Raw genomic sequence first — 51,488 nt, 5'->3', positions numbered from 1 at the left:
TAGCTTACTTTAATGAACTAGATACATTTGCATCAGTTCGCGGTCTTGATGCAAAACAGATTATTGATGGAGTGTGTAAAGACCCACGCATAGGGGACCACTACAACAACCCCTCATTTGGATATGGTGGATATTGTCTTCCGAAAGACACAAAGCAACTTCTTGCAAATTATGAAAGTGTCCCTCAAAACATAATGGGAGCAATAGTAGATGCTAACCGTACCCGTAAAGACTACATTGCCGAAGATATACTTCAAAAGGTGGGCTATACAGAAAACAGTTCATCTTCTATTAGAGTTGGCATATATCGTCTCACTATGAAATCGGGCTCTGATAACTTCCGTGCAAGTTCCATTCAAGGTGTTATGAAGCGTATAAAAGCTAAAGGAATAGAGGTTGTTGTATACGAACCAACCCTAAACGATAGTGAGTTTTTTGGGAGCAAAGTAATAGATGACCTAGATACATTCAAACAAGTAAGCAACATCATAGTAGCCAATCGCATCCACCCAGACATAGCCGATGTATCGCATAAGGTATACACCCGTGATTTGTTTGGAAAGGATTAGGGATGAAAATACGTTAAACGGTGCACTGATTTCAGTACCGGCACGAAATGAACACCTGATTAAAGAAATAAGAAAATCGACAAGGTTTGGGTTAGGGTGCCGGATGCGCCTAGCATGCTATCCTTTGAACGAGATGGTGACGTTGGTGTATCATGACAAAGTCCTTCTGCTTTGATTGAGAAGCTACGACGGCTAGCTGGAGTATCCTAATTACTTGAGGAAATCGCGTTGTGAAGGGAGGCACGCTGTGAACAAGGATAGAAGAATCCTTTTTCATCTCGAAAAGGACGTTTTGCCTGTTGAGGAATTGCAGACCTGCATTTCCGAGTTTTTCGCGATGATTCAGTCCGCCTCCGAAGACTGTCTTAGCGACGTAAAATGGTTTGCTGAAATTCAACAGGGTTCCGTGGCGTTGGCGACCTACCCCTCCTCCGATACCGAGACAGACGAGGAAATCGATCAATGTCTGGGAATTATTCGCAGTGACTTCAAATTGATCCAGGGTGGAAAGAATCCTTCCACGTTTACAAAGAAGACTATGCAGCATTACGAGGCAATGACACGCTTGTTCAAAGGTGAAAACGGTCTTTCTGGCAATCCGACCATCGATATTTCCTATCCGGGTAGCCATGAACGCGAGCCAATTGCCATGGTTGATTATTCCGTGCCGGTAAAACCCAAGACGATCGACCGCTCTTTCGGTACTACATACGGAGAGGTCAAGACCCTATATGCAAGCGCAAAGCCGTTTTTTGCGCTCTATGATGAAGCTTCCAGCAAGCGTGTCAAGGTCTACTATGACGATGCCCTGTTAGATACTGTGCGTTCTTGTTATCGCAGTAACTACGTGCGCGTCACTGGTGACATATCTTTCAACGAGGATGGCACCAAGCATGACATCGTGGCTCAGGATATTCAGGTTGTCGAGCGTCCAGAGACGATTTCTTTGGCTGACCTGTTTGGGATTTGGGGCGATGCCGAATGAAGCGTGTCTACTGGGATTCATGTTGCTTTATCGACTTTCTCCAAGGAACTGAACGTGGAAAAGTGCTCAAGGGCGTTGTCGACAAGAAAGATAATGGTGAGCTGGAGATAATTACTTCTGTCGTAACTTTGACCGAGGTAATCAAAGGGACCGCTGAGGAGCGAGACGCAATCATACAGGTTTTCAACCAGGACAAAGGGCTGCTCGTTGTTGACTTAACCAGACATCTTGCAGAGCAAGCGCGAGAAGTGATATGGAACTATAGCTTTGAGAAGCACAAGCAAGACGCCATTCATCTTGCTACTGCTGTCTATATCAACCAATTCCATAGTATTGATGAGTTTCATACCTTTGACCATGATCTGCTGAAGTGTAACGGTCGGTCAGAGATTCCGATCCCTATCATCGAGCCAGCTTTCGAATTGTATCCGCTTAACCCCCGCCTTCCTCTTTGATGTGTTAGGAAGGGATACACCTCCCTCTATGCGCATCGTTGCTCCCTTCCGACACCGCCCTCGTTCCTAAAATGGATTGGAAGACTGGCGTTATGAAGCCCGAGTTCGACCCAGAGGTCGAGCGAACTGCTAGGGCGATTTTGTGCCAGTAGAACGATTGGCTCTATTTTGGCGATAACAATGGAATTCGAAAACAAAATGGTCAAACGTCTGGGTATCCGGGAACGTCATGCTGCTCAGTATATTGCGGAACAGTGCTCAGGAATTGGTGCAGGAATCAGACAGGCCGTCCGAAAAGGGGCGGAGCGTAAAAGCTACGGCAACTCAGAAGTCAAAAACCACTTCCAGGCGGGCACAACTTCGATCGTGCCTTCATCGATTTCGAAGCGATCCTCTTCCCTTAAGGTGATAATAGTGCCCCGTGCGAGCCGAGTGGCGCTCATCGCGGCTGCCAAGGAGCCAACTTCACGCGCCCGCGTTCTCTCGTTCTCAAGAGTGAGCGAAACCTGCATGAGCGCGTAGGGCTCGGATGCAAGGGCGTCCCCCAAGAGGAAATCGACCTTGTGGCGCGAAGCGTCGGGAACGGTATAAGAGGTAAGTGTGTCGATGCGTCGACCAGCAAGACGCCGGCGCAGCTCAAGAAAAACGGCGGTCTCGAAGCGCTTGCCGATGTCCTGTTGATTCGCGCGGGATACCGCATAGGTGATACCCGGATCGATAGCGTACACCTTCGGCAGTGCGGTCGATTGGGGTTTAAGCGAAACGGCGTACTCGGGAACCTCGAAGAAGAGAAAAGCCTGTTCAAGAAGGGTGACGAGGCGGCTGGCCTTCTCCCAGTACATTTTGTAGCCAAGCTCCTTCATGGCCTCTACTAGGCCGTTTATCGAAAATTCGCAGGCGGTGTTGCGCAATCCGTATAGTGCGAACTGATTTGCCAAGCGAATGTCCTCGCGCCCGAATCGGTCGGCCACGTCACGTGCCACCACATCGCGCACATATCCCTGCAAGAGCTCGATCCTATCTTCTGCCCGTTTGTTCTGAACGCCTGGGAAGCCTCCTTCTGTCAAATAGCGGTCGAACATCCCTTCAAGCTGCGTTTGCATTTGAGGGGTTGCCCCTCGATCGATGTCGATACGTTCCACGCCGGCAAAGCGGCAATATTCGCGAAAGGAGAGAGGCAACATTTCGTGTGAATGCGAACGCCCGCGGAATTGCGTTGCGATCTCGTCAGAGGAGAGCTTCGAAGACGAGCCTGTGACGACAAGCGTGACTTGTTCCATTTCGGCCACGCGTTGGCAGAACCCTTGCCACTGATCGGCCTCTTGCACTTCATCGAGGAACAGATAGGCTCCCCTCTCTCTGGCCTTAGGCGCTTGCCGCCAATACTCGTTCAGCACGTTGTCCATGATGTGGGGATCCATGGGGCTGAGACGGTCATCGGCGAAGTTGAAGTGGAGCATGCGCTCGCGTGGCACGCCTGCCTCTAAGAGCTGCTTCATTTTTTGGAAGAGGTAGAATGTCTTGCCGCTGCGCCTCATGCCGGTGACGATCTCTACTAGATTAAATCGTTGCGGGGATGGAAGGCTGCGAATGACTTCATCTCGAGCGACAAGCGCAGGCAGAGGGGCTTCTCGGTATTCTCGTACGATAGAAGAAAGATCAGTCATGCGGGTCTCCTTTACGGAAAGTTGCAACTTCTCAATTCTATTGAGAAGTTAATGGTACTACTTCTCAAGATTTTTGAGAAGTAGTACCATTAACTTCTTGATATTCTTGAGAAGTTAAACGGGCATTTTTTGGTGGCGTGCAAAAGAACAATGAAGTTGATTTCGTTTTGCAAAAGGGCGATTTGATTACGACCGTCGAAATGGAGAGGGGAAGGATCAAGGGGCTTAATGGGATGCAAGCTTTCTTAACGAAATACCCGCATGCTCGTTCCCTGGTATCATTGAAGGCCACATGCAGAATCGGCGCGACGAGGCGGCAAGGGCCACCGGGCGTTCCGCCTACCGCTGCCTGGCGCAGACCCTCGTGCACCTGCGCTCCCTCCCCAAAGGCGAACAGGCGGCTCGCCGTCTTGTTCGGGAGATTCGCGAGGCCTACCCCCGCCGCACCGCGCTCCACGACGAGCTGCGCAAGGCGGGGTTTGCGTGCGAGTAGGGAAAGATCGGAAACTTGAGGCTAATCTAAAAGATGGGCTCAAAATCGAAAGGAATGATATGTTGTGTTGCCAGACCCAAAATGGAGGCAAAAAGTGGCAAAACAACACCAGATTCAGAAAGGCCAATGATTATCTTCCCGGTTTGGTTTTGCATGACGCACTCCATTTTCCTGTCGGCAAGAATATCGGTTTCTTGCGCAATCGCACTTCCGATAATGTTGCGATAGCGGCATTCGCCACTCGACCATGTTCTGAAAAGTGCCCACGAGCAATAGTCTGCGGCCTGCAGTCCAAAATCGCTCTTGGAATCCATCTGCGCAAACGAGAAGCCGACTTCTTCGTCAAGGTTACCCTTCAGATATCTCTTCACCGAGCCGATAATAGCAGAACTCTAATATGAGTAGAACATTCAAGAGACAATAACGATCTAGATCAAGAATTCTTTCCTGATCTAGATCGTTCTATCTGCTACCCAGCGGCTGGCGTCTGCCATAAGCCACGGCGCTAGGTCATCGAAAGTTGTCCCCCACGTGGCTCGTTTTGCGGCTTATCGTCGGCTTCACGCGGGGGATACCTCTGCCGCAACGAGAGCCGTACTCACACGCTCAGGCTCGTGCGGGCGGCAAAGACGGAATCTTCTAGCGCCTTTTCCAAATCAACCGCCACCTCGGCGCTCTCGACCCTAAGGCTGCAATCGTCGGCCTTTGCCAAGGCAAGAAGAGGCAGTGTCCCGTACCAAGCGACCTTGCCGTCAAAAACGGCTATCCCAGTCAGCGGCGCATCGAAAACCTCAATCTTGCAGCCGGCAGTCGCAAGCATCTGGGCGATTTCGGATTGCAGGGCGAGAGACTTCTCGCTCTTGGGCTTCCTCATGATGATCCTGACCTCGATCCCCCGGGCGACAGCGCTTGTGATGTCGGGCAACAACGCCTCCACGAGTCTAGGGCTTGCGTACGGTGCAGATACGACAACGCCCTTGCCAGCGTGCAGCAGGTCGACGGCGAACTCTGCGCGCCAAGTGCCTGCGGTTACGATGCGCGCGCCCGGTCCCTGCGTCTCACCGGTCTCAGCGATTTCGTAGCCAAGCTTCGCGTACGTCTTCAGCCGCTTCTTGTACATACGCTCAAGCATGGGCAGACTTGCGTCCACATAGTCGTAGACGATAACGTCATCCTTGCCCTCACTCTTGCGGTGCAGGCGCCCCGAGTACTGGGTGATCACGCCCTCGAAGGAGTAGGGTGATGCGAGAAGGAGGGTATCGAGCTGGGGGAGGTCGAAGCCCTCTCCGATGTAAGCGCCGGTGGCCACGATCGCGTAATGGGCGTCAGGCGCACTGCGAACCTGCTCTATCCTTTCTCGCTTCTCCCGGGCAGTGCCCTCACCCGTCAGCACGTATGCTTCGATTCCCAATTCGCCCAAGAGCCTAGCAATCTCGTCGGTATGCTCCTTGCGGCTCGTAACGACGAGGGGCGTACGTCCCGCCTTGATGGCGTTGGCAGCGTCCTTTGCAATCAGCTCGTTTCGGGCACCATGTCCACAGAGCGCTTCGACCACCTGGTTGAACGATGAGCCCGGTTCCAACGAGCCCAATCTTATCCTGGTGAAGCGCGGTTGTAGAATGCGCTTGAAACCCTGTTCGGCTGCCTGCTCCTTCGGGTCGACCCTGTGACGGATGGGGCCGCAGTGCATATAGATTATCCGTTCAAGGCCATCCGACCTCTTGGGGGTGGCTGAAAGACCATACACGCGCCTAGCGTTGACGCTCTTCATGACAAGCTCTAGGTTGGGGGCGGCCCCGTAGTGGCATTCGTCGCAGATAACGAGATCGTAATCTTCGACCGTCGGCTTCACGCGGGGGATGCCCATGTCGTCCTTCCCGGAGAGCGATTGGAACGTCGCGACGTCCACGATGCCGCTCGGAGCGTTCCTGCCTCCGCCGATCTGTCCGATAACCGGTCGCTTCCTCTTGCTCGGCTTGCCTGATTTCGTGAGCAGGGGCGGCCTAGCATCCTTGATGTCAAGGAACTGTCTGAGGCGCTCCTTCCACTGGTCGATCAGACTTGTCTTCGGGACGATGACGAGCGTGCGCATCTTGAGCTCACCGATTAGGTACGCGCCGATGACGGTCTTGCCGAAGCCCGTCGGCGCCATCAGTATGCCGTTCTCATGGCGCAGAAGTGCATCGGCGGCCTTTCGTTGCCGTTCGCGCAGAACGCCCGAGAACGCGACTTGAACAGGCGCGCCGCTGTTGCGCCTGTCGTCAAACGTGTAAGCGAAGTCCTGTTCTTTGGCAAGATCGACGAGCTTCTGCTCGCAGCCGCGTGGGAGCATGATGGACTGCTCGTCCTCCTCACCGCACCAAACTATCCGATGCTTCCCATAGACCGATTGATGCATCGCCTGGGCGCGGTAGAATTCGGGGTTCCCGAACGCGGCGAGCCGCCTGATGCGGTTCTGCGCCTTGTTCGACAAGCCCTCCTTGCTCACGTAGAGCATGTTCGCCTTGGTCACGCTCACGGTCTTCGGGAAGTTGGCCGATGCAGAATCGGGAACTCGCATGGAAACGGTCGTATGGACAATCCCCGCCGGCTCACTTGCTTTCCGACTGGGATGACTGTCGAAGGCGAGCTGACCCAACGGCCCGCCAAGATCCGAATCGACGATTCCTCGCACCTGTTGAAGTGATGCTTTCGAAACGGATGACAGGAATCTCCACTGATCTGGATAGGCTTCGAAATCGTCGTCCACGAACACAGAGTTCGACCGCCTTTGCGCCCGTCCCTGGAACGGCAATGCGACGAGGTTGCCGAAACCGCCCTGCACGATGGTCGATTGCGTCGGGAAAAATCGGTCGTACGACTCGAAGCTCATTCCCGCCGCCTGGGACATCGCATGCGTGACGAGCGTGCAACCAAGGTTCCGAGCGAGTTCGGCATCAATAGGCTCATCGAAGAACAACCAGACGTGAGAGCCGTTCCCAGAGCGGGACCGCTCGACGGCCGGGAAGAGGTCGAAGGCTCGACAGGCATCTCGATACAGCACCGTTTCCCCTTGCCAGCCTTCCTCGTCGAAATCGGCGATGAGCACCCAAGTCTTACAATCTGGCGTGAGTACGTAGAGCCCCATCACATCCCGCAGATCGTCGCGTTTTCCCTTGAAGTGCTCGACAATCGCTTGGTTGTTCACGGGAATGAGGTTGCGGTTCGGACAACCGGCGCATTTCATCCCAGGCCTCGCCTTCGTCCAGCGGGGACAGCACCTCGTCCTCTCGTTGGCGCATGCGGGTGAGTAGCCGATGCCTCCGTCTTTCTTGGCGAAACCATGCGCGTAAACGTCTTCGCGTCCTCTGAACAGCGACTTGAAGAGAGCTACCTTAGCTTTGCCAGAGCTTTCGGAAGTGACCAGCTGCCGTTGTGCCGCGTAGTTCGAGAACTCGTCGGCGCCCATGCGCCACTCCGCCTCCGAAACGTATCGGCGGTCACCATCGGCTCCTACGAAAACGCACGCCTTCTCGTTTGAGAACGCGTGGGGAACGGTTTCGATAAGTGCGGATTCCCTGCCATTGATGAGCGCGTACTTCGGCACCTTGCCAGCCATGTCGCAAATCTCCCTTGTCCGCCAGCTGAGGTCATTGCATATATTGTATCAAGCAGGGACGTTATCGACTTGGTGCCTTCAAGGAAGGTGTTCGACCAATCATCTCCATGCCGAGCAAGCATCGTCATGGCGAACTGCATTTCGGCGTGTTGAAGGACGGCGAGCTGTTCGCTGCGCGTATCGTCTTCGTCGCAGAGCCGTCGGACGAGGAGGTCCTGCGGTTCGTCGTTCGGAATGGGAGCCCCTTCGCTTCTGCGGGGATGCCGCGGTCGAAGCCCCCAAGGCGGCGAGGAACCCCAAGCGCCGCACCCGCTCCGTGTTCCTGCAAGCCAATATTCTTACCGTCCATACATTCATCTCCAGTTATCGTCTCTACCGGAAGCATCGAAATCCTCCGTATTCAAAAGCGAGACCAGGGTACAAGCCTGTCATAAAGCTCTCTTGACCCGCGTCGTATAATCAATCGCATGACTAAGCGCCAAGGAACAATCACTGCCCCTATCCATCTCAACATCCAACCGCATGAGATGGCTACCGCACGCTCAATTGCCGCTTATGGCATGGATGTAGAGTTCAGAGAGCGCATCAGGGGCAAAGGTGTCAAGACCCCGATTTCCTAGCCGACGGCGTGCTTTGGGAAGTGAAGGCTCCAACGTCTGACAATCTTCGCGTTGTTCAGAAGCGCTTGCGCCAAGCCATTCATCAATCGCGTGACATTATTTTCGATTCTCGGCGCATGAAACGGCTCACCAACAAGCAAATTCAAGATGAGGTTGTTAAGTGGGCTTGCGACCTGCACCACATAAGAAGACTGCTGTATATAAATCGTGTGGGGGAGGTTATCAAAATCAAGTAGACGTGCTACGATACGTTTCATTAAAGCGTTCGAGCGGTGAGTATTTCACTCAAGTCGGGCGCTTTCGTATTTTATCCGCTGGGTGGCAGAGCCTTCCGGTCAGGGTAGTGAAGCGTTATCGGTGCGCGTGTCCTATAAGCCCTCGGCTGCCATTGTGTGGGGCGCATACAGGGCGGGAGCGTAAAGCTTCAGGTCTTGAGCGTGGCGAGGGCTCTACCCAAGCTCCGACAAGCCCTAACAGTTGCTCTTAAGACGCGCCTTCGCGGTCGCCTCGTCCTCGCTGTACCACTTGTACCGGTACTCCCACGGCCCCATGAGGTCGCTCGCCACTTCGGTCATGTCTGGTCACCCGTATTATCGAAGTCGAAGTAGCTGATACCAAAGCCGCAGAGGTCCTCCAGCCTATGTAGGGAGGCAGAGTAGAATAAGCGTATGAACGATAAGACAGGCGAAATAATCATCAAGTCCGGCATAGATGTCTGGGAGCACGAGCGAAGGACAGCCCAGGCGTTGGCTAACGCCGGGTTTGTCGTCTCCTTCATCAAAAGGAGCGATGACGAATATGTCCGCACCCCGGATGTGGTCATCGACGGCGTCCTCTGGGAGATGAAGTCCCCCATAAGCAGCAGGCTGCCAAAGATACAGAAGACGCTGCGCCAGGCGATACACCAATCCCCGAATGTAATCTACGACAGCCAGAGGATAAAGAACCTGAACGACAACCAGATACAGAGGGAACTTGAGAAATGGGCCGTTCAGTTCAAGGCTATGAAGCGGCTCATCTTCGTTAACAAGAAGCGCGAGGTAATCGTTATCAAGTAGGGGTTATGCTATAGCATAACTTCGTGGTATCATAGAGCCATCAAAGCACTGGCACGGGGCGTATTGCTCCTACCGTCGGTGCTTTTGCTTTTCCCTGCTTTACGCCAAAGTCAGGGTTAATACTTAAAAAGTGTGTCTGAGGCGATTATTCACTGTCTGTATTCGATTGCGGTGTGAAGCTCGTTCCAACTGATCCCTGATCCGTATTCCTCGGGAGAGCCAAAGTCAGCAGCAAAATGTCAAAGAACAAATTCACTAAAGCCGGAAGGCAGAGGTGGAGATGTAGCTTATGCGGAGGCTATAGTGCTAGGAAAAACGATACCTCCGCAAGATGGCTTAAAGTGTATGTCGGATGGCTTTTGGGTAAACTCTCAACACCTTGACGCTAGATTACGATTCAACTTATCCGCATACTAGTTCAAAAAAGTTAGAAAAATGGTCAAAACTTCCGACTTTCCATGGTCATAGCGCCACATGGCTAACTTGAATTGTGGAGAACACTGGGCAAACAGGGTTCTTCAATTCCATTTTGATTCGTAATTGGCGTAATTTGGCATTATAGACTGTGGAAAGTTGGAAGTTTTGACCATTTTTCGCCTAAAAAGTGACGAAGGCAACACCACACGGTCTGGTTTGATCAGAGTTCCGCAATAGTACTCCTTGCCCCTTTGCGATGGATTGAGCCTTACACACTTTTCTGCCCATATACCGCGGAGTATGTGTTCGCGAGTGTTTGGACGGTTATTTAGATTGCAGAGTATAACGCGATAGGTTTGTGCGGGTAAAGCAGATAAAAACTCGAACCCGCCAACAATGACGGGTTCGAGAATCTTTCTATGGTGGAGCATATGGGGATCGAACCCACGACCTCGTGATTGCGAACCACGCGCTCTCCCAGCTGAGCTAATGCCCCGTATGTTGCGAATCATTTTCGCGACGCACTATTATAGCCTAACGACGCGCATTGTGCGTTAGTTTTTCCACTTGCTGAAATGCTTTTCGGCAATATCGAATGCTTCGTAAAGCAAAACACCCATAAGTGCCATAGCAATTATTCCGGCAAACATGCGCGTGTATTCCAAAAGCGACCACGAGTGCATAATAAAATACCCAAGCCCCGTATTGCCCGCCATCGATTCCGCTATGAACAAAATTGCTACCGCGGTGCCTGTGGTTATGCGAAGTGCGGTGAATAGGGCGGGCATAGTGGCGGGTACTACAAGATGCACAAACACTCGGCAGCGGTTTGCGCCAAGCGTTCGCATCGATTCAACAGCGCTAGTTGGTATGGCGTGCGCGGCATCGCGCATAGTTACCATCATTTGGAAGAATACCGCAATGGCTATAAGAATTACCTTTGCCTCGCCGCCTATTCCGAATAGAACAAACAATATAGGTAGTAACACTATTTTCGGAAGAGGGTACAGGATATACAACACCGGTCCTAAAACAGCATCGGCGCGTTTTGAGCGCCCAAGTGCAAGCCCTATGGGTGCACCTAGTAAAGTGCCTATAATCATAGCTAGCAGTATGCGCCAAAGGCTTAGCCAAAACTGCGGCATTATTGCGCCAAATTGCTCAACCAAAACAGGTACTGTGGCAATAGGGGTGGGCAGCGCGGGCGATTGCACAACTAAAGCTAAAAGCCACCAGATGGCTATAACTAATACAGTGCCCCAGATATATCCAAGTGTCTTGCTCAAATTGCTTACGCTGTGTCCGTCTGGCTTTACGCTGCTTTTACTTCTAGTACGCCGCTAGCATTGTCGTATGTCACCTTACCGCCGTATCCTTTTGCAACCATCCACTCCAACACGGGTTGCACCATGTCGGCGCTAGGATGTACAAGTTCGCCATTGTGTAGCGCCATCGGGTATGAACTTATAGGATATGTGTCGGCTATGGCGGAATTCAAGTTTGCTTTTTCCACTAGCAGCGCTCGGTATTGGTTAGGGTTAGCTGCCAAGGCGCTTACTCCTGCATCCCATATCTGTGCTACATCTAGCACTCCCTGAGCGCTAGCTTCACTCCATTTTGCTCGCGCCACCATAACCGATTGCGATATATTTTCACCCTGCGTATCGTCGGCTATTACTTTCATTCCGCTTGCTTCTCCAAGTGCCAGCATTGAAGCAGGAAGTGCCGCTGCAAGTAGCTGTCCGGAAGCTACTAGGCTATATCTGTCGGGCAAGCTGGCTACTTCTTGTACAGGAATACTGCCTACACCAGCTTCTTCGCATAATTTATCGAATACATATTCGGGAACCGTGTTAGATCCAACTCCTACGCCTTGTGAATAGCCAGATCCCTCCGAAGCTGCGTAGTCTGCAAGTTCCTGCAAATTGTTATACGGTGCGTCTGCCGCTGCCAGCACGCCAAAGCGCCCCTGATCGGCGGTTTCTCCAAGCGTTACCCATTCAAGAGTTGTATCTATGCCGCTTTCAGTTAACTTGGCGGCGCGCATTATGTCAGTCATCGCCATGTCTACATCGCCTGATGTAATGGCAGCAGACAAAGCCTGTGCGGAATCGAATGTAACCACTTCTACTCGCATGCCATTTTCTGCTGTGAAATTCTCTTGCTCGGCTACCCAAAGTGGCAATATATCTTCAGTTGGCATAGTTCCCACGCGAACTACTTGGGAATTTGCGTCAGTGCGCGTGGTTTCGCCGCTGTCTGCACTTGTGCCGCCTGCGCCTGAACTTGCACATCCGGTAAGCGCGCATAAGCCTGTTACTGCAGCTAATATAAGACATACAAGCGCTACGCTTGCACCTTTTAGCTTGCCCAAAATCATATAAGCTCCTTTAGGTATGCTATGTAGTTCTAAACCAGCATACGCTTGTATTACTTCGCATGCCGAAACGTTGTATCATTCAGGCATAAGATTTTATATGAAAGGAGCGCTAGTATGGCGAAATCCAAAGTCTATTTCACCAAAGATATCTCTCCGGAATCGGTAATTAGAGCCTATGATGCGCTGGGCGTACAGCTTCCCGGCAAAGTTGCTGTAAAAGTGCACTCCGGCGAAGAGGGCAACCAGAATTACTTACACCCAGAATTTATGCGCCCTATGGTTCAGGCTGTAGACGGCACCATAGTGGAATGCAACACCGCATATGACGGCGCGCGCGACACTACCGAAAAGCACGAAAAGCTTATGGCTGCGCATGGCTGGAGCAAATATTTTGACGTAGACATTATGGATTCAGAAGGCCCCGACGTAGTATTCCCCATAAAAAATGGGCGCGTGTTGAAGGAAAACTTGGTTGGCAAACACATAATGAATTACGAATCTATGTTGGTGCTTAGTCATTTTAAGGGGCACCCTATGGGTGGTTTTGGCGGAGCGCTTAAACAGCTGTCTATCGGGTGTGCGTCTAATGCTGGCAAGGTGAATATTCATACTGGTGGCGCATCGCTTTTGCAGGCTGAATTCTGGGATAAGCACGCCAAGCAGGACGATTTTCTGGAAGGTATGGCTGAGGCTGCCGAAACGGTAGTTTCTCATTTTGCGGGCAATTTGGCATATGTCAGCATAGCCGTTAACCTGTCGGTCGATTGCGATTGTTGCGCTAAGGCGGAAGACCCATGTATGGCAGATATTGGCATTTTTGCCTCGACAGATCCTGTAGCAATAGATCAGGCATGCATTGATGCGGTTCTGAATTCCACCGATCCGGGTCGCGATCATCTGCTTGAGCGTATAGATTCCAAGAATGGTCGCAAAATTATAGACGATGCGGCGCGTTTGGGATGCGGCAGTAAAGATTACGACCTTATAGAAATCGATTAGTCGCTTGCTGGTCTGTGCGCTAACTTAGGAAATTTAGATGGCTGACCAAAAATATATGCTGCTTGCCATTGAATTGGCAGCGCATGGTCGCGGTTGGGTTAATCCTAATCCGCAGGTTGGCTGTGTTATTGTGAAAGACAATCGCATAATAGGTCAAGGGTGGCACACAAAATTCGGAGCGCTTCATGCAGAACGTGAGGCGCTTCTTTCATGCAAGCGGGCAGGAGAGGACACGCTTGGCGCTACGGCGTATGTCACTTTGGAACCATGTTGCCATACTGGCAAGCAACCACCTTGTTGCGATGCGCTTATAGAAGCGGGCATATCGCGCGTAGTTGTGGGCTCGTCCGATCCAAATCCGCTTGTTGCAGGGCGCGGCATTGCAAGATTGCGCAGCGCTGGCATAAAGGTAGACGAAGGTGTACTGCGCAGCGAATGTGACGCTTTGAACATGCCGTTCTTTCATTTTGTAACCACTGGAAAGCCTCTTGTTATTGCTAAATTCGCCACTACGCTAGATGGCAAAATAGCCACGCGAACGGGCGAATCAAAGTGGATTACGGGAGTTGAGGCACGAGCGCGCGTACATACTGACCGCGCAAGATATGCTGCTGTCATGGTTGGTGTGAATACAGTTCTTGCCGATAATCCCATGCTGAATGCGCGCGGTGCGGGTAACAATGCGCACCAGCCGACAAGAGTTGTTTGCGACACGCGCCTGCGCACGCCAATAAACAGCAATATTGTTAGCAGTGCCAATAGTATTTCTACTGTCATAGCTACATGCAATGAAGATGCGCTTTTGCACGAACAATACAAGCAATTCGGTTGCACAATCTTAAATGTTTCGCAAAACCGAGAAGGCCACATCTGCTTAGACGATCTTTTGTGCAAGTTGGGCAAGATGAATCTTGATAGCGTCATCGTCGAAGGGGGTTCAACTTTAATGGGCGCCATGTTCGATGGTGGCTATGTAGATAGGGTACAGGCATACATTGCTCCAAAGATATTTGGCGGCTCTCTTGCGCCATCTCCTGTAGGCGGTACAGGTTGCATACTGCCCGCCGACGCTACCGAATTGAAAAACATTTCAGTTTCCAGCCTTGGATGCGATATTCTCATAGAAGGCGATGTGGTATCGAATCGGCAGCAGACCCAAAACTAGGAGGGCGCATGTTCACGGGAATAATAGAAGAAGTTGGGTCTGTGCGCAGCATAAAAACTGGCGCGCGAGGTGCCACAATATCTATCGCGGCACAAAGTGTGCTTTCCGGAACAGAAATTGGCGATAGTATTGCCGTAAATGGCGTGTGCCTAACTGTACGCAGTTTAGATGCTTCGGGTTTTGTAGCCGATGTTATGCCCGAGACTTGTGCGCGATCCACTTTAGGTACCCTCCGATGCGCCGATGCGGTTAATTTGGAACGCGCATTGCGGCTGGCGGACAGATTGGGCGGTCATATAGTTTCTGGGCATATTGATTCTACCGGGCAAATTAAGTCCATTACGCAAGATGACAATGCGGTGCGCATTCGCGTTGCCGCCAATGCGCAAACTCTGAAATATGTAGTTGAAAAAGGTTCCGTTGCGCTGGACGGAATAAGCCTAACAGTTGCATTAATCACAGATTCGTCGTTTGAGGTTTCTGTTATTCCGCACACATTTGGAAACACCACTCTGTCATCTAAGCGCGTAAACGACAAACTTAATATAGAGTGCGATATTATTGGCAAATACGTCGAAAAATTAATTGCGCCAAGCAAATGTCAAGCGGATCGCTCGGTGCAACATAGCAACGGTATAAGTAAGGAATTTTTAGCCGAGATGGGCTTTTAGCGAAAGGAAAGCAGCATGGCTGTATTTGAAGGGAAAGTCGTAGGTCAAGGTGTGCGCGTAGGTATTGTGGCATCGCGATTCAACGAGTTCATAACCGCAAAACTACTTAGTGGTGCGATGGATTCTCTTGTGCGACACGATGTGGCAGAATCCGACATAGATATAGCTTGGGTTCCGGGCGCTTTCGAAATTCCACTTATCGCAAAACGTATGGCGCACAGCGGTAATTACGATGCGGTAATTTGCTTAGGTGCGGTTATACGTGGTGCTACCAGCCATTACGATTATGTATGTGCCGAGGTCAGCAAGGGCATAGCTCATGTTTCTCTTGAATCGGATGTGCCGGTTATGTTTGGCATTTTAACTACAGACACAATAGAGCAAGCCATAGAGCGCGCCGGCAGCAAAGCGGGCAACAAGGGTAGCGAATGTGCGGAAGGCGCTATAGAGATGGTCAATCTTTTGCGTGCAATGGAATAATTTATTGCGCTACCTAAAACAAGCGGGACTGGCAACTTTTGTTTCCAGTCCCGCTATCTAGGTTTATCTCAGCGGTACCCCAAATTTTAATATAGGTTGTTTATTCGTTTGCAAATACGATACTGTCTAAGCCAGCCAAAGAAGCATCGCCCTTTACGGGCTCCCATACATTATCTTTAAGAGTGTATTCAATATCGGCATTCTCGGTAATTATTTCGCATTCATCAAATGCTTGCATTACCTTTTCTCCAAGCGCTGTAGTGGCTTCTTCTTCAGTCATTTCTGCAAATGCAGGGTCACTTGTAATGCCTGAAATAACGTCATTCATACGATTTTCAAAATCGGTGTAACTTTTCGAAGTTATGCTTACAGAAGCTGTGGCATTGTTGTCATTAACAACTATTTTATCAATGCTGTAATCAAATCCATCTAAAACAGCAGCTGCGAACTCTTGGGAATCTATGCCCATTTCGTCTAAACCTTCACTTTCGGCTACTGTTGCCAGTTCGGTCATTGCCGCCTCATCAGCATTTTTATACTTATCTAGCTGTTTTGTCAGGCTATCCCGGATAAGTTGTTCGCTGTTTTGCCCCGCACATCCGACCGTGCAGAGCACACCTGCAGCCAAAATACCTGCTGCGATAAGCGCTAGAACTTTCTTCATTTCTCTATCTCCTTTATTTATGAGGGTGTTGTTCCCACACAACCCATATACAGCTTATTCTACTTTTACGTAGATATTTACAATGTTGCGCTAAACACAAATTAACGGCGCGTTATTTACGCGGATAAATCGATGTTAGTTGTCTAATTTCGTTTATCGTCTGCTGTATTATTGTTGCATTCGCTCTATTAGAAAGGAATCGTATATATGAAAGCGATAATTCCTGCCGCGGGTCTTGGAACTCGATTTTTGCCAGCCACTAAAGCTGTTCCGAAAGAAATGTTGCTTGTGGCAGATAGACCTGCCATTCAGTATGTGGTCGAAGAAGGGCTAGCAAGTGCGGCAGATGAAGTAGTTATCGTGAATTCACGCGAAAAGCGTGCGATAGAAGAGCATTTCTCGCCCAATCCAGAATTGGTGGCGCTTCTGCGCGAGCGTGGCAAAAATGAATACGCCGATGTTGTTGAATATGTTGGCAATTTGAACGTAACTTATGTATATCAAGACGAGGCGCTAGGTCTTGGGCATGCCGTATTGTGCGCTGCTGATGCTTGTGCGGGTGAGCCTTTCTATGTACTTCTTGGTGATGTACTAGTGCCTAACAACAACATGCTTCCCGCCATGCAGGAAGTATCAGATGCTCATGGTGGGGCTAGTGTTATAGCTGTTATGCCTGTTCCCGATGAAGAAGTTAGTCGTTTCGGAGTTATAGCAGGTGCAGAAGTATCAGACGGGGTTTGGAAAATAGACGCGCTTGTTGAGAAGCCGGCGCTTGAAGATGCGCCTTCTAATCTGGCTGTATTCGGGCGCTACTTGCTTACTCCACGTGTGATGGAGCTTCTATCTGATGTAAAACCCGGCGTTGGTGGTGAAATTCAACTTACAGATGCGCTAGATGCGCTTTTGGCTGAAGAAGAAATGTATGCTTTAGTTATAGATCCGAAAGATGGTTTTGATACAGGCACCGTTTCGTCTTGGCTTGATACCAACAACGTGCTTTTTAATCGGAAGTAAAAGTGGTGCCCCCTAAATGGAGGCACCTGAGGAGGGGATGATGCGGTTACCCTCAACTCACGCTTTCAAGGGGTAAAGCGCCCAAGCAATTGAAGTAACCGTGCCTATGAGTATATGAAATTCATTTGAATTCCGTATGATGGGTTTCTGGACAGATTGTGGATTCCGTTTTTTGGCTATGTTTTAAAGCGCTATTGAAGGGATAAAACATTTGTACGAATTTGGTATAAATGATAACATCTAGCATATGGAAACAGCTAGTCTTTTTACAGAAATGGAAGATGCAAATCGTATGAGTGTCGCCCCGCTTGCGGTGCGTATGCGTCCGCGTGCGTTGGAAGATATTGTCGGTCAGCAAGATGCGGTTGGTGCGGGAAGCTGGCTGCGCAGCGCCATAGAAAACGATTCGCTTAGCTCTGTTGTATTGTTTGGACCGGCGGGTACTGGTAAAACTTCCATTGCGCATGTTATTGCTAATAGCACCCAAGCTACATTTGTGGAAGTTTCTGCTGTGGGTGGCACAGTTAGCGACTTGCGGCGTGAAATATCCGCAGCTCAAAAGCGTTTAAGCTCTAGGGGCATGCGCACAATACTTTTTGTCGATGAGGTACATCGTTTCAATCGCAGCCAGCAAGACGCTTTGCTGCATGCTGTAGAAGACCGTACTGTTGTATTGGTTGGCGCTACTACTGAAAACCCTTACTTCGAAGTGAATTCCGCACTTCTTTCTAGAAGCAGGGTGGTGGAATTGCACTCGCTTTCCGATGCTGATATATGCAGTCTTATAGATTTAGCGCTTACTGATGAGCGTGGACTTAATAGTGCGTTTGCAATAGACGATGCTGCCAAAGATGCCATAACGCTTCTTGCTGCAGGCGATGGGCGGACTGCGCTTAACACGCTAGAATTAGCCTCGCAGCTAGCTTTAAGCGCAAACAAAAATAAGGCTACACCTGCCCTTATAACCGAGCAAATGGTTCGCAGCGCAACACCGCATCGTGGGCTTCCCTACGATAAAAATAAAGATCAACACTACGACATAATATCTGCATTTATAAAGTCTATGCGCGGCAGCGATCCTGATGCTGCCCTGTATTGGTTGGCTCGCATGATAGAAGGCGGGGAAGACCCTAAATTTATAGCGCGCCGCATATTTATTTTAGCTGCGGAAGACATAGGTAACGCCGATCCTCAGGCGTTGCTTATAGCCGAGGCTGCATTTCGTTCTGCCGAGGTTATAGGGTATCCAGAATGTCAGTTAATACTGGCGCAGGCTGCTACATATATGGCTCTTGCGCCGAAGTCGAATGCAGCGTGCGGCATTTTTGATGCTTTGAGCGAAGTGCGCAAGGGTCCGCTGCGTAAAGTGCCTGATTATCTGCGCGACAGGCATCGTCCGGGTTCTGAAAACTACGGGAAGTATAAATATCCGCACAATTATCCCGGTGGCTGGGTTGATCAGCAATATTTGCCCGATGGTCTACAGCGAGGCGCTTTTTGGCATCCGGGAGATCGCGGCTGGGAGGCGTATCGCACAGAAGCCACACTGAGAGATCGCGATATTACCGAAGATTAACATTTTTCGTCATATTCTTTACAACATTTTAACTTGCTGTCGAATATGATATAAAAACCAGCTGCGCAGGCATAGAATGTAATAATGTAGTAAGCGCGTTTGATGTGTGAAGGAGGGCTGCGCAATGGATATATTGAATATGATACTACCGATAGTTTATATCGTTGTAGGTGTGGCGCTTATTTGGTTTGTTGTGGAACTGGCGCTGACCATTAGAAAGACTCGCAGCACTGTAGAAGATATGCAAAAACAAATCGAGCCAACGCTGGCGAATGTTGAGCAACTAACAAGTGATGCGAAACCTCTTGTAGAGCGCGTTTCTCTTACGGTCGATGCTGCAAATTTGGAGATTATGCGTGTAGATGAAATTCTCCAAGATGTTAGCAGCATAACTGGCACCGCATCGAAAACTGTCACCGCGGTAGACAATGTAACCAGTGCTCCACTCGATCTTGTTAGTTCATTTACGAACAAGGTTCGCGATAAATTCGCTCCAAAGCGCGCATCAGATATATCTAAAGAAATAGGGGAGGCTAAAGCCGATTCTTGCAATACAACTTCTGCGAATACCGATGCATCTGCTGATTCCAAAGAAGTTACTACAGAAAAGCCAGTAGTCAGCGGTTATGTTCCAATTGATTCTGAAGAAAAAGCCGAGGATATTTCGGTTGCAGATGTATCTGCGGATGGGGCATTAGATGAATCAGAATAACGACGGCGCATCTGGGCATATTGGACATATAGAAGAATTGAAAGCGACTGAGCTTCAATCAAAGAAGCTGCAGTCGCTTCCTAATTTTTCGGGTGACAGAGTGCGTAAATGGTTTATGGGCGTATGGACGGCTATAGGTGCCATAATTTTAGTCGGAGTTATCGTTTACCTTCTAAATGTATTGGCGCTGCCCGTCAGTATGCTTATTTGGACTTTGGTGTTCATTTTCTGTCTTAGAGGTCTAGTTAATGGATTCGGGCAAAAAATGAATAGAGCGCTTGCCACCACGCTTGCGTATGTAGTTATGTTCGTCCTTCTTGCAATAGTTGGAATTCTTATGTTCTCGCCGATGTTCGGTTTGAACAGTCAATTTGTGAATTTACTAGAAAGTGTTCCTGTATATATAGCAGACTTGACGCGTTGGCTAAGCGAAACATATTCGAAGTATTCGACATGGCTGGAAAACGATACTGTTAGAAATATGGTAGAGAGTGTAGGGACATCGGTTTCTAGCTGGGCATCTTCTATGGCATCTGGAGCCGCTAATACTGTAGTTGATATAGGTGCTTCAGTTGCAAACGCATTTATGGCTATAGGTTTTGCCATGGTAGTTGCATTCTGGATTCTTATGGAATTGCCAGATATTAAAAGAGAAGCTAAAAGGCTTATAAGCCCGAAGTTCTACGACGATGCAGAATTTCTACACATTACATTTACGCGCATAATTGGTGGCTATATAAAAGGAATGTTTTTGCAATGCTTGCTTATTGGCGTTGCTTGCGGATTTTTGTTTGCGGCGTTGGGCATTCCTAATGCGCCGGCTTTGGGTGTTATTACTGGCATAACTAATATCGTTCCTATTGTAGGTCCGTGGATCGGCGGAATTATCGCTGCTATTCCAGCCATATTTGTAAGTCCGCTAACCGCCGTTGTTGCAATAGTGGGTTTGGTTATTATTCAGTGGTTTGTCTACACGTTCGTTAGTCCCAGAATAATGTCTAGCTCAGTAGATGTGCATCCCGCTCTTACGCTTGTTGCAATGATGTTTGGATCTGCTATTGGTGGTGCCATGAGCGGGCTTCTTGGATCGCTTGTGGGAATGCTTTTGGCTATTCCCGCCGTTGCCGTAATAAAAGCTTGCTTTGTTTACTATTTTGAGAAACATACTGGTCGTCAAGCGGTTTCGGCAGATGGTGTATTTTTTAGGGGAACCCCGCATGAAGTAGATGGTGAAGCCCATCCTCTAAGCGATGCCACATCTGCGCGTCCCTACGACGAAAGCAAAGATAGCTTCAAGGCGAAGCTTAAAGGACTTATAAAGAAAAAAGATAAACAGAAATAGCTAGCCGTTACCGAAGTGGTATTTGGTGTGTTGTCATATATTCATACACTGGTAATATAATGCTTTCGTACATACTTCCGCGATGAAAGATAGCCGATGAAATATATGACAACTGCCCAGATACGTGAAGCGTATCTGAATTATTTTGAAGAAAAAGGCAACAAACGCATGCCCTCTTCTTCCTTGATACCAGACGATCCGTCATTGTTGCTTACCAGCGCCGGTATGGTTCAGTTCAAGCCATACTTTCTACAGCAAAAGCAGCTGGAAGAGCCGTATGTGGGAACCACTACTGTGCAAAAATGCGTTCGCACGAACGACATTGACATTATTGGCACTACAGGTCGCCATCTTAGCTTCTTTGAAATGCTTGGAAACTTCAGCTTTGGTAAGTATTTCAAACAGGAAATGTGCTCAATGGCACTAGACTTCAGCGTGAATGTCTTGGGTCTGCCAATAGAGAAGCTCTACTTTACTGTGTTTGAAGATGACGATGAAACTATTCAGATTTGGAAGAATTTAGGAGTGCCCGACAGCCATATTTCTCGTCTCGGCGAAGATGACAATTTTTGGCGTGCTGGTCCAACAGGGCCTTGTGGACCGTGTTCTGAACTTTACTTTGACCAAGGTCCAAGTTTTGGCTGCGGAAAGCCAGATTGCGCCCCCGGATGCGACTGCGATCGTTTCTTGGAATATTGGAATTGCGTGTTTACTCAATTCGACGGTCAAGAAGACGGCTCGTTTGTTGAGCTGCCGAAGAAAAACATTGATACCGGCATGGGGCTAGAGCGCATTGCTGCCATAATGCAAGGTGTTCAAAGCAACTATGAGACAGATGTGTTGCGCAGCTTGGTTGCTGTGGGTGAGCGTCTTGCAGGCGTTAAGTACGGCGAAGATCAAGCTACCGATTTGGCGCTGCGAATAATGGCGGACCACAGCCGCGCGGTTACATTTATGATTGCCGATGGCATACTTCCCAGTAACGAAGGTAGGGGCTATGTGCTTCGCCGCCTGCTGCGCCGTGCCATCATGAAGGCTCATTTGATAGGCATAGAAGGACCGTTCCTCAACGATTATGTCGATGAAATTGTGCGTCTCATGGGAGACGTTTACCCCGAAATAGTGGAAAATAGGGAACTTGAACGCAAACTTATCCTTGCAGAAGAAGAGCGCTTTGGTGCTACCTTAAACCACGGACAAGCTTATTTAGAGGATGCGTTGTCTAATTTGGAAGGAAATACACTTTCCGGCAAGACTGTCTTTGTGTTGCACGACACCTATGGTTTCCCTGTAGAAATAACTAGCGAAATAGCCGCTGAGCGCGGAATAGATATTGATATGGATGCCTTCGATGCCGAGATGGCAGCTCAGCGCGAGAGGGCTAGAAGCGCTGGTGCAAAAGATGCTGAGGCTGCTTGGTCTACATATGGCGGAATTTATGCCGATATCTTAAAGGAGCTAGGACCTACGAATTTTGTTGGCTACAACAATATTTGCTTCGATGCCAAAGTTGTAGCGCTTGTGTCCGATGGGCAGTTAGTTAACACTATTTCTGAGGGCACCAGCGGCGACGTTATTTTAGACAGTACGCCTTTCTATGCGGAAATGGGCGGCGAAGTGGGCGACACCGGCTATATTCAAGGCACTAATATGTGTGCGCGTGTGCTCGATACAACTGCGCCAGAAAAGGGTTTGGTCAGGCACAGCGTTAAAGTTGAAAGTGGCAGCATTTCTGTAGGAGATGCGGTAGAGGCAACAGTTGATGCAAAGCGTCGCGCATCTATTGAACGTAACCACACAGCTACTCATATTCTTCATTCAGCTCTGCGCAAGGTTTTGGGAGAGCATGTGCGGCAGGCTGGAAGCTATGTTGGACCAGACCGGCTGCGTTTCGATTTTACGCATTTTGAAGCGCTTAGTGCAAAGCAAGTGGCTGAAGTGGAACATGTAGCCAATATGGCTGTTATGGAGGCTGTGCCTACCAATATTTACGAAACAACGCTAGATGAGGCGCGCGCGAATGGTGTAACGGCGCTTTTTGGCGAAAAGTACGATTCCGATGTCCGTGTTGTGGAAGCGGGAGATTTTTCGCGTGAGCTATGCGGTGGTTGCCATGTTGGAAACACTGCCGAAATAGGCTTTATAAAAGTTACTGGCGAGACTAGCGTGGGTGCGAATACGCGGCGTATAGAAGCTGTTACCAGTTACGGCGCACTAGAGTACGTTAACAAGATAGAAGCGGAATTGCGTGAAGCAGCAGCCGAATTGAAAGTGCCAATGTTTGATGTTAGCGAACGTACCGCATCCAACCTAAAGAGCTTCAAAGAATTACAACAAGCTGCCAAGCGCGGTAAAGAGGCTGTATCTGACGATGGCATTACCGAACTGCTTGCAACGATTAAGCTATCTAGTGCGGGATACCCTGTTATTATTGCGAAGGCTCCGGCAATTGAGGCTGGTGGTCAGCGTCAACTTTGGGATGTTATGCGTGCACGTATGGACGAACCCGGCGCTATTGTTATTGCGGGCGAAAATGAGGGCAAGGTTATCTTGATGGCAGCTGGCACCGATGAGGCGGTTGCTCGGGGCTTCGACGCTTCCCAGATAATAAAGGCCATTGCGCCAGCCATAGGTGGCGGTGGCGGAGGTAAGCCTTCTATGGCGCAAGCTGGAGGAAAGAATCCTGCTGGCATAGAGGACGCGCTCAATATTGCGCGCGATATGATTTTGTAGCCAGTGTAAGAGCGCTAACACCAGATTTGGCTTGTTGCGCCTATCTAGTGTTAGCGCCTTGCAATAGTCTGCTATATTATTTCATATGAGAATAATGGCACTTGACATAGGCGAAAAGCGTATCGGAGTTGCTATTAGCGATCCTGCCGAAAATGTAGCTTCTCCCGTTTGCGTTGTCCCTTATCAGGAAGTAATAACAAATGGAAAGGCTTGGCGACGCATTCTGGAAGACTGGGAACCTGAGTTGTTGGTGTGCGGTCTTCCTCTTACGCTATCGGGTCAGCGTGGAGTGCAGGCAAAGCGCGTATGTGATGCTGCCGAACAAATAGCTAAGAATTGCGCATTGCCGCTGGAATTTACCGATGAGAGACTAAGCTCTGTCGAAGCAAAACGAAGTTTGCGGGATTTAGGGTATGATGAAGCCGCAATGCGCGGTAAAATCGACATGATAGCAGCTAGTCTGTTTTTGCAGTCTTGGCTGGATTCGCATAAAACGCAGCAAGAAAGGTAGCATATGCCCCTCCGCCAGAAGCAAGTACCTATTTCGTCAACAAATAGTCGTGCTGCTCGTAGTGCCCATGCACGTGCACGGCAAGAGTTTAAAACATACGATACCAGTGCTATACAGCCCAAAAAGTCAAAACTGCCATACGTATTTTTGGTAATTATTCTTGTGGTGGTGGCACTAGCGGTGGCGCTGGTAATATTTGGTTGTCAGCCAAAGCCCGAAGGCTCTCTGCCTGCCGATCAGCAAGCTATTATTACAGTTGAACCGGGTCAGTCGGCTACAGAAGTAGCTGACTCTTTAGTTGACGCTGGACTAATAGGTGATGCTGGGGCTTTCTTAAACCTGCTTAAAGAGCAAGACGCTGCGGCATCTCTAATTCCCGGCGATTATGTTTTTAATGGAAAAACTTCTATGGAAGACATAATTGAGGCTTTAGTGGTGGGACCAACTGCCACGGGGGACACTCTTACGGTTCCCGAGGGCTATACTCGCCAAGCTATAGCTCAGGCAGTACAGGAGGCTACGGGTGGTCGTATAACATACGAGTCGTTCTTGGAGGCTTCTCGTGTTGCCAGTTGGTATGTCGAAGAATTCCCATTTTTAGCCGATGCTGGCGATAATAATTTGGAAGGCTTCTTGTTCCCGAAGACCTACACGATAACAGCTACCGATGATGCCGAATCGCTTGTACGCACTATGCTGCGCCAATATGAAACCGACACAGCGGCAATCGATTGGACTTATCCAGAATCTCAGGGATTAAATCACTACGAAGCGCTTATATTGGCATCAATTGTTGAAAAGGAATCTGCTCCAGATAATCGTGCTACTGTGGCATCGGTTTTCTATAACCGCCTAGCGTCAGAGCGTCCGTATCTAGAATCTGATGCAACTACAGCCTATGAGGTCGGTCACGATCCGTCGGGCGAAGAAGTGCATGCAGATACGCCGTATAGCACCTATTCTAATCCCGGGTTGCCACCTACGCCTATTTGTAATCCGTCTTTAGAGGCGCTGCAGGCTATATGCAATCCTGAGCAAACCGACTATATGTATTTCTACTCTGACGAAAATGGTTACACTTTCAGCGTTAGTTATGAAGACCATCAAAAAACGTACAGCTGATTAGCATCTTAGAAGGTTTGCATTAATTGAATAATAACTTATACATACTAGGTCATCCGGTGGCGCATTCGAAATCGCCGGCTATGTATAACGCGCTTTATCAAAAGATGGGGCTTAATTGGGAATATGGCTTCATGGATATTCCTAACAGCGAAGATGCCAGCGCTTTTGTGAATTCACGTGAATTTTTATCGCTGAACATAACTACACCTTGGAAACCTTTGGCTTTTCGTTTTGCAGATATCTCGGCAGCTACAGCGAAGTTGGCGCAGGGGGCGAACTTAGTTGTCTGCAAAGATAAAAACCTATTAGCCTACAATGTTGACGGTCAGGGTTGTGTTTCGTATTTAGAGCGTGCGGGAGCTGCTTTTTTGGGGGCTAGTGTTGTTATTTGTGGTACCGGTCCAACGGCGCTTAGCATTATGCATGAATGCGCACAGGCTGGTTGTGCAAAAGTAATAATGCTTAGTCGCAGCAAAGACAAAGCACAAGATACAGTGAATCGTTATTTAGACGAATATCGCAATTTGCTGTCTACAGCTATAACCCTGCCGGGCGCCGGTGCACGCCGTGTGTCGTTTTCCGATGCATACAAGAATACCGAATTTATGTTTGGTTCGTACAGCACTTCCAAACAAGCTATTGCAGATGCTGACATAATAATAGATGCTACTCCGCTAGGTATGAAGCCCGACGATCCGTCTCCAATAGATACATCTTTGATAAATAAGCGCCAGTTGATATTTGATACTGTATATGGTCATGGTGTAAGTGAGTTGCTGCGTGCTGCCAAAGATGCAGGAGCAAAAGCTCTAAACGGTCAGGGAATGCTGGTGTCGCAAGCTGTGGCAACCGTTGGTATAGTATGCGACATAGAGGAAGTGCAAATTCCGTTCTCTAACAATGAGCTATTCGACATAATGGCTAAAGCTGCTAATTTCGATCTTTAAGTTCAGTGTAGAATACTATTTATATCTTCTAACGGTTTTCGAAAGCGGGCATAAATGCATTACGTTACAGCTGGGGAAAGCCATGGACCGGAACTTACCGCCATTGTTAGCGGCGTGCCGGCGGGCATACCCATAGATATAAAGAATATCAATTACGATTTGCGCCGCCGCCAATCTGGCTATGGTAGAGGCGCTCGTCAGCAGATTGAACAAGATAAAGCCATAGTAACCGCTGGTGTGCGTTTCGGCTGTACTACTGGGGCACCCATCAGCATTACTGTACAGAATCGCGACTGGGATAATTGGAATGCGCGCATGGCTCATTTTGGATCTGCGCCAGCCGATTTAAAGCGCGAAGTTACTCCCAGACCGGGTCATGCCGATTTAGTAGGTGTTCTTCGTACCAATTCTGACGATTGCAGAGATATTCTTGAGCGCTCTAGTGCTAGGGAAACTGCTGCGCGTGTGGCTGCTGCTGGTATAGCACGCGAATTTTTGGCTGAACTGGGGGTTGAGGTTTACAGCTACGTGGTTTCTATTGGAGATGCGCGTCTGCCTGAATCTGTAGAAAAGTCGCTTGACTTATCGCAAATGCAAATGGAAATAGAATTATCTGCTACACGTTGCCCCGATCCGGCTACGACAGAAGCCATGAAATCTACCATAGATGCTGCTAAATCCGCAGGCGAGAGCTTGGGCGGAGTCTTTCGCGTTGTGGCTACAGGCTTAATTCCGGGGCTTGGAACTTATGCGTCTGCATCCGAGCGGCTTACATCGAAGTTGGGCGCGGCTATATTTTCTATTCCTGCAATAAAAGGGGTGGAATTTGGTCTTGGCTTTCGCGCTGCCGAATTGCCCGGGTCGAAAGTGCACGACGGCATATTGCTTGACGGGAGCGATTTTACGCGCACAAGCAATAATGCAGGTGGGTTGGAAGGCGGCATGACCACCGGGCAACCTTTGGTAATCTCGGCAGCTATGAAACCTATACCTACACTAATGAATCCGCTTCAGACTGTGAACTTGGATACTCTTGAAGTTGATATGGCATCGCGCGAGAGAAGCGATGTGTGCGCTGTGCCCGCTGCTGCTGTAGTTGCGGAGGCAGAAACAGCATTTGTTTTGGCTGATGCATATATGCAGGCATTTGGAAGCACGTGCATGGCGGACATAAAGTCTAATATAGCCAGCTACAAGAGTCGTTTGAAGACAATGGGGCGCTAATTGTCTCGCGAATTTTGCAGACAGGTCATATTGGAGTTGTTATGAAGCGTTTCAATCTTTCAAAATACGTGTTTCTGATAGGCTTTATGGGCGCGGGTAAGACCACTATATCTAGGCGTTTGTCGCGTTTGTGCGGCTTAACATCTATCGATTTAGATTCGTATATAGAGCGCATGGCTGGAATGTCAATTAGTGAAATATTTGCGGACTCTGGTGAGCGAGTATTTCGCGAAACGGAAACACAGGCGTTGCGCGATATTGTGTCGCAAGACGAACCGATGATTGTTTCGTGCGGCGGCGGAGTAGTTACAACACCTATAAATATCGAAATAATGAAACAAGCAGGTGTTGTTGTTCATTTGTTGGTAGATGTTGATGAAGCAGCATCTCGTATAACCGATAAGTCTAGCCGTCCGCTATTTCAAGATTTAGATGCGGCTCGAACAAGATTTGCTCAGCGCCTTCCAATCTATGAAGCTGCAAGCGATTTTACGGTGGACACGTTTGATAAGAATACTAATGCAATAACGCACGATTTGCGCCGCTGCCTGCAACGTGCAGGCGTGCTTGTCGATGCGTCCGAATCAAGTAATTGCCGAAATAGTTAAGGATGAAAACATGCCAGCAACACGCATAGAGGTAAACATTGCGGACGAAAAGCCCTACGATGTGCGCATAGGGTCGCAAGTTCTAGACAATCTGGGAGATTGGTGCTGCAGAATTCCATCAATAACTCAAGCTCCGCAAGCGCTTGTTATAACCGATTCGAATGTAGAGCCTCTATATCTGGCGCGCGCGAAAGACTCGCTTGTGCGGGCAGGATACAAAACAAGCGATGTAGTTATAGGCGCAGGAGAAGCATCGAAGTGTATAGATGTAGCTTCCGAGATATGGGAAGCCATGGCTGGTCTTGGTCTTACGCGCGATTGCTTTGTGGTTGCGCTAGGAGGCGGAGTTGTGGGCGATTTGGCGGGGTTTGTTGCTTCCACCTTCATGCGTGGTATTAAAGTTGTTCAAGTACCTACTACTTTGCTTTCTATGGTCGATTCGTCTGTTGGGGGCAAAACAGGAATAAACCTTAGTGCAGGCAAGAATTTAGTGGGTACTTTTTGCCAGCCGTCATACGTATGCGCAAGCACAGATACTCTGCATACTCTTCCAGAGCGCGAATGGCGTTGCGGTTGTGCTGAGGTAGCAAAATCTGCCGCTATATGTTCAGACGATTTCTTTTTCTGGCTATTGGACCAAGCTGGTGCTATGGCAGCGCGTGATGAAGCGGTTGTGACAGAGGCTATTGCGCGTTGCGTCGTGTTTAAGGCCGATATTGTTGCGCAGGATAAAACTGAAAGCAAAGGCGTTCGTGAATGTTTGAACTACGGACATACATTAGCGCACGCAATAGAGAAAATGTCGGGTTACGGGGTGTATTCTCATGGTGCTGCTGTGGCGGAAGGTATGCGATTTGCTATGCAAATGGCAAGCGAGATGCTTGGCACAAGTAAAGAATTCGCCGATACGCAGGCACAACTTTTAGATGAATTGGGTCTTGTGCGCCTTGGGTGGAAGGCAAATCCTGAAGAAGTGCTAAATGTTATGAAGCGTGACAAGAAAGCGCGTGGGGGTCAGGTAAGGTTCGTGCTGCCGCTTGATGTAGGCAAGTGGAAGCTGATGGATGTTGACGATGCTGCAATAATTGACGCTTTAGATAAGTGGATGTGCGAATAGGGGCAAAAATGAAAAGATTGTTGCTATTGAACGGACCAAACTTAAATATGCTTGGGGTTCGTGAGCCAGAAATATATGGAACTGATACGCTCAAATCGATAGAGAATGAGTTTTGTGAATATGCTGAATCGCGCGGTGCGGTGGCAGAGTGCTTTCAATCTAATCATGAAGGGGCACTAATAGATAAGATACATTCTGCTTACGGAAAATTCGATGGCATAGTTTATAACCCGGGAGCGCATACTCACTATTCATATGCTTTACGCGATGCTGTTGCCAGCATAGATGTGCCGGTGGTTGAAGTGCATATATCCGACATCAACTCTAGGGAAGATTTTCGAAAAGTTTCAGTTATTGAACCTGAATGTATAGCTCAGATAAGTGGTCGCGGTCGTCAGGGCTATTTGGACGCAATAGATATTCTTCTGGAGGACAAGTGAAAAAGCGCATAAAGAAGCTTCAAAAAATTTGCCGCAAACAGCATCTGGATACCTTTTATGTTCGCGACACATCTAACATAGCTTGGTTAACGGGCTTTCAGGGGGTATTTGACGACGAGCGTGCTCATGCCGCATTTATTTCCACTTCAGACAAAAAGGCGCATCTGCATACCGATACTCGGTATTTGCTTGCTGCGAAAAAACAGCAAGCAAAAAGCGGTTTCAAGATAGATGCCAAGCGTATAAGTTTTTCAGAATGGGCAAATCGCCGTTGGAAGAAAGCTGGTGCAATAAAAAACAGTTACCTCGGTATTGAAGACTCTATAAGTTTAGAAGAATACAGAAAGATAGAGCGCACCATAGGTCATAAGTATTTGCGAGAAACGCACGATGTAATACTTGAATTACGTTCCGTAAAAGATAATAGCGAATTGGCATATATGCGCGAAGCGCAATCTATAACAGATGAAGCCTTTCAGCTGATTGCTGATCAGATGGCACCGGGCATGACAGAGATAGAAGTTGCGCGGCTTCTCGACGACATTATGTTTAAACTTGGAGCCGATGCTCTTGCATTTCCAACTATAGTTGCATGTGGTGAAAATGGTGCAAGTCCGCATGCGCAACCCGGCAATACAAAGATGGAAGCTGGTATGTGTGTTGTTATGGATTTCGGAGCCAAAAAGCACGGTTACTGTTCCGATATGACACGGACTGTATTTCTGGGGCAGCCCAGCGGAAAAATGTTGCGTGCGTGGGAGGTGCTACGCAGCGCCAATGAGCAAGTTGAATCTATGCTAAAAGCGGGTGTTACGGGCAAACAAGCCCATGAACTAGCTGAAGATATACTTGCCGCCGGCGGCTTTAAGGGATGCATGGGTCATGCGCTAGGGCACGGTGTCGGGCTCGACATTCACGAGTTGCCAGTTTTAAGTATAAGAAACAGTCGTCCGCTTTGCTCAGGCAATGTAGTAACGGTTGAGCCCGGCATTTATATACCGGGCGAATTCGGCATGCGCTTAGAAGATATGGGCGTTATAGGCACAGACGGTTTTGATGTACTTACAGCCACGCCGCATGAAATGGTAGTTTTGTAGCCTTCGCTTCATTTGTGCAGTTTTACGGATGAAGTTTAGTTGTGCTACCAACTTAATAATTCGTATCCGTCTTCAGTTATAACTATCTGCACTTCCCATTGCGCGGTTGGCTTGCCATCTGCTGTGCGCACTGTCCAGCCGTTCGGGTCAGACATATCTATTTTATGTTTACCCATATTTATCATTGGCTCTATTGTAAACATTAATCCCGGAACCAATATAGGACCAGTATTTGGACGTGTAACAAAACTAACAAATGGCTCTTCGTGAAATTCTAATCCAATACCATGTCCGCCGAATTCGCGCACAACACTATACCCGTGGTCTTTGGCAAACCGGTTGATTGCCGCGCCAATATCGCCTAAGTGCCCCCATGGTTTCACAGCTGCAAGACCTACATCTACAGCCTCTTTGGTAACGCGCACAAGCTCGGCTTTTTCGGGAGACACGTCTCCTATCATAAACATGCGTGAAGAGTCGCTGAAATATCCGTCCTTTATGGTAGAGCAGTCCACATTAACTATGCTGCCTTCTTGTAAAATTTCATCTTCGCTGGGTATGCCGTGACAAACAACTTCATCAACGCTTGTGCAAACGCTTTTTGGGAAGCCTTCGTAATCTAGCGGGGCGGGTATTGCGCCATGTTCAAATGTGTAATCGTGCACCCATTTATCTATTTGTTCAGTAGTAATTCCCGGCTCTATTTTCTCGCTAATATAGTCTAGTACACCCACGTTTACCTCTGCCGAGCGCTTTACCCCTTCTATGTCGGTTGGCATTTTGAGAAGCTTTCTAGGTGGTACTTCTTCACCCGCATTTGCTAGAGCTTGTAGTTTTTCATCAAAATCAGCATGGCATTTCTTGTATTTTTTACCACTTCCACACCAGCACTCGTCATTGCGACCTATATTGGGCATTCCGTCGTACATATCTCTCCAAATTCGCTAGATTTTCATTGCTATTATTCTACACCGCATTGTTGTGCAGGTTAAATTTTGAGATTACATGTGGTTGCCCATGTGGTTGCCGGCTCCTAAAAGCCATTTGCCGAATTGTGAAATTTGCGTATATTCTCTGCAATTTGATATCATATGAATGTTCTCAAAATGCACTTTAAACGATTAAGGAGAATACGATGCTGTATCAAGGCGATGCGCATCATTACCGCTCTATTATCAAGAAGAAGCAGCGGGCGCAGCGCATGCGTGGTTTGTTTTTAATAGCACTTTCTGTCGCGCTTATGTTCTATGCTATTCCTTGTTTTGCTGCTAGCGTGTTCGATTATGACGATCAGCTATTTTCTGGTACTGTTTTTTCTGACGCTATCAGCGATCATGCTAATACAACCGAATCTGCCACTACCGAGTTAGCCGTTTCTGGCGAGAGCGCCAATTTGGCTGCCAACAGTAATTTGATGAGTGAAACTGTGGGACCAGCTATGTTGGCTAACGACACAGCAGTTGATTCCGCTAAAAAGCGCGCAGAGGCTATGAAGGTGGTTACATCCACGCAAAGCACTATGGTAACGGCAAAAGCTGCTCCACAGCAGACAGTTGAAAAACCAACGATAAATGTCTTTCCAGCAATTGTGGCATTTGTGTTGTCAATGGTTTGTGCTATTCTCGGTATACGCATGATTACACACAGCAGACAAATGCTAGGAAGGCGTATAACAGCTGAGTACTGCAGCGCTTTACGTGCTTGCTAGGCTGCTAAGCGTTTGGGTAGGGGAAAAGAATGAGTGACGCTACGAACGACTCTATATCTATTGACGATCTATTTGAGGCGCTAGGTGCCTCCTCTACGCCAAATAAAAGTAAGGAAAATTCTTCGAAAAAATCCAAAGGGTCTAAGGGTGGTGCATCTAAAAAGTCTAAGGCATCGCCTGCCGATTCTGCTTCAATAACTACGCCGTTAAAGACATCTGCGGAATCAAAGAAATCTTCCGATCAAGCAGCTGCTGACATTGCAGCAGATGCTGATGTTATGGACGTTATGGCTGCGTTAGGAATTGTTCCATCAAGTACGGTGCGTGCGTCTGCTGCCAAGAGCAAAGAACACGCTAAACGCAATTCAGAGCGCGAAGAGCAAATCAGAGAGCAGCAGATTCGCTCTCAGCAATGGCGGCGCGAATTAGAAGAACAGCAGAAACGTCGTCGCATGCAAGCCGAGGCGCAAAAGCAGGCTGAAAATTCAGATGCAGAAGAAGGCATTTCGCAGTCAAAAGCTGCGCAGGTGGTGCGCGGCTTTGCTGAAGATCAGACACGCATTGCCGAGCCATCATTTTTGAATAAGCGTGAAACTGCGGATACAGTTCCGTATTCCGCTGCTTCGATAGGTCAGGCATCTGCGGCATCCGAGCGTATGTCCGAGCAAATTCCGGCTACTTCTAAAGTTCCGACCGAGCAGTTGCCCGCAAAAGATACTAAGGTTGTTGCGGATAGTTCCGCACCTTCGCCTGAATCTGCTACGCCGGTTTCTCGAAGCGATGCTCAGCCTACTGCTGAAATACAGGTGCCTAGTACCGCGCCAGCGCAGGCAGCTATAGAACCTTCCGAGCAAGCTACTATTCCGATTTCTGATAGTCAACATAGCGAGGTCGCTGCATCTACCGCTGCGTCTACTGGTGTTATACAGCCAATTTCTGAATCTGAAGCTATATCGGCTACCGAGATGCCCAAAACGCCTGCCGTAGAAAGCACGCGCAATCTAAACCGAGTAACGGGCACCATAAAGCCGCTAGATGTTGCGCCTGAGCAAGCGCCAACACAAACGCCATCTACTGATAATGTTGCACCTTCGCCCGTTCAACCGCTGCCTGAAACTCCGCAATCTACAAATGCTCAACTTGAAAGAAGTATAGTATCGTCCGACCCGCGTCCTTCAGCTCAGCCTAAGAAGATTACTGTTGCGCCTGAAAAGGAAAAGCATGGCGTTAATAAGGGCAATGTCGTGGGCGTCCTTCTTTTAGTAGTTGCTTTAATATGCGCTATTCTTACAGTTATGCTTCTTACGGGCACTATAGATGCGGCTACTTTCTCGAATATGGCTTCAAATGCCGACAAGTCGCAAGAAGAAGTCAGTTCTGCTGCTGCGGCATCTAGTAGCAGCGCGGAAAGTGAAACTACTGAAAGCTATGCTGTTTATCAATATGCGGTTCGCGGAGCCGATGGGAGCACGCATCGAGCTACAGAGACAGCTACATTTAATGCAGAGGGTCGGTTGCAAAAAAGCGATATTGTTATAGATGCTACCGATGAAACGCAGGCGCAAGGTCTTCTCGATCAGCTTAAGGCTGATTTTGCGGATTCAGTAGTAGATTCCGGCATTCGAAATGGGGAAGTATATCTGTCCATAAATATAAAAAGAGACGATTTAGATGTAGATGCCTATACTGAACTACTTTCATCAAATATGGCAGAATTTCGAGTAGTAGAAACTGGGGCTAGCGCTAAGGCTTAATACGTCAGGCTAAGGCTCACTCAATGCGTTTTGCTAAAGTTAAGGCATGGAGGCAGAAAGGTGTGTAAGGCTCAGTCGATTGCATATGGATAGGGCGCGCTGTGATGGAACTCTGATCAAACCAGACCGTGTGTTGTATTCGTCACTTTTTAGGTGAAAAATGGTCAAAACTTCCAACTTTCCACAGTCTATAATGCCAAATTGCGCCAATTACTAATCAAAATTGAATTGAAGAACCCTGTTTGCCCAGTGTTCTCCACAATTCAAGTTAGCTATGTGGCGCTATGACCATGGAAAGCCGGAAGTTTTGACCATTTTTCTAACTTTTTTGAACTAGTATGCGGATGAGTTGAATCGTAATCTAGCGTCAGCTTTGAGAGAGCTTACCCAAAAGCCATTCAACAAACACTTTAAGACATCTTGCAGAGGTATCGTTTCTCCTAACACTAGAGCCTCCGCATAAGCTACATCTCCACCTCTGCCTTCCGGCTTTAGTGAATTTGTTCTTTGACATTTTGCTGCCGCAAATGCTGCATTTTGAGATAGACACCGCTCACCCCTGTCCATAACTGACTTTTTCTTGGAAAAAGTCAGTTATGGACAGACATATCAAGTGAGAATTAGGCGCACTTTTGCCTATATGAAAGTCGAGTGGCATCGACTTCAGAGGCATCTATTTGGTATCTGAACAGGGAAAACAGCATGAATTCTTACACACTTTTCTGCCTATATGCCAAAGTTAATAATATAGCTATGAATAAAAAAAGACCCGCTTTTCAGCGGGTCTTTTAGCCATCGTTGATAAACCTAGATGGATGCTCCGCCAGAGGCAGCCAATTTCTCAACAGTGCTTACAAATGTGTTGTAAAGATCGGGTGAAATAAGAACGGTAGAAACCTGACCATCAGTGATCATAACTTTTACCTTTTGATCCTTCACAACATCAATCAACTGCGACTCAGACATGCTGCTGATATCGTCTTTGGTGATCATCCAGTCGTTCAGGCTCTGCAAGCGCGGCAGATTCAAGCCCTCATTCATGAAAAAGCTCCTTTTCAACTTAATTAAACCTTAACCGGCTTGTTAGCTAGCCAGCAACTCCTATGATTATATACATTTATTTGCGTAAGAAAAGACTTGGTCGGCAAAAAAGAATAACTGTTAACATGGAAAACACTTATCTACCGTAGAAGGAGAGTCCTTAGAATATGCAAGAACAAGGCCAGCTTTTTCGCGAAGATGAAATAGCGCTATCTGCAAAAGAACGCATAGAGGCGCTTAGGCGAGAAATTGAGCATCATTTTTATCAGTATTACGCTCTTGATGCACCAGAGATATCTGATGCTGCGTTCGATTCGCTTATGCGTCAACTCAAAGAACTAGAGCAGCAGCACCCCGAACTTGTAGACCCTACAAGTCCAACTCAGCGTATAGGCGGCTATGTTGGTGAACAATTTATGCCTGTTACGCACGAGAAGCGCATGTATTCGCTAGATAATGCGATGGACTTAGATGAGCTTGACGGGTGGATTTCAAATGTTCAAGAAGAATTAGGTCATTTCCCCGAGCTGTGTTTGGAATTGAAAATAGATGGTTCCTCTATCGCTTTGACATATGATGCAGGTGCGCTTATACGTGCGGCTACTCGTGGTGATGGAACGGTTGGCGAGGATGTTACTGCAAACATGCGCACGGTAGCGGATGTGCCGTTGCGCTTGCGCGAAGAAAGCTTGCAAGGTATTTCTTCGCCGGAGAATTCTATAGAATTGCGCGGTGAAGTATATATGCCTAAGAAAAGCTTTGATGCGCTAAATGCTGCAGCAGATCGCGAGGGCAAGCAGCAATTTGCAAATCCCAGAAACGCTGCGGCTGGTTCGCTTCGACAAAAAGATCCGCATGTAACGGCTAGCAGAAATCTTTCTACTTATATGTATGCGGTAGCCGATGAAAGCTCGCTGAATGTCAGTGGACAGTGGGAGCTATTACAGTGGTTAAAAAGTGCCGGTTTCCATGTAAATCCTGATGTGTCGTTGGTGAAATCTCTTAAAGAGGTACATAAATTTTGCGAGGAATCGCTTGAAAAGCGCGAGACTCTTCCATATGAAATAGACGGCGTTGTGGTTAAGGTAAATTCCTTTGCGCAACAGGCGGAATTGGGTTTTACATCTAGGGCGCCAAAATGGGCTATTGCTTTCAAGTTTCCGCCAGAGGAAAAAACTACCATTTTGCGGGATATCACTGTACAAGTTGGGCGCACAGGGGCGCTAACTCCTGTGGCTGAATTGGATCCGGTTGTTGTGGCGGGAAGTACGGTGTCTCGGGCTACGCTACATAATGCCGATGAAGTACATCGCAAAGATGTGAGAATAGGCGATACTGTAATAGTGCGCAAGGCAGGCGACGTTATTCCCGAAGTTTTAGGACCAGTGCTTTCGCTTCGCCCTGAAGGTGCAAGTGTTTGGCAGCCTCCGAAAACATGTCCAAGTTGTGGAAGTCCAGTTGTTACCGAGCGCGATGAAGTGGCTCTGCGCTGCGTATCCATAGACTGTCCGGCTCAGGCTTTAGAGCGTTTGCACCATTGGGCTAGTCGTCAAGCTATGGATATAGATGGGGCTGGCACTGAAATAATCAAGCGCTTGGTCGAAATAGGTCGTTTAAATGACGTGGCTGACTATTATTCACTTAGTGAAGATGAGCTGGCTTTGGTAGAAACTAGCCGTGCCAATTCAGAAGGTTTTCATATACGGCTAGGGCATACGGTGGCTGCAAAGTTGGTGGCTGCCATAGAGGCGTCAAAGTTGCGCTCTTTCGGACGAGTGGTTAATGGTTTAGGGATTAGACACGTGGGAAAAAATACAGCGGAACTTTTGGTTCAGGAATTTCCTTCTATAGAAGCAATTATGAATGCGTCCATTGAACAGCTAAGTCGCGTGAGTGGTATAGGCGATAAAGTTGCAGAAAGCATATATACGTTCATGCATACCCCAGACAATGTTTCTGTCATAGAACGCTTGCGTGCCTCAGGTGTTACGATGGCTCTTGATAGGCAAGAATTTGCTGAAGAGGTAGAGCAGACACTGGTGGGATTAACCTTTGTTCTTACGGGTAGCTTGTCTAGTTCGGGTATGACACGCGAAGAAGCGGGTGATAAGTTGCGTGCTATGGGCGCAAAAGTATCTAATAGTGTGTCGAAAAAAACTAGCTATGTAATAGCGGGTGATTCGGCTGGTTCTAAATACGATAAAGCTATTAAGCTTGGAATTCCTGTGCTTGATGAATCGCAGTTTTTGAAGTTGCTTGATACCGGAGAACTGCCGGAAGCTAATTCGCAGAACCGATAGTAGCGGTTAATCAATGTGTTCTTTTTGCTATAAAATGGCACAATTGCGAAATACATGGCAAAATATACGTTATGGCTTATAGGAAAGGCAATCCGCGGCACCAGCACGGTTCCGCCACCGAGTACGGTCACGATAAAGCTGCATCAAATACGGGTGCGGCTAGTTCGTCTGTGAGTCAATTCGCGCCATTTTCCCTTAGTAAAGACATATTGAACGAACCTCCTGTAAGTTCGAGCACTTCTAGTAGATCGTCTGGTTCTAGTAATCCGCGACACAGAACTAGACCATCTGCTGCAAATCATAAGAGAGCTACAGCACGCAGCGCTTCTTTGGGGGACAACTCTGAGCGAGATACACGTACAACAGCTGATCGTTTTAGCCAATCTAGCAGGCACGACTCCGAAGCATTAGCCGCTGTACGGAAAAAACGTAAGCGCAAAAAAATCCTTATAGGTGTGCTAAGTGCAGTTTTAATATTAATTTTGGGCACAGGTGCTGCTGCGTTTGCCTATATTTCGAATATCAATAGGAATTTGCAGGACGGTGTTGATGACGATCTTTTGGCAATGCTTTCTACTGTAGATAAGCCAGAAGATCCGTTTTACGCATTGCTTTTGGGTATAGATGGATCGATTGAGCGCGAAAAAGACATGGGCACCAATTTCCGAAGTGATTCTATGATGCTTGCGCGTATAGATCCGAAAAAAGCGCAGATAACACTTGTTTCTATTCCGCGCGACTTAAAGATTGACAATTTGGACGGTCATGGTCCGCAAAAGATTAATGCGGCTCATGCTTTTGGCGGTCCGGCGCTTTCTGTAAAAACTGTGTCTGAACTAGCTGGGGTACCTATTGCGCATTACGCCGAAATAAACTTCGACGGCTTCAAAGAGGCTGTAGATGTTTTGGGTGGCGTTGAAGTTGATGTGCCTATAGAAATTGACGATCCGCAGGCTGGCGGTCATTTAGATGCTGGCGTGCAAACACTTAATGGCGATCAAGCGCTTATACTGTGTCGCAGCAGGCATTCCTACGATAATTATGGTTCGGGCGACGATTATAGAGCGGCAAACCAGCGTATGGTGCTGTCGGCGATTGCGCAAAAGCTGCTGGCATCAGATCCTGTAACTATGGCAAATACAATTTCAGCTATGTCGGAATATGTACTAACAGATATGGACGTAGCATCTATTATTGCCGTGGCACAAAGTATGTCTGGTATGACAGCGGATAGTATTTATTCAGCTAAAGCACCTGCCACATCCGAGTATGTCAACAATGTATGGTGGGATATTTTGGATGAAGATGCATGGGAAGAAATGATGGCGCGTGTAGATGCTGGTCTTCCTCCGGTTGAAGAAGAGGTTATCGACCCGCTTACCGGTACAATTTTATCTACTGCGGGAGGAAGCGCATATGCCGATTCGTTGAATTCGGTGCATGCGGCTAATCGCTCTGAAGAGATTGGTCTTAGAAACGGCAACGGTATAGATGGTACATGTACCAAGGCGCAAGAAATTTTAGAGAAGATGGGTTATCGAAAGATTAATTCTCGCAATGCCGATTCGTTTGATTACGAAAAAACTGTGATCGTTTACAAAGGCACTTCTGACAAGCAAGATGCCGAACTTATAGCGCAGCAACTAGGGGTGGATGCCCCAATACCCGACAACGATGTTTACTTATTTGATGAAGATATTCTTGTGGTTTTAGGAAAAGATTTTTCTTAGCTAAATAAGCTTAATTCCGTTCTGGATTTATGTTACGTAACAAGTAGCGATTCAATATATCTCAAATATGAATATATTTGTGTTGACAATAATACGTTTGAAAGCTAACATCACTTATATCTAAATTCGAGAATAATATTCTCGTATTTAGATATAGGCAGATAAGACTATATAAAGTGTCGGCAAGCAGATCGAAGATAATCTGGAGGGGAAATGAAGGGTAAATTTACAAAAATTGTAGCGGCAGCAGCATCGTGTGCATTGGTGGCTGCTGTAGGTTTAAGTGGATGTGCTGGTGGCGCTAGCTCTAGTTCTAGCAGCGCAAGCAGCAGTGCTGCGTCCGAGAGTTCTGTAGAGCTGCAAGTATTTGCTGCAAATTCACTTGAAAAGGCTATGAATGAAGTCCAATCGCTGTATACAGAGCAGACAGGTGTACAGTTTGCTGACACTCAGTATGAGGCTTCTGGTACGCTGAATGAAATGCTTGCCGGTGGCGCATATGCCGATGCTCTAATTACCGCTTCTAAAGCTACTATGGATACAGCAGAAAGCTCTGGCTATATTGATCCTGCAAGCCGTTTTAACATGTTTACGAACGACCTTGTTATTGTGGCTGGCTTGAATTCCGATATAGAGACAGCAACTTTGGAAGATATTGCTTCAGGCAACTATACACTTGCTGTAGGAGATGCAAATGTTCCTGCGGGCAATTATGCTAAGCAGTCGCTAACTACCACTAATCCACAGTGTTGGATATCTGCTGATGGCACAGTAGGTGCCGATTGCTCCGGCAAAGAAGGCACATTTGATGGCACGCCTTTAGAGGGTAAAGTAACAGAGGGTTCTTCTGTGGGTAATGTTTGCCAATATGCTAACTCGGGCGATGTTGACTTAGCTATGGTTTATAGCTCCGATGTATTCCGCTTTGGTAATGTGAAAAATGTGGGTGTAACTCCTGCAGATAGTCACAAGAATATTGTTTATCCTGCTGCTGTGTGCGCCAATTCTGAATACGCTGACGAAACGAAGGCATTTTTGGATTGGGCTTTCACAAGCGAGGACGCTATAAAAATCTGGCAAGAGTGGGGCTTTGAAATAGCCGCAAAATAGCTATAAAGTAGAATCGTATCATGGTAAGAAAATTTATAGTAGCGCTGCTTATGGCAGCGCTACTGTCGTGTGATATAGCTTTTGCTGACGAAACCACAACTGATGCTGTTTCTGTTTCCGCCGATAAAGATGCAGCGTATATAAATGGTTCGTCATTCGCTATTGGCGATTTTTCGCGCGCTCAGAAAGGCGCTGTGCGAGAAGCGCCCGGCATTGGTGAGGTGTATAGCTACTATCAGGGCTCTAGCGACGATATGGTTATAGTTGTGGCTATGGAAGACGCTGTGTTGGCTTATATTCCCGAATCTGTACACGCACTATGCGATATTGAAGACAAAACTTCTACAGAACAGTTGAAGCAATACTTCTGCGCTTTGGATGCTTCTGCTGTAAATGGTGGTGTAGTTTTAAGTCCTAATTCTGATTGGCAATTTACTAGCGAAAATGATCTCGAATTTAATGGGCTTAGAATCTTGTTCGGTGTGGAAATTGGCGAAGGCAAGCGTTATGTTTGCATAGCCAATCCAGAAAGCGCGCAACTTCCAACCCATGTAGATTTTGGTTGCGTAAAAACACCTAGTGCTGTAAATATTGTGCCAGAGGCCACTGGCTTTGAAGCGTTTACGCAATTCCTTGCAGGAATAGATATGTCGCCTTTGTGGGTTACGCTGCGCACCACCGGTGTGGCTATCGTTTTCATATTTGTATTGGGGCTTGCAGCGGCGTACTTTACCATGCGCATACCGAAACGTGCTCAAGATATTTTTGACACCATTTTCACCATACCAATGGTTTTGCCGCCTACGGTATGCGGTTTCATTTTGCTATGGTGTTTGGGGCGCAATACCGCACTTGGTCAATGGTTTATAGACATAGGTTTCCCGCTAATATTTAGCTGGCCGGCTACAGTTATAGCCGCCACTGTGGTAGCTTTTCCTCTAATGTATAGAAGCAGTCGCGGTGCGTTTGAAAATTTAGATGCCAACATGCTAGACGCTGCGCGTACATTGGGCTGGTCAAATTTACGCATATTTTTCCGCTTAATGATTCCGCTATCTTGGAGCTCTATTGCTGCCGCTACGGTGCTTGCATTTGCTCGCGCTTTGGGTGAATTTGGCGCTACGCTGTTCTTGGCAGGAAATTACGTTGGTATAACTCGAACTATTCCAATTGCCATCTACTTTGAGTGGATGGGAGGAAATGTGGAAGTGGCTTGGTTCTGGACCGCTGTAATATTAGTATTCAGTTTCCTTGTAATACTTATTATTAACTTATTGGGACACCGCACTACTCGTTATCGTAGGCGCAGTTCCAGCGACGATTCTTCGAAGAGCAGCAGCGCATTAACTGATAAGTCGCACATATCGCATAACGATATCGCACAGGAGAGTGGCAGTAAATGAGTCTTGAAGTGCGTATAAAAAAGCAATTCCGCGATTTTACGTTGGATGTAGATTTTCAGGCTGGAAACGAAACGCTTGGTTTTTTGGGGGCTAGTGGCTGCGGAAAATCGCTTACAATGCGCTGCATTGCTGGTATCGAATCGCCAGATGAAGGGCGCATAGTTGTAAACGATAAGGTGTTTTTTGATTCGCAGCACCATATTAACTTGAAGCCGCAAGAACGCAAGACTGCACTACTATTTCAAAATTACATGCTGTTCCCCAATTTAACGGTTGAGCAGAATGTGGCAGCTGGCATTGGAAAAGAGACACCGAAAGACGAAAGCGCACGTATTGTGGCGCGCGAACTTTCACGGTTTGGGCTTTCGGGTTTCGAGAAGCGCTATCCCGCGCAGCTCTCAGGTGGTCAGCAGCAGCGTGTAGCGCTAGCGCGCATGTTGGCGGCAAAACCTGGCATTTTAATGCTAGACGAGCCATTCAGTGCGCTAGATGCGCACCTGAAAGGCGTGTTAGAGCAAAATCTCGTAGATTTATTCAATGCCTATGAGGGCACTATTCTGTACGTTAGTCACGACATAGATGAAGCTATACGATTTTGCGATCGTATAGCTGTTGTTGAGGCGGGCCGAATTCAAGAGCTAGATACGCCTGACGATTTGGTTAACAATCCTAAGTCGGAAGCGGCATTGAAGCTTTCGGGATGCAAAAACGCTCCGCGGGCAGAGTATTGCAGCGACTATAGCGTTTGGGTTCCCAAATGGGGTATTACGGTAGAAACGCAACGAATAGTTCCGCGCGATGTTAAATATATCGGCATTCGCGCGTTTTATGTAGAGAGCGCAGACGGTCCGGGTGAAAATAATTACCGTGTTCGAGTAGACCGTATTAGCGATTCGCGTTTCGATCGTTCAGTATTGCTGGGATTTATCGATCGCGATGAGCGGGCGCAGCAAGTAGTTATGCGCCAAGATGATGAGATGCGATATTTGCATCAGCATCTATTTTGGCGTGTAAATAAATTGGCGTTAGACGGTGGTAATCTTCCAGAAATCGGAGATGAACTATGGATTCACTTACCTAAGGATAAGATATACTTGGTTGCAAGATAATTCATAGTTATTAGGGATTTGATTTGAAAGATAGTCACGGACGCGTAATAGATTATTTACGTATTTCGCTTACTGATAGGTGCAATTTTCGTTGCATTTATTGCATGCCGGAAGATGGTGTATGTCAACTTAGTCACGAAGATATACTTTCATTAGAAGAAATTGAACGTCTTATACGTGTGGCGGCATCGCTGGGTATAAAAAGCGTGCGTCTAACTGGGGGCGAGCCTTTGGTAAGAAAGGGCGTAACTAGCCTTGTTGAAGCTGTCACCAGCATTCACGGTATTCAGAATGTGTCGATGACTACAAATGGTGTACTGCTGCCCCAGATGGCTGACGATTTAAAACGTGCTGGTTTAAGCCGCGTGAACATATCGCTTGATACTTTAGATGCCGAAAAATTTCATCTTGTTACACGTGTTGGGAAGTTAGAAGATACGCTTGCTGGCATAGATGCAGCTTTAGAAGTTGGCTTCAACCCCGTAAAAGTGAATGCTGTTACCGTGCGCAGCTTAGATCAAGATTTTCTAGAGTTTGCAAAACTTTCAGTGGATAGACCTTTACATGTGCGCTTTATCGAGTTTATGCCAATTGGTGATAGCGAGAGCACGGGTATTAATGGCGTGGGTTGGGGAAAGCAAGATGTTATTCCCAGTGATGAACTTTTGCAAATAATTAATGAACGTGCAGCTAGGGCAGGTATGCCTGCGCTTAAACCTGCGGATGACAAACCGGTAGGTTGGGGACCTGCGAAGTATTATGAGTTCCCGGGAGCAAAAGGAACAGTTGGTTTTATATCCCCGCTGTCGAGACACTTTTGCGCAGAATGCAATAGGTTGCGCATAACTGCTGACGGAAAAGTTCGACCTTGTCTTTTTAGCGACAATGAATTTGATATACGCGAAGCGCTGCGCAATGGCAGCGACGATGATGTGCGCGATATATTGTTGATGGCACTAGGCGCAAAGCCAGATGAACATCATGACAAGGTTGGTACTGAGCGCAGCATGTCTGCAATAGGGGGGTAGAATGACCGATCAGCTTACGCATATAGATGAAAAAGGCGATGTGCGAATGGTGGATGTTTCCGCTAAGCCCGATACAGAAAGGGTGGCTGTGGCGGAAGGGTTCATTTCTATGCATCAGGAGACGCTCGATTTAATAACTACTGGGCAAGCCGCGAAGGGCGATGTTTTGGCATGCGCGCGTGTGGGCGGTGTTATGGCAGCCAAACGAACTAGCGATTTGATTCCGATGTGTCATCCTTTAAACATTACAAAAGCAAAGGTGGAATGCGAGCCGGTGTGCGCTGGGCAACGAGAAGATGGACGTGTAGGTATTCACGTTACAACTACTTGTGGGGTTACTGGTAAAACTGGTATAGAAATGGAAGCGTTAACTGCGGCAAGTATCGCTTGTCTTACAATTTATGATATGTGTAAGGCGGTAGACCGAGGTATGGAGATAATGGACGTGCGCCTTCTTCGTAAAGATGGCGGCAAAACCGGACTTTGGACACGCGAATCTTAAAGATGGCGAGGCGCTATGGAAAAGCGCACGAAAATAATTTGCACATTAGGTCCTGCTGTAGACAATGATAATTTGTTGGTGGGGCTTATAAAGGGCGGTATGGATATCGCTCGATTGAATTTGAGCCATGGAACGCACGAAGAACACCAGCGACGAATAGACAGTCTGAAGCAGATTAGAGAGGAACTTGGCAAACCCATAGCTATTCTTCTAGATACTAAAGGTCCTGAGATACGCACGGGTTTGCTTGTTGAAAATTCGCCTGTTGAGCTGGTTGAAGGGTCGGAATTCGTACTTACGAATAACGATGTTCTAGGCGATGCCAACATGGTTTATCAGTCGTATCCTGATTTGTTTAAGTATGTAAGTTGCGGTACGAAGATTTTGCTAGACGATGGCAAAATTAACCTACGGGTATCTGATGTGCGCAAGCGCGATATAGTATGTACCGTTATGAATACAGGTATATTGGCGCAGCGCAAAAGCCTTAATGTTCCAGATGTAAGTTTGCCGATGCTATCCATTACCGATCAAGATAAGCGCGATATTCTTTTTGGTATAGAAAATGAAATAGATTTTGTAGCGCTATCTTTTGTGCGCGATGCCGAAGCTGTACGCGAGGCAAAAGCGTTTATTCGTCAGAATACCGACATGCACATCGGGGTTATTGCAAAGATTGAAAACCGCGATGCTGTGAATAATATTCACGAAATTATAGAAGTTGCCGATGGCGTAATGGTTGCTAGGGGCGATTTAGGTGTAGAGGTTCCCGCGCAAGAGGTGCCCCATTTGCAAAAGAACATAATTCATGCTTGTAATTGCGCCCATAAACCGGTTATTACTGCTACGCAAATGTTGGAAAGTATGACGACTATGCCGCGTCCGACGCGTGCGGAAGCGGCTGATGTAGCCAATGCAATATACGATGGTTCAGATTGTGTAATGCTATCTGGCGAGACGGCGGCAGGCAACTATCCGCTAGAAGCTGTGCGCACCATGGCTGAAATAGCGTGTACCAGCGAAGAGCATTATGTCGAGAATATGCACATTGCTAAGTGCGCCTTTGACGGGCAAAAAAGCGTATCGCATGCTGTAGGTACAGCAGCCGTACAAACGGCGCTTGATATAGGTGCTCGTTGTTTAGTGTGCCCAACTATGACGGGTAGGTCAGCTAGGCTTATGTCAAGTTTACGCCCCGTCATCCCTATATATGCTGTGGCTGTTGACATGCGTGTTGTACGAAGCATGCAGATTTATTGGGGAGTGCATCCGCTTCTTGGTGATGTTCAAGGCGGTATGAGCCATGTTATTGATACCGCGCGCGATATAGTTGTGGAACACGGATTCTTGCAAGCAGGCGATATAGCAGTTTTTACTGTAGGAGATCGATTTACAAGTCCTGTGAAGCGTACTGCCGATGGTCGTCCCGAACGGTTTGCACCTGCTAATGTGATGCATGTTGTGCAGATTCATGAGCGAGATGTGGAAGAGGCTTTAGGAAATCGTACATCCGATGTACTTATGTCCCGTTCGTTTTTCGAAACCGATAGCCCGTCCAATTAAATACAAGCGAGCATATGCCGCCTGCGTGTGCTAATATCTTCACCGCTAAAGATTTAAAACGGAAGGTAGATGTATGTCAGGGCATTCTAAATGGGCAACAACCAAGCATCGTAAAGCTGCGCAGGACGCCAAGCGCTCAGCGCTGTTTTCTAAACTGTCGCGTAACATAACTGTGGCGGCTAAGGAAGGCGGCGATCCTAATCCCGATAACAATGCGTCTCTGGCTGCGGCTATCGAGAAAGCGAAAGGCTATTCGCTTCCGAAGGATAAGATAAAGACTGCAATAGATAAGGCATTTGGTTCCGGCAAAGATGCTGCGAATTACGAGACGGTTGTGTATGAGGGTTACGGTCCTGCTGGTATTGCGGTGTACTGCGAAGCTCTTACCGACAATCGCAATCGTACAGCTGCCGATGTGCGCAGTACATTTAGCCACGCAGGTGGTAGCTTGGGCACCTCGGGCAGCGTTGCGTTCCAGTTCGAGCGCAAAGGTCAGATCGTTGTGCCAAAAGAGGTTGAGACTGGCGATAAGAAAAACCCGATTGGACCTAATGGCGCTGCAGCTGATGAGGAAGAATTCATGCTTGCTGTAGCCGAAGCGGGTGGCGACGATTATGAAGATGCCGAAGATGAATGGATTGTATACACCGGTCCATCCGATTTGATGGCTGTGAAAAAAGCTTTGGAAGAGGCGGGTGTTGAAACTAAGGGTGCCGAGCTTACCATGATAGCTACCAACCCTACAGAGGTAAGCCTATCCGATGCGAAGAAGGTAATGCGTCTTATAGACAAGCTAGAAGAGCTTGAAGATTTGCAAAACGTTTACCACACAGCAGATATAACCGATGAAATAGCTGATCAGCTAGACGAGTAGGTCGTATATCTAATGTGCAAAATCGGGAAGACTACGTTCAGAAGCTACGCAGCCTTCACTCCGTCTCCCCGATTTTGCTGATATAGCATGCATCAGTTGCGAAACCGGGAAAGCTGCGTTCAGAAGCTTCGCAGCCTTCACTCCATCCTTCCGATTTTATTGATGTGCTGCAATCAAGACAAATATACGATGCGCAAAATCGGGAAGACTACGTTCAGAAGCTACGCAGCCTTCACTCCGCTTTCCCGGTTTTGATGCTGGTGTCATATTAAGGTTTCTAAGGCGGCAATTTTTGCGCAGCACACAAATATGTCTAGCGCTTGACTTAAATCGTCTAGCGAAGGCATTGTGGGCGCTATGCGAATGTTTTTATCTTGAGGGTCGCTGCCGTGCGGCCATGTTGCCCCCGCACCTGTAAGTACAACTCCTGCTTCGCGAGCCAATTCTACTGTGCGTTTTGCTGTTCCGGGAAGTCCGTCAAACGATACGAAATAGCCACCGCGTGGCTGTGTCCAGCTGGCTACTCCGCTGCCGCTAAGACCTGCTTCTAACTTTTGTTGTACCAAATCGAACTTTGGACTCAATATTGCGGCATGTTTTTGCATGTGTTCTAGAAGTGCATCTTTGTTTGGGAAAAATCGCACATGCCTAAGCTGATTCAATTTATCGTGCCCTATCATTTGCGCACCGCATAGACGTTTGGTTTCGGCTATGTTTTCTGCTGATGCAGCCATAGCTGCCACGCCTGCGCCCGGAAATGTTATCTTAGATGTACTGGCGAATTTGAAGTAACGGTTTGGGTTGTTCGCTTCGCGACACGCTGCTCCTATGTCCAGCAAAACATCATTTTGCTGCGCGTCTTCACTTAGCGCGTGTATACAGTAGGCGTTATCCCAGAATATGCGGAAATCTTCTGCGGCGCATTTCATAGACGATAACCTGCGTACAGTTTCATCTGAATATACAGCGCCTGTAGGGTTGGCGTATTTTGGCACACACCAAATTCCTTTAATGCATGCGTCCGTTGCAACCAGTTTTTCAACTTCATCCATATCGGGACCATCTTCAAGCATCGCTACAGGCAACATTTCTATGCCGAACTGCTCTAAAATTGCGAAATGCCTATCGTATCCCGGTGTTGGACATATGAACTTTACGCATGGTAACTGCGCCCACGGCAGGCTTCCTAAACATCCAAAATCGAGACAGCGTGCAATCGTGTCGTACATAACCGTAAGGCTGGAATTGCCGAATACGAAAACATTTTCCGGCTTATCATCTAACATATAAGCCATTAGACGCTTTGCTTCCGGTATTCCATCTATTACGCCGTAATTGCGGCAGTCTAGTCCATTTTCATCTATGCAATCGTCTGCGGTTTGCAACAAATTCAACATTGGAAGGGACAAATCCAGCTGCTCTGCGCATGGCTTTCCGCGTGACATATCCAATTTAAGCCCCGCTGCGGCATATTTTTCAAAACTGCTTTTCAGGTGCGCCAATTCGTCTGTAATTTGATTTCGGCTCATTTCTCGAATGTCCATCGAATGCTTCCCTTCGTTCAGTCGCCGGCAGGTGCGGTAAAAATTTGGTTACACTTTACTGCGATAAAGTATAATCGCTAAACATTCATCTTACATGGGGGATAAAAAATGACACAAGGAGATTTTTGGGTTCTTTTCGCGATGTTGCTCTATTTCATCGTGGTTCTCACTATAGGTTTTATATACGCAAAGCGCTCAAATTCATCTACGTCTGAGTATTTCATAGGCGGTCGCAAAGTGGGACCGTGGCTAACGGCGCTTTCTGCGGAGGCTTCCGACATGTCGGGCTATCTGCTTATGGGTTTGCCGGGTTTGGCATATTTTACCGGTGCATCCGATGCTGGCTGGACAGCCGTTGGCTTAGCTATTGGCACTTATCTAAATTGGAAATTGGTCGCGCGTCGTCTTCGCCGCTATTCCGTTGTGGCCGGCAATGCTATAACACTACCGGGCTTTTATAGCAATCGTTTCCACGACGAAAAGAACATAGTGTCTACTATAGCGGCGCTTATTATCCTTGTGTTTTTCTGTGTTTATGTGGGCAGCTGCTTTGTTACGTGCGGAAAGCTATTTAATACGCTATTTGGGTTGGATTATCTGCCCATGATGTGCCTTGGTGCCATAATCGTATTTCTCTATACGCTGGTTGGAGGCTATCTCTCGGTTGTGGCGACCGATTTTGTTCAGGGCTGCCTAATGTTTTTTGCTTTGCTAGTTGTGCTAATTGGCTCTGTTACTATGGCGGGTGGAGTAGAGAATGTAGTAGCGTTTTTGCAAAGCATTCCCGGTTTTCTGTCTGGTGTGGAAATAGCGGTGCCTGTTACAGATGCTAATGGGCTTCAGATAGTGAATAACGATTCGCCTGTATTCGGCATGCCTGCCGAATACGGTTTGCTTTCCATCATATCTATGATGGCATGGGGACTTGGCTATTTTGGTATGCCGCAGGTGCTTGTGCGTTTTCTGGGTATTCGCTCAGCTGACGAAATAAAGCGCAGTCGTGTTATAGCGGTTACATGGGTTGTGGTGTCGCTTTTCTGTGCTATATGCATCGGTCTTGTGGGGCGCGCAGCGCTACCTACAATGTTTGCAACAAATTCTGCGGCTGAAAATGTGTTTATTGTTTTATCTCAGATAATGCTTCCGTCGTTTATGTGCGGCATTGTTGTGTCGGGCATTTTGGCTGCCAGCATGTCTAGCAGCTCGTCCTATCTGCTTATCGCTGGCTCCAGTGTTGCGGAAAATATTTTCCGCGGGGTTATAAAGAAAGACGCTACCGATGCGCAGGTAATGATAGTAGCTCGCATAACGCTTATTGTTGTGTTCCTCATCGGGATCCTAATTGCATCCGATGAAAATTCTGTCATTTTCTTTGTTGTTAGCTATGCTTGGGCTGGTCTTGGCGCATCGTTTGGTCCGCTAACTTTATGTGCGCTATATTGGCGTCGTCTTACTATGCAAGGTGCAATTGCTGGAATGATAGGTGGTACTGCTACGGTTCTTATCTGGCATAACCTTTTGTCGCCGCTTGGTGGCATTTTTGGGATATATGAATTGCTGCCGGCATTCTTAGTTTCGCTTCTATGTATTTACATAGTTAGCAAACTTTCACCAGAGCCGCCCGCGGAAGTTTTGTATGAATTTGATCATTATATGGATGACGATCCAGAATTAGAGAAGCGTGCTGCAGAGGAATCTATAGCTGTAGAAAAGGCTACCGTGCAGGCAATTCAGGACTAATTTATCGAATAGACGGCGTTTGTGTGTTTGTAAATTAATTGGCACTAAAATGTGGAGAAAAAGATACTTAACCGTTAATCTCGTTTATAGTGATATTATATTGCGAATGTTTGCCGAATATACTACATGCTCAATCAAGGAGGACTCTAACTTATGAGTGAGCATTCTATCGCACTAAGCAGACGAACTTTCATAGGTGCCGCTGCCATAGCGGGTGCATCTTGTTTTATTGCAACTAATCCTTTAGATGCGTTTGCAGTAACGTCAGCTGAGAAAAAAGCAGAAGCCGCTGCTGCGCTTGACAGCTTAAATGCCATGCAGGACAAGCTGGATGCCGCATCTGACACGTACTACACTGCGCTTGAGGCTCAGCAGGAAGCTGAGGCACGTGTTGAAGAGGCGCAAAAACGTATCGATGAAGCTACAGCCCAAATAGCCGAGTTGCAAGAGCAGCTTGGCGTTCGTGCTCGCAGTATGTACCGCAGCGGTTCGTCTACATTTATTGATCTTCTATTGGGTGCTACTACATTCCAAGCATTTACCACTAATTGGGGCGTTCTTAATAGCATGAATGAGAACGATGCCGAAATGGTGCAGCAGACCAAAGACTTGAAGGCTCAGGTCGAAGAAGAAAAAGTTATTTTGGTGCAGCAAGAAGAAGCTGCGAAGAAAGCTTCTGAAGAGGCGGCTGCCACAAAGGCCGAGGCTGAAACGGTGGTTGCACAACATCAAGCACTCTACGATTCGCTAAATGCGGAAGTACAAGAGTTAATACGTCAAGAAGAAGCTGCGCGTGAAGCAGCTGCAGCAAGAGCGGCTGCTGCAGCGGCACAACAACAGCAAGTCACTGGTCATTATGGTGGAAATAGCAACAATGGCAGCAATGTGAATAATAATGCTACACAGGCTGCATCTGTTAGTGGTGCTGTAGGGCGTGCATATAGCAAGTTAGGGTGCCCATATGTATGGGGCGCTGGTGGACCAGATTCTTTTGATTGTTCTGGTTTTGTGAGTTATTGTCTTACTGGAAATTATAATCGTGAATTGGGTACTACTGGCACTATGGCGAAGTATCCGCAGGTTTCAAATCCGCAGCCCGGCGATATTTGTTGGAAGAGCGGTCATGTTGGTTTATACATTGGCGGTGGTCAAATGATTCACGCTCCACAACGTGGAGATGTGGTGAAGGTTGCTTCAGTACAAAAAGGAATGATCTTCCGTCGCTATACCGGATAGTGCTAGATATCAAGTTAATATTTTGACCCGCACGTTTATTATGCGGGTCTTTTAATATGAGTAGAACATTCATATGACCAGTTTTCTTGTCAAGGACAAATAATCGCCTAGCCTGTCTGGCCGGACAGGCTAGGCGATAACCCATCGTTGCTTGCCTCCAATTTCAGACGTGTTTACCA

At 47.7% G+C, this 51,488-nt stretch carries 44 protein-coding genes and 1 tRNA gene; 35 read left to right on the top strand and 10 right to left on the bottom strand.

Going from position 1 to position 51,488, the window contains the following annotated elements; all coding sequences use genetic code 11:
- The 3 genes from G7Y37_RS07265 to G7Y37_RS07255 form a co-directional block, all read left to right on the top strand.
- On the top strand, positions 1 to 569 hold a 569-nt coding region (locus tag G7Y37_RS07265), incomplete at its 5' end, for a UDP binding domain-containing protein (RefSeq protein WP_304518580.1).
- Between the two features lie 247 nt (positions 570 to 816).
- A complete protein-coding gene (locus G7Y37_RS07260) occupies positions 817 to 1,554 on the top strand; it encodes a hypothetical protein (protein WP_165062805.1) in 738 nt (245 codons plus the stop codon).
- Positions 1,551 to 2,009 carry a PIN domain-containing protein gene (locus G7Y37_RS07255; RefSeq protein ID WP_165062804.1) on the top strand — a complete coding sequence of 153 codons (459 nt, stop codon included), beginning with the start codon at positions 1,551 to 1,553 and terminating at the stop codon, positions 2,007 to 2,009. The genes G7Y37_RS07260 and G7Y37_RS07255 overlap by 4 nt, the downstream gene beginning before the upstream one ends.
- A gap of 314 nt (positions 2,010 to 2,323) precedes the next feature.
- On the opposite strand, the gene G7Y37_RS07250 is transcribed toward G7Y37_RS07255, so the two are convergent.
- From G7Y37_RS07250 to G7Y37_RS07240, 3 genes are all read right to left on the bottom strand, one after another.
- Positions 2,324 to 3,676: an ATP-binding protein gene (locus G7Y37_RS07250; RefSeq protein ID WP_165062803.1), complete on the bottom strand. Its 1,353-nt coding sequence runs from the start codon at positions 3,674 to 3,676 to the stop codon at positions 2,324 to 2,326.
- Between the two features lie 519 nt (positions 3,677 to 4,195).
- The gene (locus G7Y37_RS07245; RefSeq protein WP_165062802.1) at positions 4,196 to 4,540 is read right to left on the bottom strand and encodes a DUF3800 domain-containing protein; all 345 of its coding nucleotides are present in this window, start codon (positions 4,538 to 4,540) and stop codon (positions 4,196 to 4,198) included.
- A gap of 227 nt (positions 4,541 to 4,767) precedes the next feature.
- Positions 4,768 to 7,767 (bottom strand): DEAD/DEAH box helicase family protein, encoded by a 3,000-nt coding sequence (locus G7Y37_RS07240; protein ID WP_165062801.1) that lies wholly within the window; start codon positions 7,765 to 7,767, stop codon positions 4,768 to 4,770.
- Positions 7,768 to 8,395: 628 nt separating this feature from the next.
- Here G7Y37_RS07240 and G7Y37_RS09325 point away from each other — a divergent pair.
- Positions 8,396 to 8,623 carry a hypothetical protein gene (locus G7Y37_RS09325; protein WP_165062800.1) on the top strand — a complete coding sequence of 76 codons (228 nt, stop codon included), beginning with the start codon at positions 8,396 to 8,398 and terminating at the stop codon, positions 8,621 to 8,623.
- A 432-nt stretch (positions 8,624 to 9,055) separates the two neighbouring features.
- Positions 9,056 to 9,445 (top strand): hypothetical protein, encoded by a 390-nt coding sequence (locus G7Y37_RS07230; protein WP_165062799.1) that lies wholly within the window; start codon positions 9,056 to 9,058, stop codon positions 9,443 to 9,445.
- Between the two features lie 837 nt (positions 9,446 to 10,282).
- Here G7Y37_RS07230 and G7Y37_RS07225 read toward each other — a convergent pair.
- The 3 genes from G7Y37_RS07225 to G7Y37_RS07215 form a co-directional block, all read right to left on the bottom strand.
- Positions 10,283 to 10,358: transfer RNA gene (locus G7Y37_RS07225), tRNA-Ala, on the bottom strand.
- A gap of 58 nt (positions 10,359 to 10,416) precedes the next feature.
- Positions 10,417 to 11,148, bottom strand: coding sequence for an ABC transporter permease (locus G7Y37_RS07220; RefSeq protein ID WP_165062798.1), 732 nt, complete (start codon positions 11,146 to 11,148; stop codon positions 10,417 to 10,419).
- Between the two features lie 26 nt (positions 11,149 to 11,174).
- A complete protein-coding gene (locus G7Y37_RS07215) occupies positions 11,175 to 12,242 on the bottom strand; it encodes an ABC transporter substrate-binding protein (RefSeq protein ID WP_165062797.1) in 1,068 nt (355 codons plus the stop codon).
- A gap of 114 nt (positions 12,243 to 12,356) precedes the next feature.
- Between G7Y37_RS07215 and G7Y37_RS07210 the strand changes: the two genes are divergently transcribed.
- From G7Y37_RS07210 to ribE, 4 genes are read left to right on the top strand one after another with little or no spacing between them, the layout of a single operon-like run.
- Positions 12,357 to 13,241, top strand: coding sequence for a DUF362 domain-containing protein (locus G7Y37_RS07210; protein ID WP_165062796.1), 885 nt, complete (start codon positions 12,357 to 12,359; stop codon positions 13,239 to 13,241).
- 37 nt (positions 13,242 to 13,278) lie between these two features.
- Positions 13,279 to 14,406: a bifunctional diaminohydroxyphosphoribosylaminopyrimidine deaminase/5-amino-6-(5-phosphoribosylamino)uracil reductase RibD gene (gene ribD, locus G7Y37_RS07205; protein ID WP_165062795.1), complete on the top strand. Its 1,128-nt coding sequence runs from the start codon at positions 13,279 to 13,281 to the stop codon at positions 14,404 to 14,406.
- Positions 14,407 to 14,414: 8 nt separating this feature from the next.
- The gene (locus G7Y37_RS07200; protein ID WP_165062794.1) at positions 14,415 to 15,077 is read left to right on the top strand and encodes a riboflavin synthase; all 663 of its coding nucleotides are present in this window, start codon (positions 14,415 to 14,417) and stop codon (positions 15,075 to 15,077) included.
- Between the two features lie 15 nt (positions 15,078 to 15,092).
- Positions 15,093 to 15,557 carry a 6,7-dimethyl-8-ribityllumazine synthase gene (ribE, locus tag G7Y37_RS07195; RefSeq protein ID WP_165062793.1) on the top strand — a complete coding sequence of 155 codons (465 nt, stop codon included), beginning with the start codon at positions 15,093 to 15,095 and terminating at the stop codon, positions 15,555 to 15,557.
- A gap of 100 nt (positions 15,558 to 15,657) precedes the next feature.
- On the opposite strand, the gene G7Y37_RS07190 is transcribed toward ribE, so the two are convergent.
- Positions 15,658 to 16,221 (bottom strand): hypothetical protein, encoded by a 564-nt coding sequence (locus tag G7Y37_RS07190; protein WP_165062792.1) that lies wholly within the window; start codon positions 16,219 to 16,221, stop codon positions 15,658 to 15,660.
- Positions 16,222 to 16,428: 207 nt separating this feature from the next.
- On the opposite strand from G7Y37_RS07190, the gene G7Y37_RS07185 reads away from it, so the two are divergent.
- From G7Y37_RS07185 to G7Y37_RS07125, 13 genes are all read left to right on the top strand, one after another.
- Positions 16,429 to 17,235, top strand: coding sequence for a UTP--glucose-1-phosphate uridylyltransferase (locus tag G7Y37_RS07185; RefSeq protein ID WP_165062791.1), 807 nt, complete (start codon positions 16,429 to 16,431; stop codon positions 17,233 to 17,235).
- 247 nt (positions 17,236 to 17,482) lie between these two features.
- Entirely contained in the window at positions 17,483 to 18,811 is a 1,329-nt protein-coding gene (locus tag G7Y37_RS07180; RefSeq protein WP_165062790.1) for a replication-associated recombination protein A, read from the top strand.
- Between the two features lie 124 nt (positions 18,812 to 18,935).
- Positions 18,936 to 19,523: a DUF948 domain-containing protein gene (locus tag G7Y37_RS07175; RefSeq protein WP_165062789.1), complete on the top strand. Its 588-nt coding sequence runs from the start codon at positions 18,936 to 18,938 to the stop codon at positions 19,521 to 19,523.
- Complete coding sequence (locus G7Y37_RS07170) at positions 19,510 to 20,865, top strand: AI-2E family transporter (RefSeq protein WP_165062788.1); 1,356 nt, start codon at positions 19,510 to 19,512, stop codon at positions 20,863 to 20,865. The genes G7Y37_RS07175 and G7Y37_RS07170 overlap by 14 nt, the downstream gene beginning before the upstream one ends.
- A gap of 96 nt (positions 20,866 to 20,961) precedes the next feature.
- A complete protein-coding gene (gene alaS / locus G7Y37_RS07165; RefSeq protein WP_165062787.1) occupies positions 20,962 to 23,598 on the top strand; it encodes an alanine--tRNA ligase in 2,637 nt (878 codons plus the stop codon).
- A gap of 85 nt (positions 23,599 to 23,683) precedes the next feature.
- The gene (gene ruvX / locus G7Y37_RS07160; RefSeq protein WP_165062786.1) at positions 23,684 to 24,109 is read left to right on the top strand and encodes a Holliday junction resolvase RuvX; all 426 of its coding nucleotides are present in this window, start codon (positions 23,684 to 23,686) and stop codon (positions 24,107 to 24,109) included.
- Between the two features lie 3 nt (positions 24,110 to 24,112).
- Positions 24,113 to 25,231, top strand: coding sequence for an endolytic transglycosylase MltG (gene mltG, locus G7Y37_RS07155; protein WP_165062785.1), 1,119 nt, complete (start codon positions 24,113 to 24,115; stop codon positions 25,229 to 25,231).
- 26 nt (positions 25,232 to 25,257) lie between these two features.
- Complete coding sequence (locus tag G7Y37_RS07150; protein WP_241156058.1) at positions 25,258 to 26,181, top strand: shikimate dehydrogenase; 924 nt, start codon at positions 25,258 to 25,260, stop codon at positions 26,179 to 26,181.
- Between the two features lie 54 nt (positions 26,182 to 26,235).
- Positions 26,236 to 27,405, top strand: coding sequence for a chorismate synthase (aroC, locus tag G7Y37_RS07145; RefSeq protein WP_165062784.1), 1,170 nt, complete (start codon positions 26,236 to 26,238; stop codon positions 27,403 to 27,405).
- A 41-nt stretch (positions 27,406 to 27,446) separates the two neighbouring features.
- Positions 27,447 to 28,013 carry a shikimate kinase gene (locus G7Y37_RS07140; RefSeq protein ID WP_165062783.1) on the top strand — a complete coding sequence of 189 codons (567 nt, stop codon included), beginning with the start codon at positions 27,447 to 27,449 and terminating at the stop codon, positions 28,011 to 28,013.
- Positions 27,979 to 29,130 carry a 3-dehydroquinate synthase gene (gene aroB, locus G7Y37_RS07135; protein ID WP_241156057.1) on the top strand — a complete coding sequence of 384 codons (1,152 nt, stop codon included), beginning with the start codon at positions 27,979 to 27,981 and terminating at the stop codon, positions 29,128 to 29,130. Before G7Y37_RS07140 ends, aroB begins: the two co-directional genes overlap by 35 nt.
- 8 nt (positions 29,131 to 29,138) lie before the next feature.
- Entirely contained in the window at positions 29,139 to 29,570 is a 432-nt protein-coding gene (aroQ, locus tag G7Y37_RS07130; RefSeq protein ID WP_165062782.1) for a type II 3-dehydroquinate dehydratase, read from the top strand.
- A complete protein-coding gene (locus G7Y37_RS07125; protein WP_241156056.1) occupies positions 29,567 to 30,667 on the top strand; it encodes a Xaa-Pro peptidase family protein in 1,101 nt (366 codons plus the stop codon). Before aroQ ends, G7Y37_RS07125 begins: the two co-directional genes overlap by 4 nt.
- Positions 30,668 to 30,711: 44 nt before the next feature.
- On the opposite strand, the gene G7Y37_RS07120 is transcribed toward G7Y37_RS07125, so the two are convergent.
- Positions 30,712 to 31,596, bottom strand: coding sequence for a methionyl aminopeptidase (locus tag G7Y37_RS07120; RefSeq protein WP_165062780.1), 885 nt, complete (start codon positions 31,594 to 31,596; stop codon positions 30,712 to 30,714).
- A 206-nt stretch (positions 31,597 to 31,802) separates the two neighbouring features.
- Here G7Y37_RS07120 and G7Y37_RS07115 point away from each other — a divergent pair, with 206 nt between their 5' ends.
- Both G7Y37_RS07115 and G7Y37_RS07110 read left to right on the top strand, forming a co-directional pair.
- Positions 31,803 to 32,375 (top strand): hypothetical protein, encoded by a 573-nt coding sequence (locus G7Y37_RS07115; RefSeq protein ID WP_165062779.1) that lies wholly within the window; start codon positions 31,803 to 31,805, stop codon positions 32,373 to 32,375.
- A gap of 29 nt (positions 32,376 to 32,404) precedes the next feature.
- Positions 32,405 to 34,129 carry a hypothetical protein gene (locus G7Y37_RS07110; protein WP_165062778.1) on the top strand — a complete coding sequence of 575 codons (1,725 nt, stop codon included), beginning with the start codon at positions 32,405 to 32,407 and terminating at the stop codon, positions 34,127 to 34,129.
- Between the two features lie 807 nt (positions 34,130 to 34,936).
- Here the strand turns inward: G7Y37_RS07110 and G7Y37_RS07105 are convergent.
- Positions 34,937 to 35,170, bottom strand: a complete 234-nt coding sequence (locus tag G7Y37_RS07105; RefSeq protein ID WP_165062777.1) for a hypothetical protein — start codon at positions 35,168 to 35,170, stop codon at positions 34,937 to 34,939.
- 167 nt (positions 35,171 to 35,337) lie between these two features.
- Between G7Y37_RS07105 and ligA the strand changes: the two genes are divergently transcribed.
- The 9 genes from ligA (at position 35,338) to G7Y37_RS07060 (ending at position 46,789) form a co-directional block, all read left to right on the top strand.
- Positions 35,338 to 37,470 (top strand): NAD-dependent DNA ligase LigA, encoded by a 2,133-nt coding sequence (gene ligA / locus G7Y37_RS07100; RefSeq protein WP_165062776.1) that lies wholly within the window; start codon positions 35,338 to 35,340, stop codon positions 37,468 to 37,470.
- A 71-nt stretch (positions 37,471 to 37,541) separates the two neighbouring features.
- Complete coding sequence (locus G7Y37_RS07095; RefSeq protein ID WP_165062775.1) at positions 37,542 to 39,200, top strand: LCP family protein; 1,659 nt, start codon at positions 37,542 to 37,544, stop codon at positions 39,198 to 39,200.
- Positions 39,201 to 39,413: 213 nt separating this feature from the next.
- Positions 39,414 to 40,310, top strand: coding sequence for an extracellular solute-binding protein (locus tag G7Y37_RS07090; protein WP_165062774.1), 897 nt, complete (start codon positions 39,414 to 39,416; stop codon positions 40,308 to 40,310).
- Between the two features lie 20 nt (positions 40,311 to 40,330).
- The gene (gene modB, locus G7Y37_RS07085; RefSeq protein WP_165062773.1) at positions 40,331 to 41,713 is read left to right on the top strand and encodes a molybdate ABC transporter permease subunit; all 1,383 of its coding nucleotides are present in this window, start codon (positions 40,331 to 40,333) and stop codon (positions 41,711 to 41,713) included.
- Positions 41,710 to 42,822 (top strand): sulfate/molybdate ABC transporter ATP-binding protein, encoded by a 1,113-nt coding sequence (locus tag G7Y37_RS07080; protein ID WP_165062772.1) that lies wholly within the window; start codon positions 41,710 to 41,712, stop codon positions 42,820 to 42,822. The genes modB and G7Y37_RS07080 overlap by 4 nt, the downstream gene beginning before the upstream one ends.
- A 23-nt stretch (positions 42,823 to 42,845) precedes the next feature.
- The gene (moaA, locus tag G7Y37_RS07075) at positions 42,846 to 43,850 is read left to right on the top strand and encodes a GTP 3',8-cyclase MoaA (RefSeq protein WP_165062771.1); all 1,005 of its coding nucleotides are present in this window, start codon (positions 42,846 to 42,848) and stop codon (positions 43,848 to 43,850) included.
- A 1-nt stretch (position 43,851) separates the two neighbouring features.
- Positions 43,852 to 44,352, top strand: coding sequence for a cyclic pyranopterin monophosphate synthase MoaC (moaC, locus tag G7Y37_RS07070; RefSeq protein WP_165062770.1), 501 nt, complete (start codon positions 43,852 to 43,854; stop codon positions 44,350 to 44,352).
- A 15-nt stretch (positions 44,353 to 44,367) separates the two neighbouring features.
- Positions 44,368 to 45,915, top strand: coding sequence for a pyruvate kinase (gene pyk / locus G7Y37_RS07065; protein WP_165062769.1), 1,548 nt, complete (start codon positions 44,368 to 44,370; stop codon positions 45,913 to 45,915).
- Positions 45,916 to 45,988: 73 nt separating this feature from the next.
- Entirely contained in the window at positions 45,989 to 46,789 is an 801-nt protein-coding gene (locus G7Y37_RS07060) for a YebC/PmpR family DNA-binding transcriptional regulator (protein ID WP_165062768.1), read from the top strand.
- Positions 46,790 to 47,052: 263 nt separating this feature from the next.
- Here the strand turns inward: G7Y37_RS07060 and G7Y37_RS07055 are convergent, their stop codons facing one another.
- Positions 47,053 to 48,333: an aminotransferase class I/II-fold pyridoxal phosphate-dependent enzyme gene (locus tag G7Y37_RS07055; protein WP_165062767.1), complete on the bottom strand. Its 1,281-nt coding sequence runs from the start codon at positions 48,331 to 48,333 to the stop codon at positions 47,053 to 47,055.
- 108 nt (positions 48,334 to 48,441) lie between these two features.
- Between G7Y37_RS07055 and G7Y37_RS07050 the strand changes: the two genes are divergently transcribed.
- Together G7Y37_RS07050 and G7Y37_RS07045 are read left to right on the top strand one after the other, a co-directional pair.
- Positions 48,442 to 50,073, top strand: a complete 1,632-nt coding sequence (locus G7Y37_RS07050; RefSeq protein ID WP_165062766.1) for a sodium/proline symporter — start codon at positions 48,442 to 48,444, stop codon at positions 50,071 to 50,073.
- 153 nt (positions 50,074 to 50,226) lie between these two features.
- The gene (locus G7Y37_RS07045; RefSeq protein ID WP_165062765.1) at positions 50,227 to 51,309 is read left to right on the top strand and encodes a C40 family peptidase; all 1,083 of its coding nucleotides are present in this window, start codon (positions 50,227 to 50,229) and stop codon (positions 51,307 to 51,309) included.
- Positions 51,310 to 51,488 lie beyond the last annotated feature (179 nt).

Source organism: Adlercreutzia sp. ZJ154 (assembly GCF_011039055.1).
GTDB lineage: Bacteria > Actinomycetota > Coriobacteriia > Coriobacteriales > Eggerthellaceae > Adlercreutzia_A.
Note: the sequence above shows the minus strand (reverse complement) of the source record. Positions and strands in the feature narration are given on the sequence as shown.

Coding starts and splice junctions, on each gene's coding strand:
- G7Y37_RS07105 (WP_165062777.1), bottom strand. CDS start 35,170: ATGAATGAGGGCTTGAATCTGCCGCGCTTGCAGAGCCTGAACGACTGG.
- G7Y37_RS07210 (WP_165062796.1), top strand. CDS start 12,357: ATGGCGAAATCCAAAGTCTATTTCACCAAAGATATCTCTCCGGAATCG.
- pyk (WP_165062769.1), top strand. CDS start 44,368: ATGGAAAAGCGCACGAAAATAATTTGCACATTAGGTCCTGCTGTAGAC.
- ribD (WP_165062795.1), top strand. CDS start 13,279: ATGGCTGACCAAAAATATATGCTGCTTGCCATTGAATTGGCAGCGCAT.
- G7Y37_RS07090 (WP_165062774.1), top strand. CDS start 39,414: ATGAAGGGTAAATTTACAAAAATTGTAGCGGCAGCAGCATCGTGTGCA.
- G7Y37_RS07230 (WP_165062799.1), top strand. CDS start 9,056: ATGAACGATAAGACAGGCGAAATAATCATCAAGTCCGGCATAGATGTC.
- G7Y37_RS07080 (WP_165062772.1), top strand. CDS start 41,710: ATGAGTCTTGAAGTGCGTATAAAAAAGCAATTCCGCGATTTTACGTTG.
- G7Y37_RS07200 (WP_165062794.1), top strand. CDS start 14,415: ATGTTCACGGGAATAATAGAAGAAGTTGGGTCTGTGCGCAGCATAAAA.
- G7Y37_RS07120 (WP_165062780.1), bottom strand. CDS start 31,596: ATGTACGACGGAATGCCCAATATAGGTCGCAATGACGAGTGCTGGTGT.
- G7Y37_RS07170 (WP_165062788.1), top strand. CDS start 19,510: ATGAATCAGAATAACGACGGCGCATCTGGGCATATTGGACATATAGAA.
- G7Y37_RS07140 (WP_165062783.1), top strand. CDS start 27,447: ATGAAGCGTTTCAATCTTTCAAAATACGTGTTTCTGATAGGCTTTATG.
- G7Y37_RS07115 (WP_165062779.1), top strand. CDS start 31,803: ATGCTGTATCAAGGCGATGCGCATCATTACCGCTCTATTATCAAGAAG.
- moaC (WP_165062770.1), top strand. CDS start 43,852: ATGACCGATCAGCTTACGCATATAGATGAAAAAGGCGATGTGCGAATG.
- ligA (WP_165062776.1), top strand. CDS start 35,338: ATGCAAGAACAAGGCCAGCTTTTTCGCGAAGATGAAATAGCGCTATCT.
- G7Y37_RS07180 (WP_165062790.1), top strand. CDS start 17,483: ATGGAAACAGCTAGTCTTTTTACAGAAATGGAAGATGCAAATCGTATG.
- G7Y37_RS07240 (WP_165062801.1), bottom strand. CDS start 7,767: ATGGCTGGCAAGGTGCCGAAGTACGCGCTCATCAATGGCAGGGAATCC.
- G7Y37_RS07095 (WP_165062775.1), top strand. CDS start 37,542: ATGGCTTATAGGAAAGGCAATCCGCGGCACCAGCACGGTTCCGCCACC.
- ribE (WP_165062793.1), top strand. CDS start 15,093: ATGGCTGTATTTGAAGGGAAAGTCGTAGGTCAAGGTGTGCGCGTAGGT.
- G7Y37_RS07250 (WP_165062803.1), bottom strand. CDS start 3,676: ATGACTGATCTTTCTTCTATCGTACGAGAATACCGAGAAGCCCCTCTG.
- G7Y37_RS07185 (WP_165062791.1), top strand. CDS start 16,429: ATGAAAGCGATAATTCCTGCCGCGGGTCTTGGAACTCGATTTTTGCCA.
- G7Y37_RS07055 (WP_165062767.1), bottom strand. CDS start 48,333: ATGGACATTCGAGAAATGAGCCGAAATCAAATTACAGACGAATTGGCG.
- modB (WP_165062773.1), top strand. CDS start 40,331: ATGGTAAGAAAATTTATAGTAGCGCTGCTTATGGCAGCGCTACTGTCG.
- G7Y37_RS07190 (WP_165062792.1), bottom strand. CDS start 16,221: ATGAAGAAAGTTCTAGCGCTTATCGCAGCAGGTATTTTGGCTGCAGGT.
- mltG (WP_165062785.1), top strand. CDS start 24,113: ATGCCCCTCCGCCAGAAGCAAGTACCTATTTCGTCAACAAATAGTCGT.
- aroB (WP_241156057.1), top strand. CDS start 27,979: ATGCGTCCGAATCAAGTAATTGCCGAAATAGTTAAGGATGAAAACATG.
- alaS (WP_165062787.1), top strand. CDS start 20,962: ATGAAATATATGACAACTGCCCAGATACGTGAAGCGTATCTGAATTAT.
- G7Y37_RS07215 (WP_165062797.1), bottom strand. CDS start 12,242: ATGATTTTGGGCAAGCTAAAAGGTGCAAGCGTAGCGCTTGTATGTCTT.
- aroC (WP_165062784.1), top strand. CDS start 26,236: ATGCATTACGTTACAGCTGGGGAAAGCCATGGACCGGAACTTACCGCC.
- G7Y37_RS07060 (WP_165062768.1), top strand. CDS start 45,989: ATGTCAGGGCATTCTAAATGGGCAACAACCAAGCATCGTAAAGCTGCG.
- ruvX (WP_165062786.1), top strand. CDS start 23,684: ATGAGAATAATGGCACTTGACATAGGCGAAAAGCGTATCGGAGTTGCT.
- G7Y37_RS07045 (WP_165062765.1), top strand. CDS start 50,227: ATGAGTGAGCATTCTATCGCACTAAGCAGACGAACTTTCATAGGTGCC.
- G7Y37_RS07050 (WP_165062766.1), top strand. CDS start 48,442: ATGACACAAGGAGATTTTTGGGTTCTTTTCGCGATGTTGCTCTATTTC.
- G7Y37_RS07255 (WP_165062804.1), top strand. CDS start 1,551: ATGAAGCGTGTCTACTGGGATTCATGTTGCTTTATCGACTTTCTCCAA.
- G7Y37_RS07175 (WP_165062789.1), top strand. CDS start 18,936: ATGGATATATTGAATATGATACTACCGATAGTTTATATCGTTGTAGGT.
- G7Y37_RS07110 (WP_165062778.1), top strand. CDS start 32,405: ATGAGTGACGCTACGAACGACTCTATATCTATTGACGATCTATTTGAG.
- aroQ (WP_165062782.1), top strand. CDS start 29,139: ATGAAAAGATTGTTGCTATTGAACGGACCAAACTTAAATATGCTTGGG.